55 protein-coding genes and 1 riboswitch (2 of these 56 only partly in view) are annotated in these 56,596 nt (G+C 54.5%); of the genes, 28 read left to right on the forward strand and 27 right to left on the reverse strand.

Translation table 11 applies throughout. The features are described 5' to 3' along the window. Both rapA and FDP13_RS12200 read right to left on the reverse strand, forming a co-directional pair. Positions 1-912, reverse strand: the start of a protein-coding gene (rapA, locus tag FDP13_RS12195; protein ID WP_012768333.1) for an RNA polymerase-associated protein RapA. Its footprint begins 1,992 nt before the window's first position; the window shows 912 of its 2,904 coding nt (coding positions 1-912); its start codon is at positions 910-912; its stop codon lies off the left edge, out of view. Positions 913-1,170: 258 nt separating this feature from the next. After that, positions 1,171-3,543 (reverse strand): DNA polymerase II, encoded by a 2,373-nt coding sequence (locus tag FDP13_RS12200; RefSeq protein WP_143839542.1) that lies wholly within the window; start codon positions 3,541-3,543, stop codon positions 1,171-1,173. Positions 3,544-3,755: 212 nt separating this feature from the next. Between FDP13_RS12200 and FDP13_RS12205 the strand changes: the two genes are divergently transcribed. Further along, a complete protein-coding gene (locus FDP13_RS12205; RefSeq protein WP_231578060.1) occupies positions 3,756-4,133 on the forward strand; it encodes a hypothetical protein in 378 nt (125 codons plus the stop codon). Between the two features lie 44 nt (positions 4,134-4,177). On the opposite strand, the gene FDP13_RS12210 is transcribed toward FDP13_RS12205, so the two are convergent. Together FDP13_RS12210 and FDP13_RS12215 are read right to left on the reverse strand one after the other, a co-directional pair. Beyond that, a complete protein-coding gene (locus FDP13_RS12210) occupies positions 4,178-4,735 on the reverse strand; it encodes a hypothetical protein (RefSeq protein WP_143839543.1) in 558 nt (185 codons plus the stop codon). A gap of 2 nt (positions 4,736-4,737) precedes the next feature. Then, the gene (locus FDP13_RS12215; protein ID WP_143839544.1) at positions 4,738-5,304 is read right to left on the reverse strand and encodes a hypothetical protein; all 567 of its coding nucleotides are present in this window, start codon (positions 5,302-5,304) and stop codon (positions 4,738-4,740) included. A gap of 213 nt (positions 5,305-5,517) precedes the next feature. Here FDP13_RS12215 and FDP13_RS12220 point away from each other — a divergent pair, with 213 nt between their 5' ends. Further along, the gene (locus FDP13_RS12220; protein WP_027710871.1) at positions 5,518-5,997 is read left to right on the forward strand and encodes an Hcp family type VI secretion system effector; all 480 of its coding nucleotides are present in this window, start codon (positions 5,518-5,520) and stop codon (positions 5,995-5,997) included. A gap of 82 nt (positions 5,998-6,079) precedes the next feature. On the opposite strand, the gene FDP13_RS12225 is transcribed toward FDP13_RS12220, so the two are convergent. From FDP13_RS12225 to FDP13_RS12235, 3 genes are read right to left on the reverse strand one after another with little or no spacing between them, the layout of a single operon-like run. Then, a complete protein-coding gene (locus FDP13_RS12225) occupies positions 6,080-6,646 on the reverse strand; it encodes a hypothetical protein (protein ID WP_143839545.1) in 567 nt (188 codons plus the stop codon). After that, positions 6,643-7,209: a hypothetical protein gene (locus FDP13_RS12230; protein ID WP_143839546.1), complete on the reverse strand. Its 567-nt coding sequence runs from the start codon at positions 7,207-7,209 to the stop codon at positions 6,643-6,645. Before FDP13_RS12230 ends, FDP13_RS12225 begins: the two co-directional genes overlap by 4 nt. Positions 7,210-7,220: 11 nt before the next feature. Further along, positions 7,221-8,072: an N-acetylmuramidase family protein gene (locus FDP13_RS12235; protein WP_143839547.1), complete on the reverse strand. Its 852-nt coding sequence runs from the start codon at positions 8,070-8,072 to the stop codon at positions 7,221-7,223. A 190-nt stretch (positions 8,073-8,262) separates the two neighbouring features. Between FDP13_RS12235 and FDP13_RS12240 the strand changes: the two genes are divergently transcribed. Continuing rightward, a complete protein-coding gene (locus FDP13_RS12240) occupies positions 8,263-9,030 on the forward strand; it encodes a DedA family protein (RefSeq protein ID WP_033575423.1) in 768 nt (255 codons plus the stop codon). Positions 9,031-9,073: 43 nt separating this feature from the next. On the opposite strand, the gene ilvN (FDP13_RS12245) is transcribed toward FDP13_RS12240, so the two are convergent. From ilvN (FDP13_RS12245) to sgrR, 7 genes are all read right to left on the reverse strand, one after another. Further along, complete coding sequence (gene ilvN, locus FDP13_RS12245; protein WP_012768344.1) at positions 9,074-9,367, reverse strand: acetolactate synthase small subunit; 294 nt, start codon at positions 9,365-9,367, stop codon at positions 9,074-9,076. Positions 9,368-9,370: 3 nt separating this feature from the next. Further along, on the reverse strand, positions 9,371-11,035 hold the full coding sequence (ilvB, locus tag FDP13_RS12250; protein ID WP_143839548.1) for an acetolactate synthase large subunit: 1,665 nt from the start codon (positions 11,033-11,035) through the stop codon (positions 9,371-9,373). A 113-nt stretch (positions 11,036-11,148) separates the two neighbouring features. Next, positions 11,149-11,250, reverse strand: coding sequence for an ilvB operon leader peptide IvbL (locus FDP13_RS12255; RefSeq protein WP_152486580.1), 102 nt, complete (start codon positions 11,248-11,250; stop codon positions 11,149-11,151). Between the two features lie 154 nt (positions 11,251-11,404). After that, positions 11,405-12,097, reverse strand: a complete 693-nt coding sequence (thiQ, locus tag FDP13_RS12260; RefSeq protein WP_143839550.1) for a thiamine ABC transporter ATP-binding protein ThiQ — start codon at positions 12,095-12,097, stop codon at positions 11,405-11,407. Next, the gene (thiP, locus tag FDP13_RS12265) at positions 12,081-13,694 is read right to left on the reverse strand and encodes a thiamine/thiamine pyrophosphate ABC transporter permease ThiP (RefSeq protein WP_033575426.1); all 1,614 of its coding nucleotides are present in this window, start codon (positions 13,692-13,694) and stop codon (positions 12,081-12,083) included. The genes thiQ and thiP overlap by 17 nt, the downstream gene beginning before the upstream one ends. Next, positions 13,670-14,653, reverse strand: coding sequence for a thiamine ABC transporter substrate binding subunit (gene thiB, locus FDP13_RS12270; protein ID WP_012768348.1), 984 nt, complete (start codon positions 14,651-14,653; stop codon positions 13,670-13,672). The genes thiP and thiB overlap by 25 nt, the downstream gene beginning before the upstream one ends. 42 nt (positions 14,654-14,695) lie before the next feature. Then, a riboswitch (TPP riboswitch) is annotated at positions 14,696-14,834 on the reverse strand. Between the two features lie 56 nt (positions 14,835-14,890). Beyond that, on the reverse strand, positions 14,891-16,558 hold the full coding sequence (gene sgrR, locus FDP13_RS12275) for an HTH-type transcriptional regulator SgrR (RefSeq protein WP_033575427.1): 1,668 nt from the start codon (positions 16,556-16,558) through the stop codon (positions 14,891-14,893). A gap of 114 nt (positions 16,559-16,672) precedes the next feature. Here sgrR and sgrT point away from each other — a divergent pair, with 114 nt between their 5' ends. Continuing rightward, a complete protein-coding gene (gene sgrT / locus FDP13_RS12280) occupies positions 16,673-16,831 on the forward strand; it encodes a glucose uptake inhibitor SgrT (RefSeq protein ID WP_012768350.1) in 159 nt (52 codons plus the stop codon). Positions 16,832-16,961: 130 nt separating this feature from the next. On the opposite strand, the gene tnaA is transcribed toward sgrT, so the two are convergent. Both tnaA and tnaC read right to left on the reverse strand, forming a co-directional pair. Beyond that, a complete protein-coding gene (gene tnaA / locus FDP13_RS12285) occupies positions 16,962-18,362 on the reverse strand; it encodes a tryptophanase (protein WP_012768351.1) in 1,401 nt (466 codons plus the stop codon). A 96-nt stretch (positions 18,363-18,458) separates the two neighbouring features. After that, positions 18,459-18,569, reverse strand: coding sequence for a tryptophanase leader peptide (gene tnaC, locus FDP13_RS12290; RefSeq protein ID WP_071601325.1), 111 nt, complete (start codon positions 18,567-18,569; stop codon positions 18,459-18,461). A gap of 248 nt (positions 18,570-18,817) precedes the next feature. On the opposite strand from tnaC, the gene FDP13_RS12295 reads away from it, so the two are divergent. Continuing rightward, on the forward strand, positions 18,818-19,720 hold the full coding sequence (locus FDP13_RS12295; protein ID WP_012768353.1) for a siderophore-interacting protein: 903 nt from the start codon (positions 18,818-18,820) through the stop codon (positions 19,718-19,720). A 418-nt stretch (positions 19,721-20,138) separates the two neighbouring features. Here FDP13_RS12295 and leuD read toward each other — a convergent pair whose 3' ends face one another. From leuD to leuL, 5 genes are all read right to left on the reverse strand, one after another. Further along, positions 20,139-20,741: a 3-isopropylmalate dehydratase small subunit gene (gene leuD / locus FDP13_RS12305; RefSeq protein ID WP_012768354.1), complete on the reverse strand. Its 603-nt coding sequence runs from the start codon at positions 20,739-20,741 to the stop codon at positions 20,139-20,141. A gap of 12 nt (positions 20,742-20,753) precedes the next feature. Next, entirely contained in the window at positions 20,754-22,154 is a 1,401-nt protein-coding gene (gene leuC / locus FDP13_RS12310) for a 3-isopropylmalate dehydratase large subunit (protein ID WP_012768355.1), read from the reverse strand. A gap of 2 nt (positions 22,155-22,156) precedes the next feature. Beyond that, complete coding sequence (gene leuB, locus FDP13_RS12315; RefSeq protein ID WP_143839551.1) at positions 22,157-23,248, reverse strand: 3-isopropylmalate dehydrogenase; 1,092 nt, start codon at positions 23,246-23,248, stop codon at positions 22,157-22,159. Continuing rightward, complete coding sequence (gene leuA / locus FDP13_RS12320) at positions 23,248-24,822, reverse strand: 2-isopropylmalate synthase (RefSeq protein ID WP_012768357.1); 1,575 nt, start codon at positions 24,820-24,822, stop codon at positions 23,248-23,250. Before leuA ends, leuB begins: the two co-directional genes overlap by 1 nt. A gap of 94 nt (positions 24,823-24,916) precedes the next feature. Continuing rightward, entirely contained in the window at positions 24,917-25,000 is an 84-nt protein-coding gene (leuL, locus tag FDP13_RS21985) for a leu operon leader peptide (protein WP_107760451.1), read from the reverse strand. A gap of 228 nt (positions 25,001-25,228) precedes the next feature. On the opposite strand from leuL, the gene FDP13_RS12330 reads away from it, so the two are divergent. The 4 genes from FDP13_RS12330 to cra all read left to right on the forward strand — a co-directional run bounded on the left by FDP13_RS12330 (position 25,229) and on the right by cra (position 30,894). Further along, entirely contained in the window at positions 25,229-27,034 is a 1,806-nt protein-coding gene (locus tag FDP13_RS12330) for a long-chain fatty acid--CoA ligase (protein WP_143839552.1), read from the forward strand. Between the two features lie 396 nt (positions 27,035-27,430). Further along, complete coding sequence (ilvI, locus tag FDP13_RS12335; protein WP_027710886.1) at positions 27,431-29,152, forward strand: acetolactate synthase 3 large subunit; 1,722 nt, start codon at positions 27,431-27,433, stop codon at positions 29,150-29,152. Between the two features lie 2 nt (positions 29,153-29,154). After that, complete coding sequence (gene ilvN / locus FDP13_RS12340) at positions 29,155-29,646, forward strand: acetolactate synthase small subunit (RefSeq protein ID WP_013319477.1); 492 nt, start codon at positions 29,155-29,157, stop codon at positions 29,644-29,646. Between the two features lie 243 nt (positions 29,647-29,889). Continuing rightward, the gene (cra, locus tag FDP13_RS12345) at positions 29,890-30,894 is read left to right on the forward strand and encodes a catabolite repressor/activator (protein WP_012768361.1); all 1,005 of its coding nucleotides are present in this window, start codon (positions 29,890-29,892) and stop codon (positions 30,892-30,894) included. Between the two features lie 115 nt (positions 30,895-31,009). Here cra and FDP13_RS12350 read toward each other — a convergent pair whose 3' ends face one another. Next, the gene (locus FDP13_RS12350; RefSeq protein ID WP_012768362.1) at positions 31,010-31,471 is read right to left on the reverse strand and encodes an L-alanine exporter AlaE; all 462 of its coding nucleotides are present in this window, start codon (positions 31,469-31,471) and stop codon (positions 31,010-31,012) included. A gap of 441 nt (positions 31,472-31,912) precedes the next feature. After that, positions 31,913-32,128, reverse strand: a complete 216-nt coding sequence (locus tag FDP13_RS12355; RefSeq protein ID WP_143839553.1) for a hypothetical protein — start codon at positions 32,126-32,128, stop codon at positions 31,913-31,915. A 210-nt stretch (positions 32,129-32,338) separates the two neighbouring features. Between FDP13_RS12355 and mraZ the strand changes: the two genes are divergently transcribed. The 15 genes from mraZ to lpxC all read left to right on the forward strand — a co-directional run bounded on the left by mraZ (position 32,339) and on the right by lpxC (position 49,377). Next, on the forward strand, positions 32,339-32,797 hold the full coding sequence (mraZ, locus tag FDP13_RS12360; RefSeq protein ID WP_012768364.1) for a division/cell wall cluster transcriptional repressor MraZ: 459 nt from the start codon (positions 32,339-32,341) through the stop codon (positions 32,795-32,797). Positions 32,798-32,799: 2 nt separating this feature from the next. Next, positions 32,800-33,741 carry a 16S rRNA (cytosine(1402)-N(4))-methyltransferase RsmH gene (gene rsmH / locus FDP13_RS12365; protein WP_012768365.1) on the forward strand — a complete coding sequence of 314 codons (942 nt, stop codon included), beginning with the start codon at positions 32,800-32,802 and terminating at the stop codon, positions 33,739-33,741. Next, a complete protein-coding gene (ftsL, locus tag FDP13_RS12370; RefSeq protein ID WP_027710889.1) occupies positions 33,738-34,061 on the forward strand; it encodes a cell division protein FtsL in 324 nt (107 codons plus the stop codon). The genes rsmH and ftsL overlap by 4 nt, the downstream gene beginning before the upstream one ends. 22 nt (positions 34,062-34,083) lie before the next feature. Continuing rightward, positions 34,084-35,847 carry a peptidoglycan glycosyltransferase FtsI gene (locus FDP13_RS12375; RefSeq protein ID WP_012768367.1) on the forward strand — a complete coding sequence of 588 codons (1,764 nt, stop codon included), beginning with the start codon at positions 34,084-34,086 and terminating at the stop codon, positions 35,845-35,847. Then, positions 35,834-37,318 carry a UDP-N-acetylmuramoyl-L-alanyl-D-glutamate--2,6-diaminopimelate ligase gene (gene murE, locus FDP13_RS12380; protein WP_012768368.1) on the forward strand — a complete coding sequence of 495 codons (1,485 nt, stop codon included), beginning with the start codon at positions 35,834-35,836 and terminating at the stop codon, positions 37,316-37,318. Before FDP13_RS12375 ends, murE begins: the two co-directional genes overlap by 14 nt. After that, positions 37,315-38,676 carry a UDP-N-acetylmuramoyl-tripeptide--D-alanyl-D-alanine ligase gene (gene murF / locus FDP13_RS12385; RefSeq protein WP_143839554.1) on the forward strand — a complete coding sequence of 454 codons (1,362 nt, stop codon included), beginning with the start codon at positions 37,315-37,317 and terminating at the stop codon, positions 38,674-38,676. The genes murE and murF overlap by 4 nt, the downstream gene beginning before the upstream one ends. Continuing rightward, positions 38,670-39,752: a phospho-N-acetylmuramoyl-pentapeptide-transferase gene (gene mraY, locus FDP13_RS12390; RefSeq protein ID WP_012768370.1), complete on the forward strand. Its 1,083-nt coding sequence runs from the start codon at positions 38,670-38,672 to the stop codon at positions 39,750-39,752. The genes murF and mraY overlap by 7 nt, the downstream gene beginning before the upstream one ends. Positions 39,753-39,754: 2 nt before the next feature. Then, positions 39,755-41,068 carry a UDP-N-acetylmuramoyl-L-alanine--D-glutamate ligase gene (murD, locus tag FDP13_RS12395; RefSeq protein WP_143839555.1) on the forward strand — a complete coding sequence of 438 codons (1,314 nt, stop codon included), beginning with the start codon at positions 39,755-39,757 and terminating at the stop codon, positions 41,066-41,068. Next, on the forward strand, positions 41,068-42,270 hold the full coding sequence (gene ftsW, locus FDP13_RS12400) for a cell division protein FtsW (protein WP_012768372.1): 1,203 nt from the start codon (positions 41,068-41,070) through the stop codon (positions 42,268-42,270). The genes murD and ftsW overlap by 1 nt, the downstream gene beginning before the upstream one ends. Next, positions 42,267-43,358 (forward strand): undecaprenyldiphospho-muramoylpentapeptide beta-N-acetylglucosaminyltransferase, encoded by a 1,092-nt coding sequence (gene murG, locus FDP13_RS12405; RefSeq protein WP_033575432.1) that lies wholly within the window; start codon positions 42,267-42,269, stop codon positions 43,356-43,358. Before ftsW ends, murG begins: the two co-directional genes overlap by 4 nt. A 51-nt stretch (positions 43,359-43,409) precedes the next feature. Next, a complete protein-coding gene (murC, locus tag FDP13_RS12410; protein WP_012768374.1) occupies positions 43,410-44,870 on the forward strand; it encodes a UDP-N-acetylmuramate--L-alanine ligase in 1,461 nt (486 codons plus the stop codon). A 161-nt stretch (positions 44,871-45,031) separates the two neighbouring features. Beyond that, positions 45,032-45,886, forward strand: coding sequence for a cell division protein FtsQ (gene ftsQ / locus FDP13_RS12415; RefSeq protein ID WP_012768376.1), 855 nt, complete (start codon positions 45,032-45,034; stop codon positions 45,884-45,886). After that, entirely contained in the window at positions 45,883-47,139 is a 1,257-nt protein-coding gene (gene ftsA / locus FDP13_RS12420) for a cell division protein FtsA (protein WP_012768377.1), read from the forward strand. Before ftsQ ends, ftsA begins: the two co-directional genes overlap by 4 nt. Positions 47,140-47,212: 73 nt before the next feature. Then, on the forward strand, positions 47,213-48,364 hold the full coding sequence (ftsZ, locus tag FDP13_RS12425) for a cell division protein FtsZ (RefSeq protein ID WP_012768378.1): 1,152 nt from the start codon (positions 47,213-47,215) through the stop codon (positions 48,362-48,364). Between the two features lie 95 nt (positions 48,365-48,459). After that, the gene (lpxC, locus tag FDP13_RS12430; RefSeq protein WP_012768379.1) at positions 48,460-49,377 is read left to right on the forward strand and encodes a UDP-3-O-acyl-N-acetylglucosamine deacetylase; all 918 of its coding nucleotides are present in this window, start codon (positions 48,460-48,462) and stop codon (positions 49,375-49,377) included. Between the two features lie 18 nt (positions 49,378-49,395). Here the strand turns inward: lpxC and FDP13_RS12435 are convergent, their stop codons facing one another. Continuing rightward, a complete protein-coding gene (locus FDP13_RS12435) occupies positions 49,396-49,920 on the reverse strand; it encodes a DUF721 domain-containing protein (RefSeq protein ID WP_012768380.1) in 525 nt (174 codons plus the stop codon). 27 nt (positions 49,921-49,947) lie between these two features. Between FDP13_RS12435 and secM the strand changes: the two genes are divergently transcribed. The 3 genes from secM to mutT all read left to right on the forward strand — a co-directional run bounded on the left by secM (position 49,948) and on the right by mutT (position 53,710). Beyond that, the gene (gene secM, locus FDP13_RS12440; RefSeq protein ID WP_143839556.1) at positions 49,948-50,451 is read left to right on the forward strand and encodes a secA translation cis-regulator SecM; all 504 of its coding nucleotides are present in this window, start codon (positions 49,948-49,950) and stop codon (positions 50,449-50,451) included. A 97-nt stretch (positions 50,452-50,548) separates the two neighbouring features. Further along, positions 50,549-53,242: a preprotein translocase subunit SecA gene (gene secA, locus FDP13_RS12445; protein ID WP_143839557.1), complete on the forward strand. Its 2,694-nt coding sequence runs from the start codon at positions 50,549-50,551 to the stop codon at positions 53,240-53,242. A 66-nt stretch (positions 53,243-53,308) separates the two neighbouring features. Beyond that, positions 53,309-53,710 carry an 8-oxo-dGTP diphosphatase MutT gene (mutT, locus tag FDP13_RS12450; protein WP_081638998.1) on the forward strand — a complete coding sequence of 134 codons (402 nt, stop codon included), beginning with the start codon at positions 53,309-53,311 and terminating at the stop codon, positions 53,708-53,710. 99 nt (positions 53,711-53,809) lie between these two features. Here mutT and yacG read toward each other — a convergent pair whose 3' ends face one another. From yacG to coaE, 3 genes are read right to left on the reverse strand one after another with little or no spacing between them, the layout of a single operon-like run. Next, on the reverse strand, positions 53,810-54,049 hold the full coding sequence (yacG, locus tag FDP13_RS12455; protein WP_050516051.1) for a DNA gyrase inhibitor YacG: 240 nt from the start codon (positions 54,047-54,049) through the stop codon (positions 53,810-53,812). Then, positions 54,040-54,789 carry a cell division protein ZapD gene (zapD, locus tag FDP13_RS12460; protein WP_012768385.1) on the reverse strand — a complete coding sequence of 250 codons (750 nt, stop codon included), beginning with the start codon at positions 54,787-54,789 and terminating at the stop codon, positions 54,040-54,042. The genes yacG and zapD overlap by 10 nt, the downstream gene beginning before the upstream one ends. Next, positions 54,782-55,408, reverse strand: coding sequence for a dephospho-CoA kinase (gene coaE / locus FDP13_RS12465; protein ID WP_012768386.1), 627 nt, complete (start codon positions 55,406-55,408; stop codon positions 54,782-54,784). Before coaE ends, zapD begins: the two co-directional genes overlap by 8 nt. 165 nt (positions 55,409-55,573) lie before the next feature. Here coaE and FDP13_RS12470 point away from each other — a divergent pair, with 165 nt between their 5' ends. After that, on the forward strand, positions 55,574-56,596 hold the 5' portion of the coding sequence (locus FDP13_RS12470) for a GMP reductase (RefSeq protein ID WP_033575436.1). It continues 18 nt past the right edge of the window; only the first 1,023 of its 1,041 coding nucleotides appear in the window; its start codon is at positions 55,574-55,576; its stop codon lies off the right edge, out of view.

Consider the following 56,596-nt stretch of genomic DNA (forward strand, 5'->3'; position numbering starts at 1 on the left):
GGCGCACGCGAGACGCTCAACCGCCTTATAGCCGGCGCTGGGTGCCGCTTCGCTCCATGCCAGATGGTGCGCTTCGTCCACGACCAGCAGGTCCCAATCGGCGTCCAGCAGTTGTTCGAAGCGTGACGGATTGCGGCGCACAAAATCCAGTGAGCAGATGATCAGTTGCTCGGTTTCAAACGGGTTGTCGCTGTCGAGGCGGGCTTCGGCGTAACGCTCATCGTCGAACAGCGAGAACAGCAGGTTGAAGCGGCGTAACATTTCCACCAGCCACTGATGTTGCAGCGTTTCCGGCACCACGATCAGTACGCGTTCCGCACGACCTGCCAGCAACTGCTGATGGATAATCATGCCGGCTTCGATGGTTTTGCCCAGACCCACTTCGTCCGCCAGCAGTACGCGCGGCGCATGGCGCTGACCTACTTCACGGGCGATGTGCAACTGATGCGGAATCAGGCTGGCGCGCATACCGCGCAATCCCCCCCAGGGTTGCAGCGCCTGCTCGTGCTGGTGGCGATGCGCGCGATAACGCAGCGCGAAGCGATCCATCCGGTCAATCTGGCCGGCGAACAGCCGATCTTGCGGTTTATTGAAGGTCAGTTTGCTGTCGAGGAACACTTCCCGCAGTTCGGCGGGCTCATCGGTGTCCAGGCGCTGACCTATATAAGTGCGCAGACCCTTTTCGTCACGAACGTCTTCCACCCGTAACTGCCAGCCCTCGTGGCTGGTGACGGTATCGCCGGGATTGAACATGACGCGGGTAATGGGCGCGTCACTCCGGGAATAGAGGCGGTTTTCGCCGCTGGCCGGAAACAGCAGAGTCACCATGCGGGCATCCATCGCCACTACCGTACCCAATCCTAAATCGCTTTCTGTGTCGCTGATCCAGCGTTGACCAAGTGTAAAAGGCATAAATTCTAAGCTCGATACTCGTCGTTGTCGGAGAATGTCTGAACAGGAGGCCGCCGACCCCTGCGTCCGGCAATACCTTACCCGCCCTGCGCGACAATGATGATGTCGTGCACAGCCTGTGATGCGGGTATGGGGAGCGCCCCGGATGTAATTGACCGTTGTCTAAATGACAGACGTGGACCCACGTCTGATATTTTTGAAGGGCGCTATGGTACTGGATGGTGACCTGTTCGTCACCTGTCAGGCACCACCGGATTGTCAAAATAGCCCCATCTGTCCGGTAATCAGTGTAGCAAAATCATCGTGAATGAAAGGTAGGATAGCATCGGCCACCGGTTGCAGCTGTTTTTCCAGGTAGTGGCTGTAATCCAGCGGCGAGCGGCGATTTTCCAGCGGTTCCGGCCCGTTCACCGTGATGACGTAGCTTATCCAGCCGCCGCTCTGGTACTGCAACGGCCGGTCATGCCGGCGGTTGTAGTCGTCGGCCATTCTGGCGGCGCGTACCTGCGGCGGCACGTTGCGCTGATAGTCGCTCAGTTTATGGCGCAGACGTTTGCGGTATACCAGCAGGTCGTCGTGCTCGCCGTTCATCGTTTTCGCCACGTACTCCCGTACCCACTCCTGATACGGTTCGTGGTGGAAGATGCGCTGGTAAAGCTGTTGCTGGAATTGCTGCGCCAGCGGCGTCCAGTCGGAACGCACCGTTTCCAGCCCTTTGAACACCATCTGTTCGCCCTGTGCCGTTACTGTCATGCCGGCGTAGCGCTTTTTGCTGCCCAGTTCGGTACCGCGGATGGTGGGCATCAGAAAACGGTGAAAATGGGTTTCGTACTCCATCTCCAGCGCGCTGATCAACCCGTGTTGCTGGTGCAGGTGCTGCTGCCACCAGTCATTGATATAGGCCACCAGCTCATGACCGATGATGTTCGCGTCGTCCTCACTGTGGGCGCGCTTCAGCCAGACGAAGGTAGAGTCGGTATCGCCGTAAATCACCTGATAACCTTTGGCTTCAATCAGGGAACGGGTCTGGCGCATGATCTCATGGCCACGTAGGGTGATGGAGGAGGCGAGGCGTGGATCGAAAAAGCGGCAACCGCTCGACCCCAGCACGCCATAAAACGCATTCATGATGATTTTTAGCGCCTGTGATAACGGCTTGTTGTTTTCCTGTTTGGCGAGGTCGCGTTCATGCCAGATCTCTTCCACGATGGCGGGCAGGCAGTGCTGGCGGCGGGAAAACCAGGCGCCGCGAAAACCCTCTACCGCATGTTGTTCATCGGGTTGCTGCAAGCCGGTGATAAGCCCAACCGGGTCAATCAAAAACGTGCGAATGATAGAGGGGTACAGGCTTTTGTAGTCGAGCACCAGCACTGAATCGTACAGGCCGGGGCGGGAATCCATCACGTAGCCGCCGGGGCTGGCTTCCGGCGGCACCTCGCCGAGGTTGGGCGCCACGAACCCGGCCCGGTGCATCCGCGGCAGGTAGAGGTGGGTAAACGCCGCAACGGAACCACCGCTGCGGTCCGCCGCCAGCCCGGTGACACTGGCGCGTTCCAGCAAAAAATCGATCAAATGGGTTTTCTCGAAGATACGCGTCACCAGTTCGCAGTCTTTCAGGTTGTAGCGCGCCAGTGCAGGTTTGTCCTGCTGAAAACGCTGCTCGATTTCCTCCAGCCGCTGGTAAGGATTATCACTGGCTTTCCCCTCACCCAGCAGCGACTGGGAGACAAATTCCAGGCTAAACGAAGCAAAATTCCAGGTGGCGGACTTCAGCGCTTCGATGCCATCGACGATCAGTCGCCCCGGCGCACCGGCGAAAAAATGCCCCGGCCGGTAACCATGCTCGCGCCATTCCAGTTCCTGGCCGCGGCGTCCGAGCCGCAGCGGGATGCGGTAACGCTCAGCGTGCTGTTGCAGTACCCGTAGATCGAACTGCACCAGATTCCAGCCGATGATTACGTCCGGGTCATAGGTGTGCAGCCATTGATTGAGTTTTTCCAGCAATTGGGGGCGGCCGGCGACATACTCCAGCGTCAGATTACCCGCGCCTTCCGGGGTGCCGTTTTCCGGTCCCAGCATAAACACCTGACGCTGGCCGCAGCCTTCCAGGCCGATACAGTAAAGCTCGCCGTGACGGCTGGTTTCGATATCCAGCGATACGGTTTTCAGCGGTGGGCGATAATCCGGTGCGGGTTTTAGCTTCACGTGATCGATCAGGCCGTCGGCAGTCTCTTCGCCACTGAACCAGACCGGCGCGGTGATAAACCGCTCCATCAGAAATCGCTCCGGCGGGCGGATATCTGCCTCGTACACCGGAATTCCCGCTTCCTGCAGTTTCTTCTCCAGACGCAGCAACTGGCGGTAGTGCAGGCAGTAGAGCCCGAGTTGCGGTTCGTGGTGGAAGTTTTTCAGCGCCAGCGGTCGCAGCTGCCAGTGCTTTTCACCGCTCAATAACCGGCTAATCTGCGCCTGATGGCGCATGGGTACAAACGCCACTGCCTGCTGTGGAGATAACCTGACCCGGCAGGGGCCGGTGTCGGTTGCCAGCCAGCATTCGACCAGCACGCCGGCGGGCGTGTCCTGCCAGTGGCGGGTCAGTACAAATCCCTGACGCGGTGGGGAAAGGGTCATGGCGTGTTATCGGATGAGTAAGTGGAGTAATGCAATAAATTATGGATATATATACAGTTCTTGTCCAGTTTCAGGACTTGTTTCAATAGCGCTGTCTACTTGCCGATATTGGCTCTCTGGTTTAAGTTGTACACTCAATCTTTCTTATCTGGTTATGATTTCGTGGGCTAAATGAATAATCACTGTACTTAAAGGAAATTGGTTAGAAGGATATGAGCATATTGAGCCGGCTGATTTTCATTTTATCTTTCTTTATCTGTGCTTCTAATGCCAATGCATGTATTCCCTCTTATATTGGTTTTGGCGGCAATCAGTTAATTGAACCAATAATAAAAAACGTACCTAAGATATCCCAAAATTATCAAATAAAATATGGTGATGCCGAGGGGCCTGGAAAGCAGGTTATCGGTATATATTTCGACAATACCACCGATATTGAGACGTTAAGGCGCTATGTTAAATCATTAGAGTTTCGTAGCATGATGAATGATGGCTACCGGGAAGTATGGACATCACCCGATAAAAATAAGTTCATCGTGCTTTCCGTTAACCATGAAGATAATGCTACTTATTTTGAGTTATTGTTGTAATGTCCACTGGTTTTTTTCATTTGATAATTAACGATTAGTTAAGGCTAGCGCAAGATATTTTGAGAAAGATATTTTCTGAGCATTGCAATGCTTTTTTTTTCACCATTATTTTGTAGTTCATCAATAACTGTACTTTTATCTACGATCATTCTTTTATCTTTATCCAGCTCAAGCAAGAAGTAGTTTTTTGCTTGTCTATCTCTTAACCCAACAGTATAAACGAAGCCTATATATGTTTTATCGCTAACGTCTATTTTCCCCACTGCATCGAGGCTTAAACAGGTTGAGTTTTCAAAATCACCTTGACCAATAGATGGCACAATATTACTGATTTCTTTTTTGTCTGTTGACCAGCCAATAAAGCATAATGGGTTGTATTTTTTGTAATATCCTTCGGCAGGGATGAGTGTTCCTAGATATTTACCGTTTTCAGTAATGTCAAAAGATTGGCTATTATGTATTTCTATCTGCTCTACTTCCAGTGGCTGAGCTTTTATCGATAATGGTGATAATAGATGACTACCATCAATCGGTGTTAATATAATTGATGCATATGCTTGCAGCGACATCGACAATGTTATTGTTGCCAGTATTTTCTTCATTGTTATTTCTCTTCAATTTTCTTTATATCTTTTTTTAGATCAGCTATGCTCTTTTTCTCTGAGTCATTTTGAAATTTTTCAATGAGTTGACTTTTATCTTCTATCGTTCTTTTCTCTTTGTCTAACTCAATGAGGAAGTAATTTTGAGCATATCTGTCCCTCAACCCTACAGTGTATACAAAGCCAATAAAGGTTCTTCCTTTTCCCTCTATTTTTCCTATTGCATTAAGTTTTGAACAGAGAGAGAGTTCAAAATATCCTTGCCCTATTGATGGGATGATTTTTGATATTGTTTTTTTGTCTGTTGACCAACCAATAAAGCACAGTGGTTTATCATTATTGTAAAACCCTCTGGCAGGTATTATTGTTCCGATGTATTTACCATCATCAATAATATCAAACTGTTGATTGTCTTGAATGCTTATATCAATAATCTCTTTGTCATTTCCTGACTTTATTATTTCACTTGATAAGGTTTCATCATCACTTTTTATCAAGTTGACCGATGCATAGGATGGTATTGATGCTAATAGTGTTATAAGTACTGATGTGTATATTGCTTTTTTCATGTGTGTTTTTTGGTTATTTTAATAATTTGGTGGGTTTTTATAACAATAATATTTTGTTTTTTCAATAAAAAAGTCTCTAAGTTATGATTAAGTATATCTTGATGTGTGTCAAAAAATTTTTATTCTCATAAGATATAGATATTTATGGAAAATTTAATTATTATCGTAGATGTGTATATCACTTGTTTATGTTTATTAGGTAAAGGGAATTTTATGGCCAATATCATTTATCTGAAAATAGAAGGTAAAAATCAGGGGCTGATTTCTTCTGGATGTGGATCTTATGACTCAATGGGGAACAAATGGCAAAAAGGGCATGAAAATGAGATTTTTGTCTATGAGCTAAACAATGCAGCAGAGCGCATCGATAATGTTGCATATCAACCTGTTGAAATTAGGAAGCCCATTGATAAATCGACACCATTATTATTGAGTGCATTAAACGAGAATGAATATTTAACCTGTTCTTTCATTTTTTATCGAACCTCAGAGAATGGGGGGATGGAGCAATATTTCTCAATAAAATTGACCGATGCAAAAGTAAAAAATATCAGAATGCACTACCCCAGTTCGATAACGCACAATGAATATCAACCAGAAGAGTTTATCTCTTTTACTTATAAAAATATGTTATGCGAACATGTCAAAGCCGGAACCAGTGCTTATTGTATTTGGGAAAGCCAGCTGTTTTAATTAGTGGGATCTTCCTGCGTTATTATCTGGCACCATTGTATGATATTAGGTGCCAGATAACTAAGCTTAAATTTAACGGTTTTTAGCTTTTTACAGCTTTCAGCTCTTCTTCAAGGTACTTTTTAAGATCAACAATGCTTTTCTTTTCAGAGTAAAACTGTAGTTTTTCAATTATATCACTTACGTCTGTTATTGTTTTTCTATCTTCATCTAATTCAAGTAAAAAATAGTTCTGCGATGTTCTGTCGCGTAATGCTACGGTATAAACAAAACCAATGAACGTTTTTCCTTTAACTTCAATTTTTCCTACCGCATCGAGACTCAGGCAGGTCACCGTTTCAAAAAATCCCCGACCGATAGAGACTTTTATATCTGAGATATTTTTATTATCTGAAGACCATCCAATGAAACAGAACGGTTCAATTTTGTTGTAATATCCTTCTGCAGGCACGATAGTGCCTATGTATTTTCCGTTTTCGCTGATGTCGAAAGTCTGATCTTTCTGTATTTTTATGCGGCTGATATCTGATGCTTGGCCTTTTATTATCAATTTCTTCAATATGCTACTATCATTAATTTTAGTTAGTTTAATAGTAGAATATGAACTCAATGGAGTTATCAATATGAGTATTGCCAACAGGACTTTCATTCTTTATCTTCCATCACCTTTTTAAGATGTTTTCTGATTGCAGAAATACTTTTTCTTTCATTGGTGTTTTGAAGAGGTTCTACAAGTTTACTTTCATCTACAATAGCTCTTCTATCCTGATCTAGTGCCAATAAAAAATAATTTTGTTCCGTTCTATCATCAGGTAAACCAACTGAATAAACAAATCCAATGAATACCTTTCCTGCGGATTCTATTTTTCCTAGCGCATCAAGGGTTTCGCATTGTGAAAACTCAAAATCACCATTCCCCATTGAGAAGACAATATTGGATATTGTCTTCTTGTCAGTAGACCAGCTAATAAAACAAACTGGATAGTAATTTTTATAAAATCCTTTTCCTGGTATTATTGTTCCTATGTTTTTATTGTTTTCATTAATGGCAAAAATTTGCTCTTCTTGTATTTTTATATCAACAATGCCTCTTTGATTTGCATCTTCAATGGTTTTTTTTATTAATAAATCTTCGCTGCTTTTCACTAAATTAATCGATGCGTAAGATTGTAATGAAACAGTTAGTATAATTAGTAGTAATATTTTTTTCATAGGATTACCTATTATCTGGTTGTTAGTAAATGATAATTATTTGCCATTTTTATATGGTAATTCCTTTCAGCATATTTTCTCCCATTGTAAAGCCTTGCAAATGTTGTCCAATCTTTATTTTGTAATGCCGAGCGTAGAGCTGGCGTATTTTTTATATGATTAATAAAAGAAAATACTTGACCATTAATATTTCCCATTGCAGAAACGAAGCTTTCAATATCATTAAAACCTGCACTTCTATAATTTTCTCCCATAATCTGGAACGCTCCCCAGGAGGCGGACATGAGTGCAGCTTGCCGATCCAGTGTCATTGCAGTTTCGAGTCTTTCATATTGGAGTTCATGTGAGCCATATTGCTTGTAACGTTCGCCTGATATCTCCGGGTATGCGCGATCATATCGACCTTGTGTCAGTCGTCGAAAATAGTGTCTTTCATAGAGTATTTTCGGTTTCCCGGAACTGATAAAAGCGCTACGTAATGCGGTTTCAGTCATAACAACCGCTTTAATCGCCGCTACTTCGCAGTTTAGCTCTCTGGCTGCATTCAGGTAGAGCTCTTCGGAAACGCTGTCGCCGGAATTGGCAGAAAATGATGGCTGAGAGATTGCCGGGCGTCGGGTGTGAAGATGGTTTAATTTTCTCAGTGTAGGGCCGTGCGGGGAGACAATACCGTCAGGCGTACCCATTCCTACTATCTGGCGCTGAAAGTGGATAATGGCTGCCTGTGTTCTGATGCCGACAATACCGTCAACGCTCAGTGTTCCGTTTGACCGGCTGTTCAGTAACTGTTGAACGGTTTTTACGTCCTCAACCCTGTTGATCTGCCCGTTGCCAACAGGAAAAGCAATCCTCGCTTCTTCCATGAGTCAATCCATTTATTTTCTTAAAGTGATGCTTTTATAACAACAAAAGGGTGCTGCTTCAAGGACATGGCTGTCCAGTCATGGTGAGCTTCGCCTCAGCCGCGTTTTTACTACGATCTGCCATATTCCTGCCGTTTCCTGCTATCATCCCGTTATCTTTGTTCATAAAAAAGCAGAAATGTAGAGGTTTATGGAAGCCTGGCTGGAGCATCTGATCACACAATCGTTAGCGTATTCGTTGACGGCGGTACTGCTGGTGGCGTTTCTGGAGTCACTGGCGCTGGTGGGGTTGCTGTTGCCCGGCACGCTGATGATGGCGTCGCTGGGGGCGTTGATCGGCAGCGGCAATATGGGGCTATATCCGGCCTGGGGTATGGGCATCATCGGTTGCTTGCTGGGAGACTGGATCTCCTACTTCATTGGCTGGCGTTTTAAGGACCGGTTGCATAACTGGTCGTTCCTGCAAAAGCATCGGGCGTATCTGTATCGCACCGAAAAAATGCTGCACCAGCATAATATGGCGACGATTCTGATCGGGCGGTTTTTTGGCCCGACCCGCCCGTTGGTTCCGATGGTGGCGGGAATGTTGGAGTTGTCGCCCCGGCGCTTTGCGCTGCCGAATATCATCGGCTGCCTCACCTGGCCGCCGGTATACCTGATGCCCGGCATTCTGGCGGGGGTGGCGATTGATATTCCCAAACAGGCCGATAGTGGCAGCTTTAAATGGCTGCTGTTGGTCACGGCTATCCTGCTGTGGTGTGCGGGTTGGTTGCTGTGGCGTTGGTGGCGCGTCCCTCGTGGGGAAGATGCCGCATCAACCAGCTGGTTGACGGCTTCGCGTCTGCGCTGGCTGGCGCCGCTGGCGTCGGTTATCGCCGCCGTTAGTCTGTGGCAGTTGTGGCAGCATCCGTTGATGCCGGTGTATCGGCGTCTGCTGTGGCAGATTTTGAATGGATAAATGAGCCGACGCGATACCGGTTTGCCCGGTATCGCGCCTGAGGTTAGCGGTAAAACTCCGCGACCTGATCAAAGATTTTCATCTCTTCGCCGTGGCGAGTTACTTGCAATACGTCTTCCAGCTTTTCTACCTGACTGATCATCTGCGGCAGGCGTTGATCGTCTTTCACCAATAGCCAGATGCGGCTTTGCTCATTGCCTGGCAGCGGCATACACATGATGCCTTCTACGTTGAACGCGCGACGGGCGAACAGCCCGCATACGTGCGACATCACGCCAGGGTGGTTGCGTACCGAGAGTTCCAGCGTGACCTGTCCAGTCGTCGATGAAGTCTGCATAATTTAATCTCCAATCATCTCAATGTTGGCGGCACCCGGCGGTACCATCGGAAACACTTTTTCGTTGATATCGATAGCGGCGTGAATCAATGCAGGGCCGGGTCGTTGCAGTGCGTCGCGCAGTGCGGCTTGCAGGTTTTCAGCCGCGTTCAGGTCGCAAGTGGCGAAACCGAATCCGGCGGCAATCGCCAGAAAGTTGGTTTGGTAGCGGTAGTTGGACGCCACAAAGTTTTGCTGGTAAAACAGCTCCTGCTGCTGGTGCACCAGCCCCAGCGACTGGTTGTTCATCAGGACGATTTTTACGTTCAGGTTTTCTTCCACGGCGGTGGCCATTTCCTGAATGTTCATCATCAGGCTGCCGTCGCCGGAAAAACAGACCACGGTGCGCTGCGGTTCCGCCAACGCGGCGCCGATAGCGGCGGGCACGCCAAAGCCCATGGTGCCAAAACCGCCGGAGGTGAGCCACTGACGTGAGCGCCGCAGCGGATAGGCCTGCGCCACCCACATTTGGTGCTGGCCCACATCGGTGGTGATGATGGCCTGATCGTCCAGTTGTTCGGCCACCGCACGGATCAACCCGTAGTGACTGAGCGGATCGTCGATGTTCGGCATGTTGAACGGGAAATCGCGTTGCAGGGTACGAACCTGTTCGAGCCACTCGGTGCGCGGCTGACGCTCGACCAGCGGCAGTAATTGGTCCAACGCCTGCGCCACATCGGCGTGAAGCGCCACGTGCGGCTGGCGGATCTTGCCGAGTTCGGCCGGATCGATATCGATATGGACAACGCGGGCATCCGGGCAGAATTCTTCCGCTTTTCCGATGGCGCGATCGTCAAAGCGGGCGCCCAGCACGATCAACAAATCCGACTGTTGCAGGATCAGGTTGGTATAGCGGGCGGCGTGCATACCCAGCATACCCAGTGACAGCGGGTGATCCACCGGCATGGCGCCCAGCGCCATCAGCGTCATGGTAGTAGGCAGCCCGGCACGCTCCGCCAGTTCGATAGCTTGCTGATGCGCTCCGGCGCTGATGATCCCGCCGCCCAGATACAGAATGGGGCGTTTGGCTTGATTGATCATCGCTGCGGCGGCGTTCAGGGCATGAGTATCGACAGCCGGAGCCGGGGATAACGCGACGGGTGCGGGCAGCTCCGCCAGCTCAATGGTGGCCGTTTGCACGTCTTTGGGAATATCCACCCAGACCGGGCCGGGACGGCCGGACTGCGCCAGACGGAAGGCATCGTTAATCACCTGCGGCAGCTCGTTGATGTCGCGTACCAGATAGTTGTGCTTGGTGACCGGGATTGAGATGCCGTAGGTGTCGACTTCCTGAAAGGCATCGGTGCCGATCATACTTGACGGCACCTGACCGGTGATGCACACCAGCGGAATGGAATCGAGCTTGGCGTCAGCGATGGCGGTGAGCAGGTTGGTGGCGCCGGGCCCGCTGGAGGCCATACAAACCGCCGCTTTACCGCTGGCGCGCGCCATCCCCTGAGCGATGAATCCGGCTCCCTGTTCATGGCGGGCGAGTACGTGGCGAATAGTACGGCTTTTTCCCAACGCATCGTACAGCGGCAATGCTGCGCCGCCCGGAATACCGGTCACGGTGGTAATGCCTTGCTGTTCCAGCAGACGGATGATCAGCTCAGCTCCTGTATAACGCATAGTCATATCCTTTATCAGAGCCGGTGTCAGGAGGAGCGGGGAGGGTGGATAAAAGAAACCCCGCTCGGCTTGCGCCGGCGGGGTTTGGGAATCTAGGTTTGATTCGGAACCCGTTACGGCGCGCTGCCGACCACGACCACCACGCGCACGACGACGACCGCGTCAAGCAGCGCGGCGTTGTTTAGTAGTGCGAAAGTAGGGGTGGTGTGTTTCACGGGGAACCTTATGTTCGTTTTGGTTAATCTGCGCTTTCATATAACCATGAGTGCGGAAAATCAGACAAGGCTCTGTCGCGCTGAAAACACAAAATCGTGCGTAAGATCACATTTATTTAGTAAGGATTTCATTCCGTCATTTCAGCGCGAGCCGTCACCGCAAACCCAGGATTCGCGCCGCATTCGGGTGGCGCGCCAGTTCCCCGGTCGGGCCATCGTGATAGACGTGGCCGTCCACCACCAGCACGCTGCGCGGCGCGATGCGCATGGCATCCTCCAACTGATGCGATACCATCAGCAGCGTCAACTGCCGCTCGCGGCAAATCTCATCCACCAGCGACAGCATCTCCTGACGTAGCGCCGGGTCGAGCGCGGAGAACGGTTCATCCAGCAGCAGGATCGGTTGCCGGCGAATCAAACAACGCGCCAGCGCCGCCCGTTGCCGTTGGCCGCCGGAAACCTGTGACGGCAGGCGTTCCAGCAGGTCCGACAGCCCCATGCGGCTGGCGATATCGCGCAATGTATCCCGTTGCTCCTCAGTCAGTTTCAGGCCGGGGTGCAGACCCAGCGCGATATTCTGCGCCAGCGTCAGATGAGGGAACAGGTTGTTTTCCTGAAACAGGATCGACACCGGGCGTTTTGCCGGCGGCGTGGCGACATGATCTTGTCCGTTGAGCCGTAGCTGGCCGCCGTCGGCCGGCAGGAAACCGGCGATCAGGCTCAGCAAGGTACTTTTCCCCGCGCCGCTCGGGCCCAGAATGGCAAGGCGTTCGCCGGGTTGCGCCTGTAAATCAAAGCGCATCGGCAGGTGTTGGTAGAGATAGGTCAACTTATCGAGCGCGATCATTAATGCCTGCCAGTTTCTCAATCAGGGTAAACAGCATAAAGCACAGCAGCAGCAACAACAGCGCCGTTACCGCGCCATCGGCGCTGCGATAAGCGCCAATTTGTTGGTAAAGGTAAAACGGCAGAGTGCGAAACTGCTCGTTGCCAAACAAGGCGATGATGCCGAAATCACCCACGGATAGCACGCTGGCAAAGGCCAACGCTTGTGCGATAGGTGCGCGCAGCGCTTTCAGTTCTACTACCCTGAGGCGATGCCAGCCGCGGATATCCAGCGACTGACACAGCAAACCGTAACGCGCAGCCGTATCAACCATCGGGTTTTCCAGTACTTTCATCGCATAAGGAATGGCCAGCAGCGCGTTGGTCAACACCACCAGCCCGTAAGGGGAAGACGGTAACCCGATGGTGCGATTGAACAGCAGGAAGAAACCGGACGCCAGCACAATCCCCGGCATCGCCAGAATCAGCATTCCGCTCATATCCAGCCATTGCGCGGGTAGCCGTTGCCGGCGCAGTTTCAGCTCCCGGCTGCTCCACAGCAGCATCAGCGTCAGCACCACGCTGAGCGCGCCGGCGGCCAGCGCAATGCGCAGCGAGGTCCAGAGCGTTTGCCATAATGCAGGCTGGCGCAATAATACGTCAGGCAGCGAGCGGTTCAGGCCATCCGCGACGACGGCCAGCAGCGGCGGCAGCAACAACAACAGCGCCGCCGCAATCAACAGCGTATCGGCAACCCGGCTGAACAGGCTGTCCTGCGGGTCGCGCCAGCGCTGGCGGTTGCTGACGCCGACCGCCAGCAGCCGACTGAGCCGTTGGCTGAGTAATACCAACCCCAGACAGCAGACCATTTGCAGTAATGCCAGCAGTGCGGCGCGCGCCGGGTCATAGTCAAAGCTGAGCGCCTGATAGATAGCCAGTTCGATGGTGGTGGCTTGCGGGCCGCCGCCCAGCGCCAGCACAGTGGCGAAGCTGGCGAAGCACAGCATGAAAATCAGCGCGACGGCGGGCAACAACTGGCGGCGCAACCACGGCCACTCCACCAGCCGGAAAAAGTGCCGGCCGCGCAGGCCGAGCTGGGCCGCCAACTGACGCTGCTCGGTGGCAATCCCTTCCAGCGCCTGCAAAAACAGCCGGGTTGCCAACGGCAGGTTAAAAAAGACGTGAGCCAGCAGGATGCCCTGCAAACCGTAAGGCGAAAAACGGTATTCGATACCGAACTGCATCAGCAGGCGCGCCAGCCAGCCTTCCCGACCGTAGACGCTGAGAATGCCGAATACCGCCACCAACACCGGCAGTACCAGCGTCATCGCGCACAGGCGCAGCAGCAGGCGATGGCCGGGAAAACGGCGGCGGTACAATGCCCGCGCCAGAAACAGCGCGGGTAAGGTGGAAAGCAACGCCGACATCAGCGCCTGCCAGAAGCTGAAGCGAACGACATGCCACAGATAGCCGTCATCCCACAGCGACTGCCAGGGCGTGGCGGGGGCGTCCAGCCACAGCGCGGCGAACGCCAGCGCCGCGGTGCTAATCAATAGCACCGCCGCCAGTAGCCCCGGCCATAGCCAACCGGGAATTAGCGGCTGACGGCGCGTTGCCATGCCTGAACCCAATTCGCCCGCTGTTCCGCCACCTGCTGCGGGGTAAATTCCAGCGCGGTAGCTGGCAGAGACAAGGTGTTATAGCCCACCGGCAGCTCGGTTTTGATTACCGGGTACATCCAGTTGGTGGTTGGGATGATCTGCTGGAAGGCCGGGCTTACCATAAATTGCAGAAAGCGTGCCGCCAGTTGCGGATTTTTACTGCCGGCCAGTTGTGCGGCGACTTCCACCTGCAGGTAGTGGCCTTCGCTGAAATTAGCCGCGGCATAGTTGTCTTTCTTCTCGGCGATGAGGTGGTAAGCCGGTGAGGTGGTGTAGCTCAGTACCAGATCGGCTTCGCCTTTCAGGAACAAGCCGTAGGCTTCGCTCCAGCCTTTGGTGACGGTGACGGTTTTGGCCGCCAGTTTCTGCCAGGCCTGCGGCGCTTTTTCGCCGTAGACTTTCTGCATCCACAGCAGCAGCCCCAGACCCGGCGTGCTGGTGCGCGGATCTTCATAGATAACGGTCCACCGCTGGTCGCTTTCCACCAGCTCATGCAGGCTTTTCGGCGGGTTTTTCAGCTTGTCTTTGTTATAGACGAAGGCGAAATAGCCGTAATCGAAGGGCAGGAAAGTCTCGTTGCGCCAGCCGCCGGGGACGGTCAGCGTGCTGGTATTGACGGCATGTGGGGCGAACAGGCCGGTCTGCGCCGCCGCCTGCACCAGATTATTATCCAGCCCCAGAACTACGTCCGCCGGGGTGTTTTTGCCTTCCATACGCAGGCGGTTGAGCAGGGCGACGCCATCTTCCAGCGCCACGAATTTCAGTTCACAGTCGCACTCTTTTTCAAAGGCGGTTTGGACAGCCGGGCCGGGGCCCCACTCTGAGGCGAACGAGTCGTAGGTATAGACCGTCAGAGTCGGTTTGGCGAATACAGGGGCGGACAGCAGTAACAGGCAGGACAGTAATTTCTTTAACACTTTGCGCTCCAATTGTTGAAGGCGGCAAAGGTCTTTGAGCAAGCAGGATGCAGTCTCAAATCCCTTCGCCGGTATTAACCGGATCAGGTTCGACGGGTATTTTCTCAGCGACGCAAACGTGCATGGTTGTTCGTGCATGACGACTGGTACATGAATGTTGGCCGCACCCCGTTGAGAACAGCGCTATTGTAAAGTGTTTGTCACATCAGGAAAAGCGTCACGACCAGCGGCAAGCGGTCATGATGCTGGGTCCGGCGGCGCAAACCAGGCCGATTTGAAATCGAACCAGCCCAGCGTGTTCATGCGTAGCCCCCGCATGTTGGCTTGTCCCTGCAACCGCAACCAGTGGTGGAACAGCGGATGGAGTTGCTGGCGGCTGACCAGCGACTGGCACCACTCCGCCAGCGACAGGGAGCCCTGACGCCACTGACGGGCGGTGTGTTCCAACTCGTCCTCTCCCAGACAGTGCCGCAGTAACGGCAGTTCGTACAGCATCGCGAACAGCGAGAATTCCAGCGGCAGGTAGAAGTTGGCGCTGCCGAGCCAGAGATCGCTGGCATCGTCGCCCTGGCGCCAGGCGTCGAACTCCAGACTGCGCAGCGTCAGCGTGACGCCGTGCGATGCCAGCAGGCGGCCCATAATGCCGCTTATCACTTCGTATTCGGGGTGGTCACGGTAGCAGGTGAGGGTGAGGTGCGTCAGGCCGACTGGTTTTTCCCTCACCGCCCGTGGCGGGCTGTGATGCCAGCGTGGCAACAAACCGTAAGCGGGGGACCAGTCGCTCTGGTAAGGCGTGTCGGCCAAAGCGAGCATCGCCACCGGACTCAGTACCTGACACAACCAGTGACGGACTTCCGAGTCCGCCGTTTGCGGCGAGCGGCGGTCGAACAACAGGAAATAGCAGCCTTCTTCCAGCCGGTTCTCCAGCTCATTGTCCGTGGTGTCGTCGCCTTGTAGCGTGACGGTACAGGCGGGGATGGTCGGCGCATCGGGTAGTACCCAGATACTGACTTCGTCAATCAGCGCCCGGTAGCCGAAATAGTCGTCAAACGCAGCGATTTTCAATTGGTTGGGCGAATTGCGCACCACCTGATACGGCCCGGTGCCGACAGGCTGGCGCATAAAGTCCGGCAGCGTTTGCCACTCTTGCGGCAGGATCATCGCCGGTACGCTGCCGAGCAGCCACGGCAGCCAGTCGTCCGGTATGCTGAGCCGGATATCCAGCACGAACGGCGTGGGGGAGGAGATACGGGTCAGGTGTGAGAACAGCGGCTGCGCCGTCAGCCGGGACAACGAGGCGATCACGTCCTCCATCGTCAGTTCCCGGCCATGGTGAAAACGAATGGCCGGTCGCAAATAGAAACGCCAGTGCAGCGGCGACAACGCCTGCCAGTGGTGGGCGATATCCGGCAACAGTTCCCCATTTTCCTCATTTAGGCTGGTCAGCCCGCTGAAAATCTGGCGGGCGATGTGGGTTTCCGAACGGCGTAACGCACTGCCGGGCAACAGGTTATGCATTGGGCGGTAGTAGAGGATGCGCAGCAGGTGGCGCCCTTGCCGTACGCTGCGACCGAGGTGTGACAGCAGCATCTGGCGCACGGTTTCTTTGTCGCCCACCAGTTGCACCAGTTGTTCGATGCGGTCTTGCTCCAGCAGGTCTTCAGCCCGCTGCTGTTGCAGGGTTAACCCGGTATAGAGAAAGCTGAGACGCGAGCGTTTACCGCGCCCGGCCTCTGCCTGCCAGGTGAGCCAGCCCTGTTGTTGCATCGCGCTCAGCAGGGAGCGGACATGGCGGCGGGAGCAGTTGAGCAGCAGCGCCAGCTCTTGCAGCGTGGTATCGGTATCCTGACCTTGCAGGCATTGCCATAGCCGGATGAACTGCTGTTGCAGACGTGGCGAGGACATAAAAGAGGAACTCCACGACTCAAGGTCATCAATATATTTTTCCCTATATTACGCGGATACTTTGAGTCAGTGAATGGTTTACTGCGTGAACCGCCGTGAAGAGGAGGCAGCAATATGTGCCGGTTATTCCATTTTTATCATCACTGGCTTTGCCGGGGCTGTCGCCGGGGATGGGGCGCACTCGCCGCCGCACAGCGAATGGCGTTGTTGTTGCAGGTTACCCAATGGCAGATCCGGGAGATGGATGAGGAAGAGTATCGCCGCTGGTTATAAGGCCGATGGTCATCGAATGAGAGTGAGAACGGCGGCGGGAAACCGCCACAGTGTTCTGAGTAATGGTGCTGTTCACCAGCCAGCGGAGTGCTCCGCTGGCTTTTTTTATAGCCGTTTTAATGATGGTGCGTTATTCCACCGGTTTCAGGCGAGCCACAAAGTGGCGTAATACCGGCGGTTCATAGGTGAAGGTCAGTCCTTTGATATCGCTGGCTCTCTCCTTCAGTGCGATCAACGAGTCGGCGATGTAATCCATGTGATCGTTGGTATACACCCGGCGCGGAATGGTCAGGCGCAGCAGTTCCAGCGGCGACGGTTTCTGTTCGCCGGTATCCGGGTCGCGCCCCAGCAGCAATGAACCGATTTCCACACTACGGATGCCCGCTTCCAGATAAAGCGCGTTATTCAGCGCCTGTGCCGGGAACTGTTCCGCCGGGATATGCGGCAGCAGTTTTTTCGCATCGACAAATACCGCATGTCCGCCCACCGGGTACTGAATCGGGATGCCGCCGGCGCGCAGGCGCTCGCCAAGGTAGGTCACCTGGCCGATGCGGTAGGTCAGATAGTCCTCGTTCATGCCTTCCTCAAGACCGATGGCCAGCGCTTCCATGTCGCGCCCGGCCAGCCCGCCGTAAGTGACGAAACCTTCCATCGGCACACAGCGGATGCGCACCTCGTTGAACAGCTCTTCGTCGCTGCGAAAACAACACAGGCCGCCGATATTTACCATCGGGTCTTTTTTCGCCGACATGGTAAGCATGTCGCCGTATTGGTACATCTCGTGGACGATCTCTTTGATCGAGCGGTTTTCGTAGCCGGGTTCACGCTGTTTGATGAACCAGGCGTTTTCACAGAAGCGGGCGGAGTCGATCACCACCGGAATGCCGTGCTGCTGCGCGATGCGATACACCTCGCGCATATTGCTCATCGAAATCGGCTGACCGCCGGAGCTGTTGCAGGTGACGGTGGTGATGATCGCCACCACGTTATCCGCGCCGTGCTGTTCGATGGTGGTGTGCAGCAGGTCAAGGTCGAAATCGCCCTTCCAGTCGTAATAAGCGGTGGTGTCGAAGGCTTTTGGCGTCACCACGTTGATGGCGCGCGCGCCGTTCAGCTCCACGTGAGCGGCAGTGGTATCGAAATGGAAGTTGGAAATGAACACCGGTTTCTTGCCGCCGCCGGCGCGCTGCTTTTTGGCGATCAGACACGGGAACAGGATTTGTTCTGCGCCGCGCCCCTGATGCGTCGGAATGGTGAACGGATAACCCAGCAGCGCTTTCACCTGATCGCACAGATGGTAGTAGTTGCGCGACCCGGCGTAGGCTTCGTCGCCCATCATCAGACCGGCCCATTGGCGATCGCTCATGGCGCCGGTGCCGGAGTCGGTCAGCAGGTCGATGTAAACATCCTCACTGCGCAACAAAAACGGGTTATAGCCTGCTTCCTGCAGGGCGCGCTCCCGTTCGTCGCGGGTGGTCATACGGATGTTTTCTACCATTTTGATGCGAAAAGGTTCAGGGATGCGTTTCATGCAATATCTCCACGACGCCCGTCAGCAGACATCGCCGCCGCTGTATGACGTCAAAAATAAATTGAAATAACAGGAAAAAATCAGGGTAAAGCTGAATCAGGCATGAAACGGGCGTGGGAAATCGTTGGTGAGGCGGTGATCGATGTTGAACCAGGGGCGACAATCGCCGGAGAGGCTCTGGCGATAACACCGGATGATGCGTGTCATGAGGTCTCCTTATCTCGTGAATACCGAACGATCAGGGTAGGCGAAAAACGCCGGACAAAACCGTGATCTCGCAGGCAATCCGGAGATGGCGGGTGAACATTGTTTTGAGAATGGAAATTGAGTCAATAATGTTTCTCATTATCGAAGGTAAGTGATAAAACTGTGCGGGGTTTGAAGCCGTTATCGGCACAAATATCGACAGGCGGCACATTGCCGGAGAATTACAACCAGAGAGGTAAAGGCGGGTTATGGCTGGGGTAAAGGAATATAAAGTGTTTGATGTTACGTTGGCCCACAAGACATTGCTTACCCCATCGCTGATGCGCTGCGTATTCACTGGCGAAGCGGTGAAACAGATGAAAATCTGCGCGCCGGATCAGCGTATTAAAGTGTTGCTGCCTGCTGAGGACGGCACGCCGCCGCGTCTGCCGGATGTCGGCGAGTGGTATAAGCTGGTGCAGGCTATGCCTAAGCAACAACGCCCGATTCCCCGCACCTACACGCTGCGCAGTCTGGACACCGAAACCGGCGAAATGGTGGTGGAGTTCGTGGTGCATGGCACCGAAGGCCCGGCTTCGGCCTGGGTGATGAGTGCGCAGCCCGGCGCCGAGTTGCAGATGGTAGCGCCGCGCGGCGACTTTGCCGGCGATAACGGCGGCTACGAGTGGGTGCTGTCGGAAAACATCCGTCAGGTGCTGCTGATGGGCGATGAAACCGCGTTGCCGGCGATCAAAGGCATTCTGGATCAGTTGTCGCAGCAGGATAACCCGCCGCAGGTGCAGGCGTTTATCGAAGTACCGTTACAGGCGGATTGCGTTGACGATTATCGCCAGTTGCCGTTCGCCGAAGTGGTCTGGTTGCCGCGCGAAGGCACCGGCGCGACCTATGGCGAGCGTTTGCTGGAGGCTGCGCGCCATTGGTCATGCCCGACAGCGCAGGTAGCGGCACACCCTGTTGCGGTGGCGGATATTGCCGATGGCGAGAAGGTCTGGGAACCGGCCAGTGCGCAGCAAGGTCAGTTCTTCGGGTGGGTGGCCACTGAATCCTCGGCGGTGAAGGCGTTGCGCCGCTATCTGCTGGCGGAAAAAGGTATCGCACAGGAGTCCATCACCTTTATGGCCTACTGGAGCCGCGGTCCGCGTTCTCATTGAGGTTGTTGACAAACAACCGTGTTGTTTTGTTGCTGACGAGTCTATGCAAGATCGGTGAGAGGTTTCGTGCGCGATAACGTCGATTCTCGCTTTGCAGCACCATCGCACGCACGACAAGGAGAGGCTCAGACGCCGCCTCTCCTTGACCACTGGCTGTGTGGCTAAACTGTGCCGCTAACGCGGTCCCTTCGCTGTTCGGGCCGCCCGTGACGCGATTACTCGCCCCATCCTTGGGGCTCGCCCTTCGGGCCAGCGTAAACGCTGTTCAAAAACGCTCCCGGCGTTTTTGTCCAACACGGCACGGGCTTTCGCGGCATCCATGCCGCTCACCCGGCGAAGTCGCCCACCTCAGCACAGTTTTTGACGCCGGAAAACCCTTCATCTGCACTTAAGTGGTTTAAAAGCCTACAAGGCAAAACTAGCGCAGAAACGCCGGTTGTTGCTGCTCGTAGCGGGCGATGGATGCGTCGTGCTGCAGGGTCAGGCCGATGCTGTCCAGACCGTTTATCATGCAGTGACGGCGGAAGCTGTCTATTTCAAACGAGTAGGTCTTCTCGCCTGCTTTAACTTGCTGTGCTTCCAGATCTACCGTGAAGGTAATGCCTTCATGGCTGGCTACCAGTTTGAACAGGTCGTCGATATCGGCATCGCTCAATTTAACCGGCAGCAGCTGGTTGTTAAACGAGTTACCGTAGAAAATATCGGCGAAGCTCGGGGCGATCACCACCTTAAAACCGTAGTCGGTCAATGCCCACGGCGCGTGCTCGCGCGAAGAGCCGCAACCGAAGTTTTCGCGTGCCAGCAGGATACTCGCACCCTTATAGCGCGGCTGGTTCAGCACGAAATCCGGGTTAGGCTGCTGGCCGGCGTCATCCAGAAAACGCCAGTCGTGAAACAGATGCTGACCGAAACCGGTGCGGGTCACCTTTTGCAGGAACTGCTTCGGGATAATCGCGTCGGTATCGACGTTGGCGGCATCCAGCGGCACCACCAAACCAGTGTGTTGGGTAAATTTAGCCATGGAGTGCCTCTCTTAATTCAGTTCACGAATGTCTGCGAAACGGCCGGTAACCGCCGCCGCCGCCGCCATCGCCGGGCTGACCAGATGGGTGCGACCGCCACGGCCCTGACGCCCTTCAAAGTTACGGTTACTGGTGGACGCGCAACGCTCGCCCGGATTCAGACGGTCATTGTTCATCGCCAGGCACATTGAGCAGCCGGGCAGACGCCATTCGAAACCGGCATCCAGGAAAATTTTGTCCAGACCTTCGGCTTCCGCCTGGGCTTTGACCGGGCCGGAGCCGGGGACGACATAAGCCTGCACGCCGGCGGCCACTTTGCGCCCTTTGGCGATGGCGGCGGCGGCGCGTAAGTCTTCAATACGGGAGTTGGTGCAGGAACCGATAAACACTTTGTCGATCGCCACTTCCGTCAGTTTTACGCCCGGCTGCAAGCCCATATACGCCAGCGCTTTTTCCGCCGAAGCGCGCTCTACCGGATCACTGAAGGATTCCGGCGCCGGGATGATTTGATCGACGGCGATCACCTGGCCGGGGTTGGTGCCCCAGGTCACCTGTGGCGCGATATCGGCGGCATTCAGCGTCACTACGGTGTCGTAGTGAGCATCGGCATCGGAATGCAGGGTCTTCCAGTATTCCACCGCGGCATCCCAATCGCTGCCGGTAGGTGCGAACTGGCGGCCTTTCAGGTAAGCGAAGGTGGTGTCGTCCGGTGCCACCAGACCGGCTTTGGCGCCCATTTCGATCGCCATGTTGCACAGGGTCATACGGCCTTCCATGCTCAGCGCTTCGATAGCTTTGCCAGTGAATTCCACGACATGACCCGTACCGCCGGCGCTGCCGGTCTTACCGATGATCGCCAGTACGATGTCTTTGGCGGTGATACCGGAAGTAGCATCGCCAGCTACCTCGATCTTCATGGTTTTGGCACGGCCTTGCTTCAGCGTCTGCGTCGCCAGCACATGCTCGACTTCCGAGGTGCCGATGCCGAATGCCAGCGAGCCGAACGCGCCGTGGGTAGCGGTGTGGGAGTCGCCGCAGACGATGGTCATCCCCGGCAGTGTCATGCCTTGTTCCGGCCCGATAACGTGCACGATACCCTGAAACGGATGGTTCAGGTCATACAGCTGCACGCCGAACTCGGCGCAGTTCTTGATCAGTTCCTGCATCTGGATGCGGGCCATTTCGCCGCTGGCGTTAATGTCACGCGTCTGAGTAGACACGTTATGGTCCATAGTGGCGAAGGTTTTGCCCGGCTGGCGGACTTTGCGGCCCATGGCGCGCAGGCCGTCGAATGCCTGCGGTGAAGTCACTTCATGCACCAGATGCCTGTCGATATACAGCAGCGGGGTTTCATTCGGCGCTTCGTGTACCACATGCGCATCAAACAACTTCTGATATAAGGTTTTACCCATGATTACGCCCCTTCTGCTACAAACCGGGCAATCGCATCGCCCATTTCATCAGTGGTGACGGCGGTGCCGCCGCTAGCCAGATCGCCGGTGCGGTAACCTTCCGCCAGCGCCTGATTGACCGCCTGCTCAATGGCGGTGGCGGCGTCGTCTGCCCCCAGGCTATAGCGCAGCAGCAGCGCGGCGGACAGAATCTGAGCGATCGGGTTGGCGATGTTCTTGCCGGCGATATCCGGCGCGGAACCGCCTGCCGGTTCGTACAAACCAAAGCCCTGCTCGTTGAGGCTGGCCGACGGCAACATCCCCATCGAGCCGGTGATCATCGCGCACTCGTCGGACAGGATGTCGCCGAACAGGTTGGAGCACAGCAGCACGTCAAACTGGGACGGGTCTTTAATCAACTGCATGGTGGCATTGTCGATATACAGATGATTCAGGCGAACATCCGGGTAGTCGCGGGCGATTTCGTTAACGATTTCGCGCCACAGAATCGAGCTTTGCAGCACGTTGGCCTTATCGATCGAGGTGACGATACTGCGGCGTTTGCGTGCCGATTCAAAGGCGATGCGGGCAATGCGCTCGATTTCGAAACGGTGATATACCTCGGTATCGAAGGCGCGTTCGTACATGCCGCTGCCTTCACGGCCTTTCGGCTGGCCGAAGTAGATACCGCCGGTCAACTCGCGCACGCACAGAATGTCGAAACCGTTGGCGGCGATGTCGCTACGCAGCGGGCAGAAGGCTTCCAGACCCTGATACAGGCGTGCCGGGCGCAGGTTGCTGAACAGGCGGAAGTGTTTACGCAGCGGCAGCAGCGCTCCACGTTCCGGTTGCTCCGCCGGCGGCAGATGTTCCCATTTCGGGCCGCCGACCGAACCGAACAGAATGGCGTCGGCCTGTTCGCAGCCTTCAATCGTCCCCTGTGGCAGCGGCGTGCCTTGACGATCGATGGCGATGCCGCCGACGTCGTATTCGCTGGTGGTGATGCGCAGACCAAAACGCTGGCGAACCGCATCCAATACTTTATACGCCTGAGCCATCACTTCCGGGCCGATGCCGTCACCGGGTAAGACGGCAATATGGTAACTCTTGCTCATCACACTGTTTCCTGACTGTTGTGTTTGTTGTGTTGCTGCAAACGCTGCACTTCTTTTTCAACCAGTTGCGCGCGTTTGATGTTGTTTAATACGTTAACCATCGCATTGGCGGAGGATTCGACGATGTCCGTCGCCAGGCCCACGCCGTGGAAACGGCGTCCCTGATATTCCACCACGATGTCTACCTGACCGAGTGCTTCTTTACCTTGCCCCTTGGCGGATAACTGGTATTTGACCAGATTGATCGGGTAGCCGGTAATGCGGTTGATAGCCTGATACACGGCATCGACCGGGCCGTTGCCGGTCGCGGCTTCAGACAGTGTCTCTTCGCCGCATGACAATTTGACGGACGCCGTCGCCATAACACTAGAACCAGATTGCACGCTGAAGTAGTCCAGCCGATAGAATTCGGAGCTTTCCTGCTGGTTGTTGATAAACGCCAGCGCTTCCAGGTCATAGTCGAACACCTGGCCTTTTTTGTCGGCCAGTTTGAGGAAATCGGCGTACAGCGTATCCAGATTGTAGTCGCCTTCTTTATAGCCCATTTCTTCCATACGGTGCTTAACGGCGGCACGGCCGGAACGAGATGTCAGGTTCAACTGCACTTCTTTCAGGCCGATGGATTCCGGCGTCATGATTTCGTAGTTTTCGCGGTTTTTCAGCACACCATCCTGATGGATGCCGGAGGAGTGGGCGAAGGCGTTGGCGCCAACCACCGCTTTGTTGGCCGGGATCGGCATATTACAGATCTGGCTGACGATTTGGCTGGTGCGGTAGATTTCCTGATGGTTGATGCCGGTGTGCAGGTTCATCAACTGGCTGCGCACTTTGATAGCCATAATTACTTCTTCCAGCGAGCAGTTACCGGCGCGTTCGCCGATGCCGTTCAGGGTGCCTTCCACCTGACGCGCGCCGGCGTGCACCGCCGCCATGGCGTTGCCCACCGCCAGACCGAGATCATCATGGGTATGCACGGAAATGATGGCTTTATCGATGTTAGGTACACGCTGATACAGTGAAGCGATGATGTTGCCGAATTCGTGCGGCAGGGTGTAACCGACGGTGTCCGGGATGTTGATGGTGCGGGCACCGGCGTTGATAGCTGCTTCCACGACCCGGCTCAGGTCTTCGATCGGGGTACGGCCGGCGTCTTCGCAGGAGAATTCTACATCGTCGGTGTAGTTGCGGGCGCGTTTGATCATGTAGGTCGCCCGTTCAATCACTTCATCCAGCGTGCTGCGCAATTTGGTGGCGATATGCATCGGCGAGGTGGCGATAAACGTATGGATACGGAACGCCTCGGCGACGCGCAAGGATTCGGCCGCCACATCAATGTCTTTTTCAACGCAACGGGCCAGGGCGCAGACGCGGCTGTTTTTGATGTTGCGGGCGATGGTCTGCACGGATTCGAAATCACCGGGAGAGGAAACCGGAAAACCCACTTCCATTACGTCAACGCCCATCCTTTCCAGCGCCAGTGCGATCTGGAGTTTTTCCTTCACACTCAAACTGGCCTGCAGCGCTTGCTCACCGTCACGCAACGTCGTATCGAAAATAATCACTTGTTGGTTCATCGGTCTTCTTCCTTTGTTCTGTTTGCCTGGGCGCCCGGCGAGTAAAAAAAAACCCGCGCAACGGCGCGGGTTTTTTATGGTGTGTGACGAGAAATCAGCTCTGAATTTCGCCCACCGGCATACCGCGCACATGAGATGCGTTTAGTAGTAGGCCTAGTAGCTGAGCAAAATTAAACATGCTGTTTCATCATCCAAATAAGTTGAAAACGTAGTTCTGCCTTTATTGGTACTTGATTCCCGCGGTGATGTCAACCTCCGGATCCATACGGCAGCGGCGTACCTGATGTTTTATCCGTCACATTCCCGGTGGAAAAGCGGTGGAAATGGCTTGGACGACGTGGATGGGCGCGGTAGACTGCCTGCCCAATTTTTACGCCTATTTTTGATATTGTCAGGCCCGTAGCGCATGAAGACGAATTCACTCCCGCAATACCATCTGGTTCACCGCATTCAACAGCAGATTGCTCAACGTCCTGACGCGCCGGCGTTTCGCGAATGGGAACCTGAACAGGAACAGCAACTCGACTGGCATCAGGTGGGGGAACGCATCCGCCGCATCGCCTGCGGCTTGTTGGGGTTAGGCGTTGACGTTCAGGATCGAGTGGCGATCTTCTCCGATAATTCGATCAACTGGTCGCTGGCGGACCTGGCGTTGTTGCACCTGCGGGCAATCACCGTGCCGCTTTATGCCACCAGCGCGGCGGCGCAGGCGGCATTCATTCTCAACGAGGCGGACATCCGTACCGTTTTTGTTGGTGGTCAGGCGCAGTTTGATCTGTTGATGTCGCTGCGCGATACCTGCCCGCAGTTGCGTACGATTATCCTGCTGGATAACGGTATTCGCCGACGGGGCTGTGATATCGCGATATCGCTACAGGAGTTTGAAGATCAGGCGGAATTGTCGGTGTGGGAGCCTGTGCTGCGCCGGCGCGTAGCCGATCGGGATTTGAGCGATCTCTTCACGCTCATCTATACCTCCGGTACTACCGGCGAGCCGAAAGGCGTGATGCTGGATTACGCCAACATGGCGACTCAACTAATGCTGCATGATGAGCGGTTGCAGATGAGCGAACAAGACGTATCGCTATGCTTTTTGCCGTTATCGCATGTGTTCGAGCGTGCCTGGAGCTTCTTTATCATGCACTGCGGCGCACAGAATGTTTACCTGCGCGATACCAATCAGGTGCGTGCGGCGATGGCGGCGGTCAGCCCGACGGTGATGTGTGCGGTGCCGCGTTTTTACGAGAAGGTATTCAGTGCCATCCATGAAAAAGTGGCGCAGGCGCCGTGGCACCGGCGCACGCTGTTTCACTGGGGACTTGCGCAGGGCAGTAAGCGGTTTTTGCGCCGGCAAACTGGAAAACGCGCCGGTATGTGGGGGGCGCTGACGTACCGCCTCGCCGATCGGCTGGTGTTGTCGCGCCTGCGTCAACTGTTGGGCGGCAAGGTGCGTTTTCTGCCGGCGGCCGGTGCGCGTCTGGATGACAATATCATCGCTTTCTTTCAGGCTATGGGCGTCCGTATCGTTTATGGCTACGGCCTGACGGAAACCTGCGCTACCGTGTCTTGCTGGGAGGCTAATCAGGACCGGCTCGGGTCGGTGGGTACGCCGCTGCCGGGCATTGAGGTGCGTATCGGCGAGCAAAATGAAATTCAGGTGCGCGGCGCTACCGTAATGCGCGGCTACTATCATCGTCCGCAAGATACGGAGGCCGCCTTTACGTCAGACGGTTGGTTCAAAACCGGCGATGTGGGCGAGGTGGACGGCAACGGCAATCTGTTTATCACCGAACGCCTCAAGGATCTGATGAAAACCTCGGGCGGCAAATACATTGCGCCGCAGCATCTGGAGGGCGCGCTGGGGCAGGATCGCTTCATTGAACAAGTTGCGGTGATTGCAGATGCCCGTAAATATGTGTCTGCGCTGATCGTTCCTTGCTTCGAGGCACTGGAGGAGTACGCCCGCTCTATCAATCTGGGTTATCAGGACCGCCTGGAACTGCTGCGCCATAGCCACATTCTGTCGCTGTTCGAACAGCGGCTGCGTGAGGTGCAAAAAGAGTTTGCCCGGTTTGAGCAGGTGAAGAAATTTACCTTACTGCCGGCGCCGTTTAGCCAGGAAGAAGGCGAATTGACCCCGACGTTAAAACTCCGCCGGAAGGTCATTCATCAGCGTTATCAGCTGGAAATTGAAGCCATGTACGCCGATTAGCAGACGTTTCGACGGTGACGGCACGCTTTAAACCACAATTTTATCGTCAATATTTCACTCTGTAATGCCTGACCACGGCGGGATAATTTTTAACGACGTGGTCACTCCTCAGCGTTTTATCTGTTTCGTTCCTCTTTTAACAGTTGATTTACCATTATTGCGTCATGGCCTGCCCGGCCGCGGCGTTTGCCTGCTTCATAATCTAGCGTTATGTTAATAAGTTATATGTAAAAACCCGGGCGATGTCCTGCGAAAGAGCTGGAGTGCGAGTAAACCCGAACTTGCTCCTGCTTGATTCACCGGACATCGTCTAATGAGCGCGGGGTGTTCCCCTGTCAATGCAGAAGCGACTCGCTATCTGAACAATTCGCTATCTGAACAATAAGAGGCAAACCCATGGAGATGTTGTCAGGCGCCGAGATGGTGATTCGATCGCTGATCGATCAGGGCGTAAAACATGTGTTCGGTTATCCGGGCGGCGCGGTGCTGGATATTTACGATGCACTGCACACCGTTGGCGGCATAGAACACATTCTGGTGCGCCACGAGCAGGGCGCGGTACATATGGCCGACGGCTATGCCAGAGCGACTGGCGAAGTGGGCGTGGTACTGGTGACCTCGGGGCCGGGCGCGACTAACGCCATTACCGGTATCGCCACCGCATATATGGATTCCATTCCGCTGGTGGTGATTTCCGGTCAGGTTGCGACCTCGCTGATTGGTTACGATGCCTTTCAGGAATGCGACATGGTGGGGATTTCCCGCCCGGTGGTGAAACACAGTTATCTGGTCAAGCAGACCGAAGACATTCCCACTGTGCTGAAAAAAGCCTTTTATCTGGCGTCTACCGGCCGCCCTGGTCCGGTCGTCGTGGATTTGCCGAAAGATATCCTCAACCCGGCTAAGAAGCTGCCCTATGCGTATCCCGATCAGGTCAGCCTGCGTTCTTATAACCCGACGGTGCAGGGGCACAAAGGTCAAATCAAACGTGCGTTGCAGACCTTGCTGGCCGCTGAGCGCCCGGTCATTTACAGCGGCGGCGGGGTGATTAACGCCAATTGCCATCAGGAACTGCGCGAACTGGCGGAAAAACTCAATCTGCCGGTGGCCAGCTCGTTGATGGGGTTGGGCGGTTTTCCGGGGACCCATCGCCAGAGTCTGGGTATGCTCGGTATGCATGGCACCTATGAAGCGAACATGGCGATGCATAACGCCGACGTGATCTTCGCCGTCGGGGTACGTTTCGACGACCGAACCACCAATAACCTGGCGAAGTACTGTCCGAACGCCACTATTCTGCATATTGATATCGACCCGACCTCCATTTCTAAAACGGTGGCGGCGGATATTCCGATCGTCGGCGATGCTCGTCAGGTCCTTAGCCTGATGCTGGAATTGCTGGCGCAAGGCGGCGAGGTACAACAGAAATTTGACGCCATGCGCGACTGGTGGCTACGTATCGAACAGTGGCGTGCTCGCCAGTGCCTGAAATACAGCACCGAGGGGGAGGCGATTAAACCGCAGGCGGTTATCGAAACCCTGCACCGTCTGACGGAAGGCAAGGCTTATGTGGCGTCCGACGTGGGGCAACACCAGATGTTCGCCGCGCTGTATTATCCGTTTGACCAGCCGCGCCGTTGGGTCAACTCCGGCGGTTTGGGGACGATGGGCTTCGGCTTGCCTGCGGCGCTGGGTATCAAGCTGGCTTTGCCGGAAGAAACGGTGATTTGCGTTACCGGCGACGGCAGTATCCAGATGAACATTCAGGAGCTGTCCACCGCACTGCAATATGACCTGCCGATTGTGGTGGTGAGCCTGAATAACCGGTTCCTTGGCATGGTGAAACAGTGGCAGGACATGATCTATTCCGGCCGTCACTCCAGTTCTTACATGGAATCTCTGCCTGATTTCGTCAAACTGGCGGAAGCTTACGGCCACGTCGGCATCACTATTGATACCCCCGATGAGCTGGAGCCGAAGCTGAAAGCGGCGCTGGAGCAGAAAAATCGTCTGGTGTTTGTAGATGTGCGGGTGGATAGCAGCGAGCATGTTTACCCGATGCAGATCCGCGGCGGTGGAATGGATGAGATGTGGCTAAGCAAAACGGAGAGGACCTGATCATGCGTCGTATTTTGTCGGTATTGCTGGAGAACGAATCAGGTGCTCTGTCACGCGTGATTGGCCTGTTTTCTCAACGTGGTTACAACATTGAAAGCCTGACCGTCGCTCCTACGGACGACCCGACGTTATCGCGGATGACTATCCAGACGGTGGGCGACGAGAAAGTGCTGGAGCAGATTGAAAAGCAACTGCACAAGCTGGTGGATGTGCTGCGAGTCAGCGAGCTGGGCCAGGGCGCTTACGTTGAGCGTGAACTGATGCTGGTTAAATTGCAGGCGACCGGTTATGGCCGGGAAGAAGTCAAGCGCAGTGCGGAAATCTTCCGCGGGCAGATAGTCGATGTCACCGCATCGCTTTACACCGTGCAACTGGCGGGGACCAGCGAAAAACTGGATGCGTTTCTCAATAGCGTGCGGGAAGTGGCCGAGATTGTGGAAGTGGCGCGTTCCGGCATCGTGGGCGTCTCGCGTGGTGATCGTGTGATGCGCTGACGCGGTGCTGAAATACAGCCGATAGTCTGACGATTTGCTGACTTTCATACAGCAATAGTTGCTTTTCTGATGATAATATCTAGCCCGGCCATGATGCCGGGCTTTTTTGATCCTGATAGGTGTAAATAATAAAAGCGGTTGCCCGTCAGTGTTTTCTGCGCTTAGATCGGTATCATATCCACGGTTAATGCATGGTTATCTTTCCATTCTTTGTTTTTTGTCCGGCTTATTAAGGGGTTGCCAGTGAAACTGGATGAAATCGCGCGTCTTGCTGGGGTTTCGCGTACGACGGCCAGTTACGTTATTAATGGTAAAGCGAAACAATATCGTGTCAGCGATAAGACCGTTGAGAAAGTGATGGCGGTGGTCAGAGAGCACAACTACCACCCTAATGCCGTTGCTGCCGGTCTGCGCGCCGGGCGTACCCGTTCCATCGGGTTGGTCATTCCCGATCTGGAAAATACCAGCTATACCCGAATCGCTAACTATCTGGAGCGACAGGCTCGTCAGCGCGGCTATCAGTTGTTGATCGCCTGCTCTGAAGATCAGCCGGATAATGAGATGCGTTGCATCGAACATTTATTGCAACGGCAGGTGGATGCGATCATTGTTTCCACGGCATTGCCGCCGGAGCATCCGTTCTATCAGCGTTGGGCCAATGATCCGTTGCCGGTGATCGCGCTCGATCGTGCGTTGGATCGCGAGCATTTCACCAGCGTGGTCGGGGCGGACATGGAAGATGCGGAAATGCTGGCGCAGGAATTGCGCAAGGTGCCTGCTGAATCGGTCATGTATCTTGGCGCGCTACCGGAACTGTCCGTCAGCTTTCTGCGTGAGCAGGGATTCCGACGCGCCTGGGCTGATGATCCGCGTCAGGTGAATTATATCTATGCCAACAGCTATGAACGCAGTGCGGCGGCGGCAGTATTTGAAGAATACCTGAAACATCATCCGATGCCGCAAGCGTTGTTTACGACCTCTTTTCCGCTGTTGCAAGGGGTGATGGACGTGACGCTCAAACAGAGCGGGCGGTTGCCGAATAATCTGGCGATCGCCACATTCGGCGATAATGAGTTGCTGGATTTTCTGGAATGTCAGGTGCTGGCGGTGGCGCAACGCCATCGTGAGGTGGCGGAGCGGGTGCTGGAACTGGTGTTGGCCAGCCTGGATGAACCGCGTAAGCCGAAGCCGGGCTTATATCGTATTCGCCGTAATCTCTACCGTCGCGGTTTTCTGAGCCGTCGTTGATCGATATCATGCGGCGTTGGAATAATTTTTATTCCACGCCGCATGAGATAATTCTTATTTTTCCCTGATTTTTTATTTATTTAATATTATGTCTACGACCGTTTATTGAGCAGAATTAATGGCTGACAATTTGCGGACGAGGTGAAACACTGACCCGGAACAGCCGACGACAATATTCCAGAAAATAGCCATAGGCGACGCCCATCACCATGGATATGACCGCATTACTGGCAACGGCTTTCAGGATTTGTGATGGCTCAGCGCCAATCGTCAGTAAAATAGCGACATAAACCGGTGATTGAAAACTCACGTAGGCAAACAAGTCCGCTATATTTTTCCCCCAACGAGAATCCGCGTTCAGGCGTAATGCCAGCGCGACGATACGATCCCGATAAAGGCCGTAAGGCCAGGCAATGACAATATTGACTGGAATCGACAGCAAGCGTGAAGAGAGCGATTGCTGAAAGCTCATGTCTGACAACACGATTTCAATCGCCATGCCGGTCAGGAAGCAATACACCACCATGGCAACGGTATCGGCAACGATGCCACGTATGCGGGAGAGAGGAGAAAACATATCGTATGGCTCCATGGTGATGGGCAATAACGCCATAGTTGGCGTGATTTGTTAGTGTTTAGTTTTGCTTTATTGGTTTATTTGTAGTTTACATAACTGCTTATTATATTTTAACTAGCTGAAAAAACTTATTTTTGTTCATTTTTTGTTCGGTGGCGCAACTTTATGGTCGCAAATCGTCTTTTTCATTCGTTTATCATGAGCCCTGTATTTATTTCTATATAAAACAAATGATTAATTTTTTTGAGGCGCGGGAGGATAAAGCAGGCTGAAAAACGTGGGGATTGCAGCGAAAAGGTTACTGAACGGTAAAGTGCAAGTGAATGTGAATGACACTGGAAATAAAACCAGTTGTTCTGTCTGACGGCAGTGAAACAGCAGGTTAATATTTCAACGATGAATAGATAACCTGAGTTGAAGTAACCGACAGTGTGGTTTAGGTCAAAAAAATGGGGTTACGGCTTCAATAATTTCATTTTTCCCGTCGTACGTTGTGCCGCCGGGAATGATTATTTTTAAAAATGCTTGAAAATCAGCCAATAAAAATATTTCGACGGCATGAGGGGATTTAAGAAATACGTATCGAACTGTGACAGGCAAAATAATATTGCTGCATATGAAAAATCCTATATCTTTACGTGTCTTCCTGAAAGCCATTAATTTTCCTTAAATAATCACAGCGTTAATCCGCATTATTTTTTCGAGGCGATTTTTTTGCGGTTTTTTCACTCTCTGATTCTGCTGGAAATAATGCCCGGGCGCGTCCGTGCTGGCTTGACAAGCTTTTCATCCCCTCCGTAAACTCTCATATAGTGGGGATTTGTGGGGCAAAGTGGTAAAAAAGGTCATGAAGGGTTAAATACTGTCATGTTTCGTGGGGCGACACTGGTCAACCTCGACAGTAAAGGGCGGCTTGCCGTTCCTACCCGTTATCGGGACTTACTGAACGAGGAAGCGCAAGGGCAAATGGTATGCACCATTGACCTGCATCAGCCCTGCCTGCTGCTTTACCTGCTACCCGAATGGGAAATTATCGAACAGAAACTTTCTCGCCTGTCGAGTATGAACCCTGCTGAACGCCGTGTTCAGCGCCTGTTGCTCGGACATGCCAGCGAATGCCAGATGGATAACGCCGGAAGGATACTGATTGCATCTACGCTGCGGCAACATGCGGGTCTTACGAAAGAAGTGATGCTGGTTGGGCAGTTCAACAAGTTTGAACTGTGGGATGAACAGACCTGGTATCGACAAGTCAAGGAAGATATTGACGCTGAGCAGTCAACTCAGGAACCCTTATCTGAGAGGCTGCAGGACTTATCACTATAGTCATGGCAGAAACGTTTAAACACACTACCGTGTTGCTGGATGAGGCGGTTAACGGCCTGAGCATTCGCAGCAACGGTATCTATATTGACGGTACATTTGGTCGTGGCGGCCATTCCCGTCTCATTCTGTCCCATCTTGGGCCGGAAGGCCGTTTGTTAGCCATCGATCGCGATCCTCAGGCGGTTGAAGTCGCTAATACCATTGATGATGCACGCTTTTCTATTATTCACGGACCATTTTCCGAACTGGCTGAGTACGTCGAGGCGCGGGGGCTGACCGGCAAAATCGACGGTATTCTGCTGGATTTGGGGGTTTCTTCGCCTCAGCTTGACGATCCCGAACGGGGGTTTTCTTTTATGCGCGACGGTCCGCTGGACATGCGTATGGACCCGACGCGAGGCCAATCCGCCGCCGACTGGCTGATGAAAGCGGAAGCAGACGATATTGCCTGGGTGCTGAAGACATTTGGCGAAGAGCGTTTTGCTAAACGTATCGCTCGCGCGATTGTGGAGCGCAACCGCATCGACCCGCTGACCCGCACCAAAGCGCTGGCGGAACTGATTGCCGCCGCCAGTCCGATTCGCGAGAAATATAAGCACCCGGCGACCCGGTCATTTCAGGCCATCCGAATCTATATCAACAGCGAACTGGAAGAGATCGAGCGGGCGCTGGATGGTGCATTAACGGTGCTGGCACCGGGAGGCCGACTGTCGGTGATCAGCTTCCACTCGCTGGAAGACCGGATTGTGAAGCGTTTTATTCGCCAGCATAGCCGGGGGCCGCAGGTGCCTGCCGGTTTGCCGTTGACGGAAGCGCAACTGCGCAGCCAGGGCGGCCCGACGCTGAAATCGGTCGGTAAAATGATGCCGCCTGATGATGAAGTGGCGGATAACCCGCGGGCACGTAGTTCGGTGCTGCGCTTTGCCGAGCGGTTGCCGTCGTGATCGGCAATGAGCGCCATTCGTTGGGCGGCGTCATCGGCGAAGATTTGTTGCGCCATGGCAAATTGCCAGTGTTGCTGCTGATAGCGGTATTGGTTTCCGCCATCATGGTGGTGACCACGGCACACCGTACGCGCCTGCTGACGGCTGAGCGCGAGCGGCTGTTGCTGGAGCGTGATGCGCTGGATATCGAGTGGCGCAACCTGATTCTGGAAGAAAACGCCTTGGGCGATCATAGCCGCGTCGAGCAGATCGCCACCGAGAAACTGCATATGGTGCATGTAGATCCCTCACAAGAAAATATTGTGGTTAAACAACAATGAATTGACAGGTATCGCCTAAATTATGAAAGCAGCGCGACCGGGAAAACTGAAACGTCAGGAAGAACATGCCAGCTTCGTCAGCTGGCGTTTTGCGTTGCTTTGCGGCGGTATTTTGTTGTGCATGGTCGGGTTGATGCTGCGTGCGGCCTACCTGCAGGTGATCGCGCCCGACAAGCTGGTGCGTGAAGGTGATATGCGTTCCCTGCGTGTGCAGGAAATTCCCACTGCCCGCGGCATGATAAGCGATCGCGCCGGGCGCCCACTGGCCGTCAGCGTGCCGGTCAACGCCGTTTGGGCCGATCCGAAAGACGTCAACGATCATGGCGGCATTTCACTGGATACCCGCTGGAAGGCGCTGGCGGATGCACTGGAAATTCCGTTGGATCAGATTGCCGCGAAGGTGAATGCGAATCCAGGCGGTCGGTTTGTTTATCTCGCTCGTCAGGTGAACCCGGCGATCGGCGAATACATCCATAAGCTGAAGCTGCCGGGTATCAACCTGCGTCAGGAGTCCCGTCGTTACTATCCTTCCGGCCAGGTCACCTCACACCTGATTGGTTTTACCAACATCGATGGTCAAGGGATTGAAGGCATCGAGAAAAGCTTTGATCGCTGGCTGACCGGGCGCCCCGGTGAGCGAACCGTGCGTAAAGACCGTTTTGGTCGGGTAATCGAGGACATCTCCTCAGTAGACAGTCAGGCGGCACACAACCTGATGCTCAGTATCGATGAACGCCTGCAGGCGCTGGTGTATCGCGAGCTGAACAACGCCGTGGCGTTCAATAAGGCTGAGTCGGGCACCGCCGTGCTGGTGGATGTGAACACCGGTGAAGTGCTGGCTATGGCCAATAGCCCGTCTTACAACCCGAATAATCTGACCGGTACGCCAACCGATGTGATCCGTAACCGCGCGATTACCGATATTTTCGAGCCCGGTTCCACCGTCAAACCCATGGTGGTCATGACGGCGCTGCAACGCAATGTAGTCAAGGAAAATGCGGTACTTAACACATTGCCGTATTACATCAATGGCCACGAAATCAAAGACGTGGGTCGTTACAGCGAACTGACGCTGACCGGGGTGCTGCAAAAATCCAGTAACGTCGGCGTATCGCATCTGGCGCTGGCGATGCCGGCTTCCGCGTTGGTGGACACTTACTCCCGTTTCGGTCTGGGCAAAGCCACCAATCTGGGGCTGGTGGGGGAAAGTCTGGGATTGTATCCGAATCGGCAGCGTTGGTCGGATATCGAGCGCGCTACGTTTTCGTTCGGTTATGGCCTGATGGTCACGCCGCTGCAACTGGCGCGCGTTTACGCCACCATCGGCAGCTTCGGCATCTACCGCCCGCTTTCCATCACCAGAGTGGATCCGCCGGTGCCGGGAGAACGCGTCTTTTCCGAACAGATTGTCCGTACCGTGGTGCATATGATGGAAAGTGTCGCTCTGCCGGGCGGCGGCGGCACCAAGGCGGCGGTGAAAGGCTATCGCATCGCGATTAAAACCGGTACGGCGAAAAAAGTCGGCCCGGATGGCAAATATATCAATAAATACATCGCTTATACCGCTGGGGTGGCGCCAGCCAGTAACCCGCGCTTTGCGCTGGTGGTGGTGATTAACGACCCTCAGGCGGGGAAATACTATGGCGGTACGGTGTCGGCGCCGGTATTCGGGGCGATCATGGGGGGCGTACTGCGCACCATGAATATCGAACCGGATGCGTTGCCGACCGGTGAAAAAAGTGAATTTGTAATCAACAGAAAAGAGGGTTCAGGTGACAGATCGTAACTTGCGCGATGTCCTGGCTCCGTGGGTGAAAGATGCCCCAGAGCGCGCGCTGCGGGAAATGACATTAGACAGCCGCGTGGCGGCTGCCGGGGATCTGTTTGTGGCGATAGTCGGCCATAAAACGGATGGGCGGCACTATATTCCGCAGGCCATTGCGCAAGGCGTCGCGGCGGTTGTCGCGCAGGCGGATGAGGCCACGCCCGATGGCACCCTGACCGAGATGCACGGTGTGCCGGTGATTTATCTTGATGACTTGAACTTGCGTTTATCCGCGCTGGCAGGGCGTTTTTACCGTCAACCGTCGTCTTCGTTGCAATTGGTCGGCGTCACCGGCACCAACGGCAAAACCACCACCACCCAGTTGCTGGCGCAGTGGAGTCAGGCGCTGGGCAAAACCAGCGCCGTCATGGGGACTGTGGGTAATGGGCTGCTGGGGCATGTGGTGCCGTCGGAAAACACCACCGGCTCCGCGGTGGATGTTCAGCAGATTCTGAGCCAACTGGTCGCGCAAGGGGCTAATTTCGCCGCCATGGAAGTCTCTTCTCATGGTCTGGTGCAGCATCGCGTAGAGGCATTGTCGTTTGCCGCCGCGGTCTTTACTAACCTGAGCCGTGATCATCTTGATTACCACGGCGACATGGCGAATTACGAGGCTGCCAAATGGCGGCTGTTTGCCGAACATCAGGTGGGACAGAAGATCATCAATGCTGATGACGAGGTGGGTCGTCGTTGGTTAAGCCGATTGCCGGATGCGGTGGCGGTAAGTGTAACCGGTGAGATTGACAGCGCCCGTGCACGCTGGCTCAAAGCCACACGCATCGATTATCACGACAGCGGGTTTACCGTTACGTTCGACTCCAGTTGGGGCGGCGGTGCGATCAATAGCCGCCTGATGGGAGAATTTAACGTCAGTAACCTGTTGCTGGCGCTGGCGACGTTGTTGTCGCTGGGATACCCGCTGGAACAGCTAGTGGAAGCGGGTTCTGCGCTGCAACCGGTCTGCGGTCGGATGGAAGTTTTTCTTGCCGATGGGCGCCCAACGGTGGTGGTGGATTACGCCCATACGCCGGACGCGCTGGAAAAAGCCCTGGCGGCGGCACGTTTGCATTGCCGGGGAACGCTATGGTGCGTCTTCGGTTGTGGCGGTGATCGCGACAGAGGTAAGCGCCCACTTATGGGGGCGATTGCAGAGCAACTGGCGGACCGGGTGATCGTGACCGATGACAACCCGCGCAGTGAAGACCCTCAGGCGATTGTGACCGATATTCTGAGCGGGCTGTTGGATGCCGGTCGGGTTCAGGTGATTGCCGGTCGGGCGGAAGCCGTTACCAGTGCCGTGATGCAGGCGGCGGCCGATGATGTGGTGCTGGTCGCCGGTAAAGGGCATGAAGACTACCAGTTGGTTGGAAATGAGCGGTTGGATTATTCGGATCGTATTACGGTCGCTCGTTTGCTGGGGGTTATCGTATGATCCGCGTCTCGCTGCGGCAGTTAGCTGATGTATTGGGTGCCCGCCTGGTGGGAAAAGACTTGATTATCAGTGATGTATCTACAGATACCCGCAAACTCACGGCAGGGTGTTTGTTCGTCGCGTTACGCGGCGAAAAATTTGACGCTCATGATTATGCGGCGGATGCCGTTAATTATGGGGCGGCCGCATTATTGGTGAGTAAGCACTTACCAATAGAGGTGCCTCAATTGGTGGTAGACGATACGCGTCTGGCGCTGGGCGTGATGGCAGGCTGGGTGCGGCAGCAAAGTCAGGCGCGCGTAGTCGCGCTGACGGGGTCGTCAGGAAAAACATCCGTCAAGGAAATGACCGCATCCATTTTGCGTCAGTGCGGCAATGTGCTGTACACCGCCGGCAACTTCAACAACGACATCGGCGTGCCGTTGACGCTGTTCCGTCTGACTCCAGAGCATGACTATGCCGTGATTGAGCTGGGTGCCAATCATATTGGCGAGATTGCTTACACCACGGCGATGGTGCGACCGGAAGCGGCGCTGGTGAATAACCTGGCCGCCGCGCATCTGGAAGGATTTGGTTCGCTGGAAGGCGTGGCGCAGGCCAAAGGCGAGATTTTTGGCGGTTTGCCGGCTCAGGGCGTGGCGATTATCAATGCGGACAGCCACGATGAAGCCCGCTGGCATGAGGTGCTGGCAGGGAAAACGTTGTGGCGTTTTTCCCCGCAGGAACGTGACGGCGTCGATTTTTACGCCAGCGATATTCGTATCAGCGAACGGGGGACGGATTTCGTCCTGCATTCGCCGATGGGCGATATCGCTGTGACGCTACCGTTACCGGGGCGCCACAATATCGCCAACGCGCTGGCCGCAACGGCGTTGGCATTGGCGGTCGGGGCATCACTTGAGGCGGTGAAGGTCGGCCTGGAGCAGTTACAGGCGGTGTCTGGGCGTTTGTTCCCCATTGCGCTGGCGCCGGGGAAATTGTTGTTGGACGACAGCTACAACGCCAATGTCGGCTCAATGACGGCGGCGGTGCACGTGCTGGCAGAGATGCCGGGTTACCGGGTCATGGTCGTGGGCGATATGGCTGAGCTGGGACAAGACGCGCAGGCCTGTCACCGTCAGGTGGGCGAAGCGGCCTGCAAGGCGAATATCGATAAGGTGCTGAGTGTGGGTGCGCTGAGTGCGCTGATTGGCGAAACCAGCGGCACCGGCGAGCATTTTGATAATAAAACGGCGTTGATTGACCGTTTGCGGGCACTGGTAACACAACATAATACCATTACCGTGTTGATTAAAGGTTCACGCAGCGCTGCGATGGAACAGGTAGTACACGCATTACAGGAGAATGCTACATGTTAGTTTGGCTGGCCGAGCATCTGGTCAAGTTTTATTCCGGTTTTAACGTCTTTTCGTATTTGACGTTTCGGGCCATTGTCAGCCTGCTGACGGCATTAATCATTTCTCTGTGGATGGGGCCGCACCTGATTGCCTGGCTGCAACGTCTGCAAATCGGCCAGGTGGTACGGAACGAAGGGCCGGAGTCCCATTTCAGCAAACGCGGTACGCCGACCATGGGCGGCGTGATGATTTTGGCGTCGATCATTATTTCGGTGCTGTTGTGGGTCAATCTGGCTAACCCGTACGTCTGGTGCGTACTGTTGGTGTTGGTGGGGTATGGCATCGTCGGGTTTGTGGATGACTACCGCAAGGTGGTGCGTAAAGACACCCGTGGGTTGATTGCCCGCTGGAAGTATTTCTGGCAGTCGGTACTGGCGCTGGCCGTGGCGTTTTCCATGTACGCGATTGGCAAAGACACGCCGGCGACGCAACTGGTGGTGCCGTTTTTTAAAGATGTCATGCCGCAATTGGGCGTGATGTATATCGTGCTGGCCTATTTCGTGATTGTCGGCACCAGCAACGCGGTTAACCTTACCGATGGTCTGGATGGGCTGGCCATTATGCCGACGGTGTTTGTGGCGGTGGGTTTTGCGCTGGTGGCCTGGGCGACCGGCAACATGAATTTTGCCAGCTATCTGCATATTCCGTATATCCGGCACGCCAGCGAACTGGTGGTGGTGTGTACCGCGATTGTCGGCGCCGGGCTCGGGTTCTTGTGGTTCAACACCTATCCCGCGCAGGTGTTTATGGGGGATGTCGGTTCACTGGCGCTGGGCGGCGCGTTGGGCACTATCGCCGTACTGCTGCGTCAGGAGTTTTTGCTGGTGATCATGGGCGGGGTCTTCGTGGTGGAAACCCTGTCGGTGATTTTGCAGGTGGGGTCTTTCAAACTACGCGGCCAGCGGATTTTCCGTATGGCGCCTATCCACCACCACTACGAACTTAAAGGGTGGCCGGAGCCGCGGGTGATCGTGCGGTTCTGGATTATTTCACTGATGCTGATGCTCATCGGTCTGGTAACGCTCAAGGTGCGGTAAAAATGGACTATCAGGGTAGAAAGGTTGTCATTATCGGGTTAGGGCTGACAGGGCTCTCCTGTGTTGATTTTTTCCTTGCACGCGGGGTGGTGCCGCGCGTGGTGGATACCCGTATCAGTCCGCCGGGCCTGGATAAATTGCCTGAGTCCGTTGAACGTCATCTTGGCAGCCTGAATGAAGATTGGTTGCTGTCCGCCGATTTGATTATCGCAAGCCCAGGCATCGCACTGGCGACACCGGTGTTGTGCGACGCGGCGGCCGCCGGCATCGAAATTATCGGCGATATCGAACTGTTCTGCCGTGAAGCGCAGGCGCCGATTGTCGCGATTACCGGCTCCAACGGCAAAAGCACGGTGACTACGCTGGTGGGCGAAATGGCGCGTGCCGCTGGATGGGCCGTCGGTGTGGGCGGCAACATCGGCGTGCCGGCGCTGGAATTGCTCAAGCAAGAAAGCCGGTTGTATGTGCTGGAGTTATCGAGTTTTCAACTGGAAACTACCTACAGTCTACATGCTGCGGCCGCCACGATTCTCAACGTTACCGAGGATCATACCAACCGCTACCCGTTGGGGTTGCAGCAATATCGCGCCGCCAAGCTGCGTATTTATGAAAACGCCAGGGTATGTATTGTCAATGCGGACGACGCCCTGACGATGCCGGTGCGCGGCGCGGATGACCGCTGTCTGAGTTTCGGCGTGGATGTGGGCGATTATCATCTGAATCGGCAGCAGGGAGAAACCTGGCTGCGGGTGAAAGGCGAACGGGTACTGAATACCCGCGAAATCAAACTGGTCGGTCAGCATAACTACACCAATGCGCTGGCGGCGCTGGCGTTGGCGGATGCAGTGGGTATTCCCCGGTCATCGGCATTGATTGCGCTGACCACGTTTACCGGTCTGCCGCATCGTTTCCAACTGGCGCTGGAACGTAACGGTGTGCGCTGGGTTAATGACTCCAAGGCGACCAACGTCGGCAGCACCGAAGCTGCGCTGAGCGGGTTGCACGTCGATGGCATGTTGCATTTGCTGTTGGGTGGCGACGGAAAATCGGCGGATTTCTCCCCGCTGCTGCGTTATCTGCAAGGCGACCGTATCCGGCTGTATTGCTTTGGCCGGGATGGTGGACAACTGGCGGCGTTGCGTCCGGACATCGCTGAACGGACCGACACCATGGAGCAGGCGATGACGCTCATCGCCGGTCGTATTCAGCCCGGCGATATGGTGTTGTTGTCGCCGGCTTGCGCCAGTCTTGATCAGTTCCGCAGCTTTGAACAACGCGGTGACGAGTTCGCTCGTCTGGCGGAGGAACTGGGATAATGCGTGTTATCGGGGCCAGCGTGGTCGAACGTCTGAAAAGCTGGGTGATGGGGACGCGCGAAAGCGATGCCCTCAGCACCGTGCTGTACGACCGGACGTTGCTATGGTTGACCCTGGGGCTGGCGGTGATCGGCTTTGTCATGGTGACCTCGGCGTCGATGCCGGTCGGGCAGCGGTTGGCCGGCGACCCATTTCTGTTCGCCAAGCGCGACGCGCTGTATCTCGGGCTGGCGTTCGGTTTGTCGCTGGTGACCATGCGGGTGCCGATGGAAGTCTGGCAGCGTTACAGCGTGGTCTTACTGCTGGTATCTCTGGTGATGCTGCTGATTGTGCTGGCGGTGGGGAGCTCGGTAAACGGGGCTTCACGCTGGATTTCCCTTGGGCCGTTGCGTATTCAGCCGGCCGAGTTATCGAAGTTGTCGTTGTTTTGCTACCTCTCCAGCTACATGGTGCGCAAAGTGGATGAGGTGCGGAACAACTTCTGGGGATTCTGCAAGCCGATGGGCGTCATGGTGGTGTTGGCGGTACTGCTGCTGGCTCAACCGGACCTCGGTACTGTGGTCGTTTTGTTTATTACGACGTTGGCGATGTTGTTTCTGGCAGGGGCAAAACTGTGGCAGTTCCTGGCGATCATCGGTTGTGGCATCTTCGCCGTCGGGCTGTTGATTGTTGCGGAGCCGTACCGCGTGCGCCGCGTGACCTCGTTCTGGAATCCGTGGGACGACCCGTTCGGCAGCGGCTATCAGTTGACGCAATCGTTGATGGCGTTTGGTCGCGGTGAATTGTGGGGGCAAGGACTCGGCAATTCCATCCAGAAGCTGGAGTATCTGCCGGAAGCGCATACCGACTTTATCTTCTCCATTTTGGGCGAAGAACTGGGCTATATCGGTGTGGTTCTGGCGTTGTTAATGATATTCTTCGTCGCTTTTCGGGCGATGTCGATCGGGCGGCGGGCGTTGGAAATCGATCAGCGTTTTTCAGGCTTTTTGGCTTGCTCCATCGGTATCTGGTTCAGTTTTCAGACGTTGGTGAACGTTGGCGCCGCCGCCGGCATGTTGCCTACCAAAGGGCTGACATTGCCGCTGATCAGTTACGGTGGTTCCAGTTTGCTGATTATGTCGACGGCCATTGTGTTGTTGTTGCGAATTGATTATGAAACGCGCCTGACCAAAGCGCAGGCGTTTACGAGAGGTGCCCGATGAGTGGCGAAGGCAAGCGTTTGATGGTGATGGCAGGCGGTACCGGCGGGCATGTGTTCCCCGGTCTGGCGGTTGCGCATCATCTGATGGCGCAAGGCTGGCAGGTGCGCTGGCTGGGCACGGCGGACCGGATGGAAGCGGATTTGGTGCCGAAACACGGCATCGACATCGATTTTATTCGCATTTCCGGTCTGCGCGGCAAGGGATTGAAAGCCTTGCTGTTGGCGCCGGTGCGCATCTTCCGGGCGGTACGTCAGGCGCAGGCGATTATGCGTCGTTATCAGCCGGATGTGGTGTTGGGCATGGGCGGTTATGTGTCCGGCCCCGGCGGCCTGGCGGCCTGGTTATGCGGTATCCCGGTGGTGTTGCATGAGCAAAACGGGATAGCCGGATTGACTAACCGCTGGTTGTCGCGCATCGCCAAAAAAGTATTACAGGCATTTCCCGGCGCTTTTCCTGATGCGGATGTGGTGGGAAATCCGGTGCGTACCGATGTGCTGGCGCTGCCATCCCCAACGGAGCGGCTGGCTGAGCGCAGCGGCCCGGTGCGGGTACTGGTCGTTGGTGGAAGCCAGGGAGCACGAGTGCTGAATCAAACCCTGCCTGGTGTCGCGGCGCGATTACATGATGCGGTTACCATTTGGCATCAAACCGGTAAAGGCGCACAGGCGGAGGTGCAGGCGGCTTATGAGAAAGCGGGCGAGCCTCAGCACCGGATCACCGAGTTTATCGACGATATGGCGGCGGCGTATGCGTGGGCTGATGTGGTGGTGTGCCGTTCCGGCGCGCTGACGGTCAGCGAGATTGCCGCAGCCGGGTTGCCGGCGTTGTTTGTGCCGTTCCAGCATAAGGATCGGCAGCAGTACTGGAATGCATTGCCACTGGAACAAGCGGGGGCTGCGAAGATTATCGAGCAAGCCGCTCTGAGCGTAGAGGCGATAAGCGTGGTGTTGTCCGCCTGGGATAGGGCCACGTTACGCGATATGGCGCAGAGAGCCCGAACGGTGGCGATCCCCGATGCGACGGAGCGGGTAGCGGCTGAAGTAGCGGCAGCGGCGATGCAGCGGGCGGCTCAGGCCGTCCGGAATTAATTGATGATGGCCGACCGTTGTCGGCATTGATGTAGGTTGCGATAGAAGATAGTGAATACTCAAGAACTGGCGAAACTGCGTTCAATCGTGCCCGAGATGCACCGCGTCCGGCACATCCATTTTGTTGGCATCGGTGGTGCCGGCATGGGCGGTATCGCCGAAGTCCTGGCTAACGAAGGGTACGAAATCAGCGGTTCCGATCTGGCGCCTAATGCCGTGACGCAGCAATTGACTGATTTGGGCGCCCGGATTTATTTCCATCATCGCCCGGAAAACGTAAACGAAGCGAGCGTGGTGGTGGTGTCCAGCGCTATTGCGGCGGACAACCCGGAGATTATCGCGGCACATGAGGCCCGTATTCCAGTGATTCGCCGGGCAGAAATGCTGGCAGAATTGATGCGCTTTCGTCATGGCATCGCCATTGCCGGGACGCACGGCAAGACGACGACGACCGCGATGGTCACCAGCATCTACGCGGAAGCGGGGCTGGACCCGACGTTTGTCAATGGCGGTCTGGTTAAGGCGGCAGGAACACACGCTCGTTTAGGGTCGAGCCGTTACCTGATTGCCGAGGCCGATGAGAGTGATGCGTCGTTCCTGCATTTGCAGCCGATGGTCGCCATTGTGACTAACATCGAAGCTGATCACATGGACACTTATCAGGGCGATTTTGAGAACCTCAAGCAGACGTTCATCAATTTCCTGCACAACCTGCCGTTTTACGGTCATGCGGTGATGTGCCTTGATGATGCGGTGATTCGGGAGCTGTTGCCGAAAGTCGGGCGCCACATAACGACTTACGGTTTTAGCGACGATGCGGATGTACGGGTTGCCGACTATCGGCAAGTCGGTGCTCAAGGGCTGTTTACGCTGGCTCGTCAGGGTAAACCGCTGCTGAATGTGACGCTGAATGCACCGGGGCGCCATAACGCGCTGAATGCCGCTGCCGCCGTTGCCGTGGCAACGGAACAAGGCATCGACGACGAGGCTATTTTGCGGGCGCTGGCGCGTTTTCAGGGGACGGGGCGTCGGTTCGATTTTCTGGGCGAATTCCCGCTGCAGCCGGTGAACGGTAAAAGCGGCAGCGCCATGCTGGTGGACGATTACGGCCATCACCCGACGGAAGTGGACGCCACCATTAAAGCGGCGCGAGCCGGCTGGCCGGATAAACGTCTGGTGATGATTTTTCAGCCGCACCGTTATACCCGTACGCGGGATCTGTACGATGACTTTGCGCACGTGCTGTCGCAAGTGGATGTACTGCTGATGCTGGATGTGTATCCGGCTGGCGAAGCGCCGATTCCAGGCGCGGATAGCCGGTCGTTGTGTCGCACGATTCGTGGCCGCGGCAAAATCGACCCGATTATGGTGCCGGATGTGGAGACGCTGCCTGAATTGCTGGCACAAGCGCTGCAAGGCGATGATCTGGTGCTGGTTCAGGGCGCCGGCAACATTGGCAAACTGGCTCGTCGGCTGGCGGAAAATCGCCTGCAGGCAACAGCCAAAGACTGAGAACAGGATGACTGAGTTCGTGATGGTAATGACGAAACGCGCCGCTGACTGCTACGAAACCGGCCTATGGCCGGTTGGGGTTGGTTGCGTCGACATTTCGTGCTCAGTCATGGCAGACAACGGGGACCGCCGCGTACCTGTTGTGGAGTTAGCGAATTAGTATGTCGCAGGCGGCGTTGAATACACGCGGACGTGAGCAGGAAAAAGGCGCGCGACGCAGTAATGGCGGCCAGTTGGCAGGCATCTTTTTCCTGCTGATGGTGGCCGGCACTATCTTGTGGGGAAGCTGGATGGTGTTGGGTTGGATGAAAGATGCCAGCCGTTTGCCGCTGTCCAAATTGGTGGTGACCGGAGAGCGGCACTACACCACCAATGATGATATTCGTCAGGCGATTTTGTCGCTCGGGTCGCCAGGTACGTTTATGACCCAGGACGTGAATGTCATCCAGCAGCAGATAGAACGTTTGCCCTGGATAAAGCAGGCCAGCGTACGTAAGCAGTGGCCGGATGAATTAAAGATTCATCTGGTTGAATTTGCTCCCTTTGCGCGCTGGAATGACCAGCTTATGGTAGACAGTGAGGGAAACGCGTTTAGCGTGCCGGCCGAACGTATCGGTAATAAAAAGATGCCGATGCTATACGGTCCCGAAGGGAGTGAGGAGGATGTGCTGGAGGGATATCGCGAGATAAGCCAGACGCTCGCGGCAGGAAAGTTTGCGGTGAAGATGGTCGCGATGACCGCGCGTCACTCATGGCAGGTTGGTTTGGACGATGATATTCGCCTTGAATTGGGGCGTGATGACCGAAATCGTCGTCTGGCGCGTTTTCTGGAGCTTTATCCGTTGCTGCAGCGGCAGGCTCAAAATGAAAACAAGCGGATTGGTTATGTGGATTTACGGTATGACACCGGCGCTGCAGTAGGTTGGAGCCCGGCATTTATTGATCAGCAAAAAGACATTGATCAGCAAAAGAACGGTAATCAGCAACAGAATCAGGCACAGGCTAAACAGCAATGATCAAGTCGACGGACAGAAAACTGGTAGTTGGGCTGGAAATCGGTACAGCAAAAGTCGCTGCACTGGTCGGTGAAGTTCTGCCTGATGGCATGATCAATATCATCGGTGTGGGAAGTTGCCCGTCACGGGGCATGGATAAAGGCGGCGTCAACGATCTGGAATCGGTGGTGAAGTGCGTGCAGCGCGCCATCGATCAGGCGGAACTGATGGCTGATTGCCAGATCTCTTCCGTGTATCTGGCGCTGTCCGGCAAGCATATCAGTTGCCAGAACGAGATTGGCATGGTGCCTATCTCCGAAGAAGAAGTGACGCAGGATGATGTAGAAAGCGTGGTGCATACGGCTAAATCTGTCCGGGTTCGTGATGAGCACCGTATTCTGCATGTTATCCCGCAGGAATATGCCATTGATTACCAGGAAGGGATTAAAAACCCGGTCGGTCTCTCCGGCGTTCGGATGCAGGCCAAGGTACACCTGATCACCTGTCATAATGATATGGCGAAGAACATTGTTAAGGCGGTGGAGCGTTGCGGCCTTAAAGTTGATCAACTGATTTTCGCCGGGCTGGCATCCAGCTATGCAGTGCTGACCGAAGACGAGCGTGAACTGGGCGTATGCGTGGTAGATATCGGCGGCGGCACCATGGATATGGCGGTATATACCGGCGGTGCGCTGCGTCACACAAAAGTGATTCCTTATGCTGGCAACGTTGTCACCAGCGATATAGCCTATGCGTTCGGCACGCCGCCGACGGATGCTGAAGCAATCAAGGTGCGTTACGGTTGCGCGCTCGGTTCTATCGTCAGCAAGGACGAAACCGTGGAAGTACCGAGCGTCGGCGGGCGCCCGCCGCGTAGTCTACAGCGTCAGACTTTGGCGGAGGTGATTGAACCTCGTTATACCGAGTTATTGAATCTAGTGAATGACGAGTTGTTGCAGCTACAAGAGCAACTTCGTCAGCAAGGCGTAAAACACCATCTGGCGGCCGGCATCGTGCTGACCGGCGGTGCGGCGCAAATTGACGGCCTGGCGGCCTGCGCGCAGCGTGTGTTCCATACACAGGTGCGTATTGGTCAGCCGCTGAATATCACCGGATTAACGGATTATGCGCAGGAGCCCTATTACTCGACAGCGGTGGGGCTGCTGCACTACGGAAAAGAGTCTCATCTGAGTGGCGAACACGAGGTTGAGAAACGTACTTCGGTCAGCAACTGGTTTAAACGCCTGAATAGCTGGCTGAGAAAAGAATTTTGACGGTTATCAAAAGAGATCATTAGCACGACTTTTTTGATCTTGAAGTAATACAGGCACAAGACGGAGAGAAACTATGTTTGAACCAATGGAGTTAACCAACGACGCGGTGATTAAAGTCATCGGCGTCGGTGGTGGCGGCGGCAACGCTGTCGAACACATGGTGCGTGAACGCATCGAAGGTGTTGAATTCTTTGCGGTTAACACTGATGCCCAGGCACTGCGTAAAACAGCGGTTGGCCAGACTATCCAAATCGGTAGCGGTATTACCAAAGGTTTGGGTGCCGGCGCTAACCCAGAGGTAGGTCGCAATTCCGCTGAAGAAGATCGCGAAGCGTTGCGTTCTGCTCTGGAAGGTGCGGACATGGTGTTTATCGCAGCCGGCATGGGCGGCGGTACGGGTACTGGTGCTGCACCGGTGGTAGCGGAAGTCGCTAAGGATTTAGGTATCCTGACGGTCGCGGTCGTCACCAAGCCGTTTAATTTTGAAGGCAAAAAACGCATGGCGTTTGCCGAGCAGGGGATCGCGGAGCTGTCTAAGCATGTCGATTCACTGATCACGATTCCCAATGACAAGCTGTTGAAAGTATTGGGACGCGGCATCTCCCTGCTGGATGCGTTCGGTGCAGCTAACGACGTGCTGAAAGGCGCGGTACAGGGGATTGCCGAGCTGATTACTCGCCCGGGCCTGATGAACGTAGACTTTGCCGACGTGCGTACCGTGATGTCCGAAATGGGTTACGCCATGATGGGATCCGGCGTGGCTCGCGGTGAAGATCGTGCGGAAGAAGCGGCGGAAATGGCGATTTCCAGTCCGTTGCTGGAAGATATCGACCTTTCCGGCGCACGTGGCGTGCTGGTTAACATCACCGCCGGTTTCGATCTGCGTCTGGATGAGTTTGAGACGGTAGGTAACACTATTCGTGCATTTGCATCTGATAATGCAACGGTAGTGATTGGTACGTCGCTGGATCCGGATATGAACGACGAACTGCGTGTGACCGTGGTGGCTACCGGTATCGGCATGGACAAACGTCCTGAAATCACGCTGGTTACCAACAAGCAGAGCAGCCAGCCGGTGATGGATCACCGCTATCAGCAACATGGCATGGCGCCGCTGACGCAGGAAAAACCGGCGGCCAAAGTAGTTAATGACCAGAGCGCGCAGACCAACAAAGAGCCGGACTATCTTGATATTCCTGCTTTCCTGCGTAAGCAGGCTGACTAAGGTCTGGTTTGGAATCTCCGCTCTTTGTGCTAAACTGTGCCGCCGGCCTTAGTGTAAGCTAAGGCCGTAGGTTCAGATGAATGCGAGATAATACGATGATCAAACAACGTACATTAAAACGTATCGTACAGGCGACAGGGGTCGGTCTTCATACCGGCAAAAAAGTCACCCTGACTATGCGTCCTGCACCGGCGAATACCGGGGTCATCTATCGTCGTACTGACTTGAATCCACCGGTTGATTTTCCGGCTGATGCCAAATCCGTGCGTGATACCATGCTCTGTACTTGCCTGGTTAATGAGCATGACGTGCGTATTTCGACGGTGGAGCATTTGAATGCCGCTCTGGCGGGATTAGGTATCGACAACATCGTTGTTGAAGTAGATGCGCCTGAAATTCCGATCATGGACGGTAGTGCCAGCCCGTTTGTCTACTTGCTGCTGGATGCGGGTATCGAAGAACTGAACTGTGCCAAGAAGTTTCTTCGACTCAAGCAGCCTGTGCGCGTAGAAGATGGCGACAAATGGGCGGAACTGAAACCGTTCAACGGGTTCAGCCTTGATTTCACGATCGATTTTAAACATCCGGTTATTGATGCCGGCTCGCAACGCTTCAAGCTGGATTTCTCCGCGGATGCGTTTGTGCGCCAGATTAGCCGTGCGCGTACCTTTGGGTTTATGCGCGATATCGAGTATTTACAGTCCCGTGGCCTGTGCCTGGGCGGCAGTCTCGATAGTGCTATCGTCGTGGATGATTATCGTGTGCTGAATGAAGACGGCTTGCGTTTCGACGATGAATTCGTTCGCCATAAGATGCTGGATGCGATTGGTGATCTGTTTATGTGTGGTCACAATATTATCGGCGCATTTACCGCATTCAAATCTGGTCATGCCCTGAACAACAAACTGTTGCAGGCTGTACTGGCTAAACAGGAAGCATGGGAATACGTAACCTTTGAAGATGAAGCGGAAATGCCGCTGGCTTTCAAAGCGCCGTCTACCGTTCTGGCCTGAGCCTACCGCGATATGACATTATGACGACTGGTTTTTGCTGGTATTCTCTCCGGCCAGTGAAGCCAGTCGTTTTAATATTTTCTGTAGTCGTTCCGGACTTTGTTCCGCTAGATCCTTCAATATCTCCGCACTCTGTGTGCTCAGTGTTCTCGTCGGCGTTGTCATAGTGGTTTCATCCACTGTTGATGCAGCAGGCGTTTTCTCGTTTTCACGCATTTTTGCGGCCAGTGCTGGATTAATCCTGATGTCGATTGTGACCAATGATGGTAGTATTTGTGCACGCAGCGCGGAAAGCAGCGCGGGGTGTTCATAACGTAGTCGCATTAGCCAGTTGGCGCTGGCGGTTTCCAGTACCAGCAGCCCGTTGCGATAATTGGCTACCCGACAATATGGGCGCAAGGCTGTGGGCAGCAGAGCATGTACTGCTCGATTGAGTTTCAGCAGAGCGAGCGCACGTTGCTGAATATCGTGCAGCGGCCCCGACCCGAGTTGTGATGCGCCATCGAAAAATGATTCCAGTGATTGTGGACGATTATCACGCATAACGCAGGCTCCGACGGAAAGAAACTTGTGATTGGTATTTTAAATCGTTGGCGACAATTTGGCAGACGTTATTTCTGGCCTCACCTGCTGCTAGGGATGGTTGCGGCAACGCTTGGCCTGCCTGCTAACTTCACGGAATCGCGCGACGCCGCTACTGAGCCTAATTCGGCTGCGGCAATCAGTCGTCAAAATGTATCGTATTTCAATCTTACTGATTTGGCGGCATTGAAAGATTCCCGTCGCCGTTCGCCATTCAGTAACGATTTCTGGCATCAGCATGCCATCCGGACGGTGATCCGTCACCTGTCGTTTGCGTTTACCCCACCGGTTACGGTCATTGAAGCAGCAGATGTTTCCCGATTGCACCATCAGGTACTGTTGGAAACGCTGAATGCACTGCTCACGCGTGAGGCGACGCCGCAAAATGCTGTCTGTACCGATCAGGTACCCACTTACTGTTTACCTTCTCACCATACAGGCCTGTGGCTGGCACAGGTGCAGGGCATTCGTGCCGGGCCTGTTGTTTCCTGACTCCGCTCGTGTTTTATGCTACGGCTATGGCCGTAGATCACTTTTCTGATGTCGTGCCGGCATCAATAAACCGGCACTGTTTGAGATTAAAATTACTATGTTAATCAAGTTATTGACCAAAGTTTTCGGTAGCCGTAATGAGCGTGCATTGCGCCGTATGCGCAAAATTGTGGATGTGATCAATCGCCTCGAGCCTGATATGGAGAAACTCTCCGATGATGAGCTGAAGGCGAAAACCCAGGTATTCCGTGACCGAATCAAGAAAGGGGAAACCCTGGAGTCGCTGTTGCCGGAAGCTTTTGCGGTGGTACGTGAGGCCAGTAAACGCGTTTTTGGTATGCGTCACTTCGACGTACAGATGATCGGCGGTATGGTGCTGAATGAGCGCTGCATTGCAGAAATGCGCACAGGTGAAGGTAAAACCCTGACGGCTACGTTGCCGGCTTACCTCAATGCCTTGACGGGGCGTGGTGTGCATGTGGTGACGGTCAACGATTATCTGGCGCAGCGCGACGCCGAAAATAACCGCCCGTTGTTCGAATTCTTGGGGTTAACCGTCGGCATCAACCTGCCGGGTATGCCGGCGCCAGCCAAACGCGAGGCCTACGCTGCCGATATCACCTACGGCACCAACAACGAATACGGCTTCGATTACCTGCGTGACAATATGGCGTTCAGCCCGGAAGAGCGTGTGCAGCGTGAGCTGTACTATGCCCTGGTGGACGAAGTGGATTCCATCCTGATTGACGAGGCGCGTACTCCGTTGATCATCTCAGGTCCGGCAGAGGACAGCTCCGAGCTGTATATGCGGGTGAATAAAATTATTCCGCATTTGATCCGTCAGGAAAAAGAAGACTCCGATACCTTCCACGGTGAAGGTCATTTCTCGGTGGATGAGAAAGCTCGTCAGGTCAACCTGACCGAACGCGGTCTGGTTAAAATCGAAGAGTTGCTGGTGCAAGGCGGCATTATGGAGGAAGGCGAGTCACTGTATTCGCCCGCTAATATCATGCTGATGCACCACGTAACGGCGGCGTTGCGTGCTCATGTGCTGTTTACCCGCGATGTTGATTACATCGTCAAAGACGATGAAGTCATCATCGTTGATGAGCACACCGGCCGAACCATGCAGGGACGTCGTTGGTCTGATGGTTTACACCAGGCGGTGGAAGCCAAGGAAAACGTCAAGATCAACAACGAAAACCAGACGCTGGCTTCGATCACGTTCCAGAACTACTTCCGCATTTACGAAAAACTGGCTGGGATGACCGGTACGGCAGATACCGAAGCGTTTGAATTCAGCTCTATTTACAAGCTGGATACGATAGTTGTGCCGACCAACCGGCCAATGGTCCGTAAGGACATGCCGGATCTGGTGTACATGACCGAACAGGAAAAAATCAACGCTATCATTGAAGATATCAAGGACCGTGCCACCAAGGGGCAGCCGGTGCTGGTGGGGACCATTTCCATCGAGAAATCTGAAGTGGTATCGAATGCGTTGACCAAAGCGGGCATCAAACACAACGTATTGAACGCCAAATTCCATGCCATGGAGGCAGATATCGTAGCGCAGGCCGGCCGCTCGGGGGCTGTGACGATTGCTACCAACATGGCGGGCCGTGGTACCGATATCGTGTTGGGCGGCAGTTGGCAGACTGAAGTGGCGCAACTGGAAAATCCGGATGATGCGCAGATTGCGGCGCTCAAAGCGGAATGGCAAAAACGTCACGATGAGGTGCTGGCGGCGGGTGGTTTGCACATTATCGGTACCGAGCGTCATGAGTCCCGCCGTATTGATAACCAGCTACGTGGTCGTTCCGGTCGTCAGGGGGACCCGGGTTCTTCCCGTTTCTATCTGTCGATGGAAGATGCGCTGATGCGTATTTTTGCATCGGATCGTGTTTCCAACATGATGCGTAAACTGGGTATGAAAGAGGGCGAGGCGATTGAACACCCATGGGTCACCAAAGCCATCGCCAACGCACAGCGCAAGGTAGAAAACCGCAACTTCGATATTCGTAAGCAACTGCTTGAGTACGATGATGTGGCTAACGACCAGCGTCGTGCTATCTACACCCAGCGTAATGAGCTGCTGAATGCCTCTGATATCAGCGAAACCATTAACAGTATTCGTGAGGATGTGTTCAAGGTCACCATCGACGCACATATACCGCCTCAGTCTTTGGAAGAAATGTGGGATATTCCGGGGCTGGAACAGCGTCTGAAAAATGATTTTGATCTCGAACTGCCGATTGCAGAATGGCTGGATAAAGAGCCGGAACTGCATGAAGAGACGCTGCGTGAGCGGATCTACGAGCAGGCGGTCGATGTTTATCGCCGTAAGGAAGAAATCGTCGGCAGCGATATTATGCGCAATTTTGAAAAAGGCGTGATGCTGCAAACGCTGGATTCGCTGTGGAAAGAGCATCTGGCCGCGATGGATTATCTGCGTCAGGGGATTCACCTGCGTGGTTATGCCCAGAAAGATCCGAAACAGGAATACAAGCGTGAGTCCTTCGCGATGTTTGCTTCTATGCTCGAAGGCCTCAAATATGAAGTGATCAGTACCCTGAGCAAGGTTCAGGTGCGTATGCCGGAAGAAGTTGAAGCGATGGAACAGCAGCGTCGTGAAGAAGCCGAGCGTCTGGCTCGCCAACAGCAACTGAGTCATCAGGATGAAGCGGCTGGCACTTCACCTTATGCCGATCGTAAAATTGGTCGCAATGATCCTTGTCCATGTGGTTCGGGCAAAAAATATAAGCAGTGCCACGGTCGCCTTCAGAAGTAAGGCGGATAACGTAACGACATATCCCAAAGGCGGTCATCGACCGCCTTTTTACTGGTAGAAAGGATAATGATGCAAAAGACTTTATCTGTGGCGGTGGGAATTATCCGCAATCCGCAGCGGGAGTTCTTCATTGCCTGTCGTCCGGCCGGTGTGCACATGGCCGGTAAATGGGAGTTCCCAGGCGGCAAGGTTGAAGAGGGTGAAACACCGGAACAAGCGCTGGTGCGTGAGCTACACGAAGAGGCCGGGATTGACGTAATGCATCCGACGCCGCTGGGCAGTAAAACGTTTTCGGCTGGAGAGCGACTGATTACACTGCATTTCTTTTTAGTCGAGCAGTGGCATGGTGAGCCGTATGGTCGTGAAGGTCAGCCCTCTCGTTGGTTAACCGCTGACGAGCTGGATGAACAAGAATTTCCGCCGGCCAATGCTGAGATGATTCGCCAGTTGAAAGCGGGTATCGTGTAAACACGGCTATCTGTTTTTTCAGCAACGATTCATGCCAATAGGCATGAATCGCAGTGTGAATGGCGGAGCGGATGATTGCCAGAGCCGATGATTGCCGGACTAGTGGTGTGTTTCACCCCAGATATCGCTGTCCGAGATGTCTTCCTTACTGGCTATGCGTTTCTCTTCGTCGGCCCACTCGCCTAAATCGATCAACTGGCAGCGTTTACTGCAAAATGGCCGGTAAGGGCTCTTTTCACTCCACTCCACCGGTTTGGCGCAGGTTGGGCATTTTACAACGGTCATCTCGTTATCCACGGTACATTTCTCTCCAGAACACAAGGTGTTGCCTAACAACATGCCAGCTCGAATTCCAGACGGGCAGGGGTTTGCCCATCACTCTCTAATGGCAGAAAACGGATGGCATAACGGGTTTTATGGCCGGATATTTGTGGGTAGAGTTGGTGTTCAAGACTGATCCGTAAGCGCAGCAGGTCGGCATCAGTCGCATTATCCTGATAAAAACCGTTCAGGCTGATTTGCTCTTTGAAAGCGCCTGCATGGCGAATCAGCTCCAGTATGCTGTCGAGTGAACGCTTCAGTGGCGATACGCTATCCAGCCAGATGTTGGTATGTCGCTGCTTTTGCTCGGGTAACTGGTGTAACCAGATATGCAATGTGGGCAGATCGAAGCTGCAGCACCCGCTTGGCAGGCTCAGACGCTGGCGCACCATGCCGATTAGCTTGTCCTCTCGTAGCCCTTGCCCCATACGCGGTGCGGCAATCAGTTCGGCGGACAGATTGCGTAATTTCTGGCGCAGGGTATTAATACGTATGATATCCGCTTCCGGCAACTCACCCCATTGCGCCAGTTTCTGTTGCTGGCGTTCCAGCTCTTTGAGCAAGTCTGGGCGGGCATCTCCCCGCTCGAGAATATCCAGTAATTCCGACACGGCACGGAAGAAGGTCAAAGCAACGCCAATATCCTTCAAATCGTAATTGTCGTACATTTGTTGCAGTAAAAACTCCAGGCGTAGCCAGGTACGCATTTTTTCATTTAGCGGATACTCAAAAAGAACTGTTGAGGAAACGTCACTCATTATGGGTCGTCCTGTCGGTTGCGGATGCGGCCAGCTCAAGGTAATGCTGATGTAGAGCGGCAATCCGCGGAGCCAGTAAGCTCGGATTGTTGTTATTGTCGATAATATCATCGGCACACGCCAGCCGCTGTTCACGACTGGCTTGTGAAGCCAGAATCTTTTCCGCTTGTGTGCGGGATACGCCATCCCGGTCCATGGTGCGCTGCACTTGCGTTTCCAGGGGAACATCCACCACCAAAACGCGATGCGCTTTTCCTTGCAGTTGGTTTTCCACCAGCAATGGAACCACCCATAAGGCATAAGGGGTGGCAACCGCTGCCAACTGACGCTGAGTTTCTTGTTGGATCAGCGGGTGCAGCAAAGCGTTAAGCCAGCGCTTGTCTTCCTGACTGGAAAAAATACATTCACGCAGGGCAGGTCGATTTAGTGCACCATCGGGTTGTAATATTTCCCGGCCAAAATGTTCCACAATGGCTGCCAATGCCGGTTGCCCCGGCGCAACAACCTGACGGGCGATGACGTCCGCGTCAATGATGGTCGCTCCAAGTGTGGCAAAGCCTTGAGCAACGGTACTTTTTCCGCTTCCTATGCCGCCTGTTAGCGCGACGATGTATGTCATGATCAGCAACCGGAAATGGTCGGGTAAATTTATCGGATTCTAGCCCAAATTGAGGGAAAATCGCAGTCTTGTTGCTGGATTATTCGGGCGTATGATCATCATGAATGGCAGATTATCGCGCATTCCTCCCTGAATCATGTTCCTCACTTCATCAGGTCGTTCATCATGCGTATTGAAGAAGATATTAAACTGGGTTTTAAAGATGTGCTTATCCGCCCCAAACGCTCGACATTGAAAAGCCGTGCCGACGTTGAACTGACGCGTGAGTTTAGTTTTTTGCATGCCGGTTGTGGCTGGTCAGGTATCCCTGTGGTTGCGGCCAATATGGACACGGTGGGGACTTTCCAGATGGCGCAGGCATTGGCGTCATTTGAGTTGCTGACCGCCGTACATAAGCACTATTCCGTGGCCGAGTGGCGACGGTTCATCGACGGTACTACGGCTGATGTGCTGCGCTATGTCATGGTATCGAGCGGAACCTCTGATAATGATTTCGAGAAAATGACGCAGATTTTAGCATTATCGCCGGAACTGAAGTTTATCTGCATTGATGTCGCTAATGGGTATTCGGAGCATTTCGTCAATTTTGTCCAGAAAGCGCGCGACGTTTTTCCTGACAAGGTCATTTGTGCCGGTAACGTGGTGACGGGTGAAATGGTTGAGGAACTGTTGTTGTCGGGGGCGGATATCGTCAAAGTGGGGATTGGTCCCGGTTCTGTTTGCACTACGCGAGTAAAAACCGGTGTCGGTTATCCGCAATTGTCGGCGGTGATCGAGTGTGCCGATGCGGCACATGGTCTGGGCGGACAGATTGTTAGTGACGGGGGCTGTACTGTGCCGGGGGATGTGGCCAAGGCGTTTGGCGGCGGCGCTGATTTCGTGATGCTGGGTGGGTTACTGGCGGCCCATGAAGAGTGCGGCGGCGAGATTATTGAAGAAGAGGGTCGTAAAATGATGCTGTTTTACGGCATGAGTTCCGCTTCTGCGATGGAGCGTCATGTTGGTGGCGTTGCTGAATACCGTGCGGCGGAAGGGAAGACGGTGTGTCTGCCGTTGCGTGGCCCGGTAGAACATACGGTCCGTGATATTCTTGGTGGATTGCGTTCCGCCTGTACCTATGTGGGAGCCGCGCGTCTGAAGGAGTTGACTAAACGCACCACTTTCATTCGTGTCGCCGAGCAGGAAAAC

This window comes from Dickeya sp. ws52, assembly GCF_007210685.1.
GTDB classification, from domain to species: domain Bacteria; phylum Pseudomonadota; class Gammaproteobacteria; order Enterobacterales; family Enterobacteriaceae; genus Dickeya; species Dickeya chrysanthemi.

Excerpts from the sequence above, each read along its gene's own strand:
- FDP13_RS12200 (WP_143839542.1), bottom strand. The coding sequence starts at position 3,543 with ATGACCCTTTCCCCACCGCGTCAGGGATTTGTACTGACCCGCCACTGG.
- FDP13_RS12205 (WP_231578060.1), top strand. The coding sequence starts at position 3,756 with ATGAGCATATTGAGCCGGCTGATTTTCATTTTATCTTTCTTTATCTGT.
- FDP13_RS12210 (WP_143839543.1), bottom strand. The coding sequence starts at position 4,735 with ATGAAGAAAATACTGGCAACAATAACATTGTCGATGTCGCTGCAAGCA.
- FDP13_RS12215 (WP_143839544.1), bottom strand. The coding sequence starts at position 5,304 with ATGAAAAAAGCAATATACACATCAGTACTTATAACACTATTAGCATCA.
- FDP13_RS12220 (WP_027710871.1), top strand. The coding sequence starts at position 5,518 with ATGGCCAATATCATTTATCTGAAAATAGAAGGTAAAAATCAGGGGCTG.
- FDP13_RS12225 (WP_143839545.1), bottom strand. The coding sequence starts at position 6,646 with ATGAAAGTCCTGTTGGCAATACTCATATTGATAACTCCATTGAGTTCA.
- FDP13_RS12230 (WP_143839546.1), bottom strand. The coding sequence starts at position 7,209 with ATGAAAAAAATATTACTACTAATTATACTAACTGTTTCATTACAATCT.
- FDP13_RS12235 (WP_143839547.1), bottom strand. The coding sequence starts at position 8,072 with ATGGAAGAAGCGAGGATTGCTTTTCCTGTTGGCAACGGGCAGATCAAC.
- FDP13_RS12240 (WP_033575423.1), top strand. The coding sequence starts at position 8,263 with ATGGAAGCCTGGCTGGAGCATCTGATCACACAATCGTTAGCGTATTCG.
- ilvN (WP_012768344.1), bottom strand. The coding sequence starts at position 9,367 with ATGCAGACTTCATCGACGACTGGACAGGTCACGCTGGAACTCTCGGTA.
- ilvB (WP_143839548.1), bottom strand. The coding sequence starts at position 11,035 with ATGCGTTATACAGGAGCTGAGCTGATCATCCGTCTGCTGGAACAGCAA.
- thiQ (WP_143839550.1), bottom strand. The coding sequence starts at position 12,097 with ATGATCGCGCTCGATAAGTTGACCTATCTCTACCAACACCTGCCGATG.
- thiP (WP_033575426.1), bottom strand. The coding sequence starts at position 13,694 with ATGGCAACGCGCCGTCAGCCGCTAATTCCCGGTTGGCTATGGCCGGGG.
- sgrR (WP_033575427.1), bottom strand. The coding sequence starts at position 16,558 with ATGTCCTCGCCACGTCTGCAACAGCAGTTCATCCGGCTATGGCAATGC.
- sgrT (WP_012768350.1), top strand. The coding sequence starts at position 16,673 with ATGTGCCGGTTATTCCATTTTTATCATCACTGGCTTTGCCGGGGCTGT.
- tnaA (WP_012768351.1), bottom strand. The coding sequence starts at position 18,362 with ATGAAACGCATCCCTGAACCTTTTCGCATCAAAATGGTAGAAAACATC.
- tnaC (WP_071601325.1), bottom strand. The coding sequence starts at position 18,569 with ATGACACGCATCATCCGGTGTTATCGCCAGAGCCTCTCCGGCGATTGT.
- FDP13_RS12295 (WP_012768353.1), top strand. The coding sequence starts at position 18,818 with ATGGCTGGGGTAAAGGAATATAAAGTGTTTGATGTTACGTTGGCCCAC.
- leuD (WP_012768354.1), bottom strand. The coding sequence starts at position 20,741 with ATGGCTAAATTTACCCAACACACTGGTTTGGTGGTGCCGCTGGATGCC.
- leuC (WP_012768355.1), bottom strand. The coding sequence starts at position 22,154 with ATGGGTAAAACCTTATATCAGAAGTTGTTTGATGCGCATGTGGTACAC.
- leuB (WP_143839551.1), bottom strand. The coding sequence starts at position 23,248 with ATGAGCAAGAGTTACCATATTGCCGTCTTACCCGGTGACGGCATCGGC.
- leuA (WP_012768357.1), bottom strand. The coding sequence starts at position 24,822 with ATGAACCAACAAGTGATTATTTTCGATACGACGTTGCGTGACGGTGAG.
- leuL (WP_107760451.1), bottom strand. The coding sequence starts at position 25,000 with ATGTTTAATTTTGCTCAGCTACTAGGCCTACTACTAAACGCATCTCAT.
- FDP13_RS12330 (WP_143839552.1), top strand. The coding sequence starts at position 25,229 with ATGAAGACGAATTCACTCCCGCAATACCATCTGGTTCACCGCATTCAA.
- ilvI (WP_027710886.1), top strand. The coding sequence starts at position 27,431 with ATGGAGATGTTGTCAGGCGCCGAGATGGTGATTCGATCGCTGATCGAT.
- ilvN (WP_013319477.1), top strand. The coding sequence starts at position 29,155 with ATGCGTCGTATTTTGTCGGTATTGCTGGAGAACGAATCAGGTGCTCTG.
- FDP13_RS12350 (WP_012768362.1), bottom strand. The coding sequence starts at position 31,471 with ATGTTTTCTCCTCTCTCCCGCATACGTGGCATCGTTGCCGATACCGTT.
- FDP13_RS12355 (WP_143839553.1), bottom strand. The coding sequence starts at position 32,128 with ATGGCTTTCAGGAAGACACGTAAAGATATAGGATTTTTCATATGCAGC.
- mraZ (WP_012768364.1), top strand. The coding sequence starts at position 32,339 with ATGTTTCGTGGGGCGACACTGGTCAACCTCGACAGTAAAGGGCGGCTT.
- rsmH (WP_012768365.1), top strand. The coding sequence starts at position 32,800 with ATGGCAGAAACGTTTAAACACACTACCGTGTTGCTGGATGAGGCGGTT.
- FDP13_RS12375 (WP_012768367.1), top strand. The coding sequence starts at position 34,084 with ATGAAAGCAGCGCGACCGGGAAAACTGAAACGTCAGGAAGAACATGCC.
- murF (WP_143839554.1), top strand. The coding sequence starts at position 37,315 with ATGATCCGCGTCTCGCTGCGGCAGTTAGCTGATGTATTGGGTGCCCGC.
- mraY (WP_012768370.1), top strand. The coding sequence starts at position 38,670 with ATGTTAGTTTGGCTGGCCGAGCATCTGGTCAAGTTTTATTCCGGTTTT.
- murD (WP_143839555.1), top strand. The coding sequence starts at position 39,755 with ATGGACTATCAGGGTAGAAAGGTTGTCATTATCGGGTTAGGGCTGACA.
- ftsW (WP_012768372.1), top strand. The coding sequence starts at position 41,068 with ATGCGTGTTATCGGGGCCAGCGTGGTCGAACGTCTGAAAAGCTGGGTG.
- murG (WP_033575432.1), top strand. The coding sequence starts at position 42,267 with ATGAGTGGCGAAGGCAAGCGTTTGATGGTGATGGCAGGCGGTACCGGC.
- ftsQ (WP_012768376.1), top strand. The coding sequence starts at position 45,032 with ATGTCGCAGGCGGCGTTGAATACACGCGGACGTGAGCAGGAAAAAGGC.
- ftsA (WP_012768377.1), top strand. The coding sequence starts at position 45,883 with ATGATCAAGTCGACGGACAGAAAACTGGTAGTTGGGCTGGAAATCGGT.
- ftsZ (WP_012768378.1), top strand. The coding sequence starts at position 47,213 with ATGTTTGAACCAATGGAGTTAACCAACGACGCGGTGATTAAAGTCATC.
- lpxC (WP_012768379.1), top strand. The coding sequence starts at position 48,460 with ATGATCAAACAACGTACATTAAAACGTATCGTACAGGCGACAGGGGTC.
- FDP13_RS12435 (WP_012768380.1), bottom strand. The coding sequence starts at position 49,920 with ATGCGTGATAATCGTCCACAATCACTGGAATCATTTTTCGATGGCGCA.
- secA (WP_143839557.1), top strand. The coding sequence starts at position 50,549 with ATGTTAATCAAGTTATTGACCAAAGTTTTCGGTAGCCGTAATGAGCGT.
- mutT (WP_081638998.1), top strand. The coding sequence starts at position 53,309 with ATGATGCAAAAGACTTTATCTGTGGCGGTGGGAATTATCCGCAATCCG.
- yacG (WP_050516051.1), bottom strand. The coding sequence starts at position 54,049 with ATGTTGTTAGGCAACACCTTGTGTTCTGGAGAGAAATGTACCGTGGAT.
- zapD (WP_012768385.1), bottom strand. The coding sequence starts at position 54,789 with ATGAGTGACGTTTCCTCAACAGTTCTTTTTGAGTATCCGCTAAATGAA.
- coaE (WP_012768386.1), bottom strand. The coding sequence starts at position 55,408 with ATGACATACATCGTCGCGCTAACAGGCGGCATAGGAAGCGGAAAAAGT.